Source organism: Chitinophagaceae bacterium (assembly GCA_016713085.1).
Lineage (GTDB): Bacteria > Bacteroidota > Bacteroidia > Chitinophagales > Chitinophagaceae > Lacibacter.
Map to the genome: position 1 here is coordinate 1211103 of JADJPV010000001.1, position 57671 is coordinate 1268773.

The 57671-nt window shown below is 39.3% G+C and carries 52 protein-coding genes, 2 tRNA genes and 5 pseudogenes (1 of these 59 only partly in view); 27 read left to right on the top strand and 32 right to left on the bottom strand.

The features are described 5' to 3' along the window. The first annotated feature begins 261 nt into the window (after positions 1 to 261). From IPK31_05770 to IPK31_05795, 6 genes and pseudogenes are all read left to right on the top strand, one after another. Positions 262 to 1140, top strand: coding sequence for a YicC family protein (locus IPK31_05770; GenBank protein ID MBK8087477.1), 879 nt, complete (start codon positions 262 to 264; stop codon positions 1138 to 1140). A gap of 107 nt (positions 1141 to 1247) precedes the next feature. Further along, positions 1248 to 1730 carry a gliding motility lipoprotein GldH gene (locus IPK31_05775; protein ID MBK8087478.1) on the top strand — a complete coding sequence of 161 codons (483 nt, stop codon included), beginning with the start codon at positions 1248 to 1250 and terminating at the stop codon, positions 1728 to 1730. Further along, positions 1730 to 2701, top strand: coding sequence for a two-component sensor histidine kinase (locus IPK31_05780; GenBank protein MBK8087479.1), 972 nt, complete (start codon positions 1730 to 1732; stop codon positions 2699 to 2701). Before IPK31_05775 ends, IPK31_05780 begins: the two co-directional genes overlap by 1 nt. A 10-nt stretch (positions 2702 to 2711) precedes the next feature. Then, entirely contained in the window at positions 2712 to 3425 is a 714-nt protein-coding gene (locus IPK31_05785) for a response regulator transcription factor (GenBank protein MBK8087480.1), read from the top strand. Positions 3426 to 3566: 141 nt separating this feature from the next. After that, positions 3567 to 4648 (top strand): annotated as a pseudogene (locus tag IPK31_05790) (glycosidase). Between the two features lie 90 nt (positions 4649 to 4738). Then, positions 4739 to 5836: pseudogene (locus IPK31_05795) on the top strand (VIT1/CCC1 transporter family protein). A 6-nt stretch (positions 5837 to 5842) separates the two neighbouring features. Here the strand turns inward: IPK31_05795 and IPK31_05800 are convergent. Next, positions 5843 to 7618 carry a protein BatD gene (locus IPK31_05800; protein MBK8087481.1) on the bottom strand — a complete coding sequence of 592 codons (1776 nt, stop codon included), beginning with the start codon at positions 7616 to 7618 and terminating at the stop codon, positions 5843 to 5845. A gap of 322 nt (positions 7619 to 7940) precedes the next feature. Continuing rightward, the gene (locus tag IPK31_05805) at positions 7941 to 8657 is read right to left on the bottom strand and encodes an SDR family oxidoreductase (protein MBK8087482.1); all 717 of its coding nucleotides are present in this window, start codon (positions 8655 to 8657) and stop codon (positions 7941 to 7943) included. 94 nt (positions 8658 to 8751) lie between these two features. On the opposite strand from IPK31_05805, the gene IPK31_05810 reads away from it, so the two are divergent. The 6 genes from IPK31_05810 to IPK31_05835 all read left to right on the top strand — a co-directional run bounded on the left by IPK31_05810 (position 8752) and on the right by IPK31_05835 (position 11111). Continuing rightward, entirely contained in the window at positions 8752 to 9447 is a 696-nt protein-coding gene (locus IPK31_05810) for a noncanonical pyrimidine nucleotidase, YjjG family (GenBank protein MBK8087483.1), read from the top strand. A 127-nt stretch (positions 9448 to 9574) separates the two neighbouring features. Beyond that, on the top strand, positions 9575 to 9949 hold the full coding sequence (locus tag IPK31_05815) for a hypothetical protein (protein MBK8087484.1): 375 nt from the start codon (positions 9575 to 9577) through the stop codon (positions 9947 to 9949). Between the two features lie 167 nt (positions 9950 to 10116). Next, positions 10117 to 10509: a hypothetical protein gene (locus IPK31_05820; GenBank protein ID MBK8087485.1), complete on the top strand. Its 393-nt coding sequence runs from the start codon at positions 10117 to 10119 to the stop codon at positions 10507 to 10509. Positions 10510 to 10616: 107 nt separating this feature from the next. Continuing rightward, positions 10617 to 10916, top strand: coding sequence for a YHS domain-containing protein (locus IPK31_05825; protein MBK8087486.1), 300 nt, complete (start codon positions 10617 to 10619; stop codon positions 10914 to 10916). Positions 10917 to 10954: 38 nt separating this feature from the next. Further along, positions 10955 to 11027 (top strand) — tRNA-Lys (locus IPK31_05830). A 13-nt stretch (positions 11028 to 11040) separates the two neighbouring features. After that, positions 11041 to 11111: transfer RNA gene (locus tag IPK31_05835), tRNA-Gln, on the top strand. 58 nt (positions 11112 to 11169) lie between these two features. On the opposite strand, the gene IPK31_05840 is transcribed toward IPK31_05835, so the two are convergent. Genes IPK31_05840 through IPK31_05855 form a run of 4 tightly spaced genes read right to left on the bottom strand, consistent with a single transcriptional unit; the run spans position 11170 to position 14410 of the window. Beyond that, positions 11170 to 11826 carry a phosphatidylserine decarboxylase family protein gene (locus tag IPK31_05840; protein MBK8087487.1) on the bottom strand — a complete coding sequence of 219 codons (657 nt, stop codon included), beginning with the start codon at positions 11824 to 11826 and terminating at the stop codon, positions 11170 to 11172. 37 nt (positions 11827 to 11863) lie between these two features. After that, on the bottom strand, positions 11864 to 12526 hold the full coding sequence (locus tag IPK31_05845; GenBank protein ID MBK8087488.1) for a hypothetical protein: 663 nt from the start codon (positions 12524 to 12526) through the stop codon (positions 11864 to 11866). Positions 12527 to 12529: 3 nt separating this feature from the next. After that, positions 12530 to 13435 carry a phosphatidate cytidylyltransferase gene (locus tag IPK31_05850; GenBank protein MBK8087489.1) on the bottom strand — a complete coding sequence of 302 codons (906 nt, stop codon included), beginning with the start codon at positions 13433 to 13435 and terminating at the stop codon, positions 12530 to 12532. 21 nt (positions 13436 to 13456) lie between these two features. Next, positions 13457 to 14410: a CPBP family intramembrane metalloprotease gene (locus IPK31_05855; protein ID MBK8087490.1), complete on the bottom strand. Its 954-nt coding sequence runs from the start codon at positions 14408 to 14410 to the stop codon at positions 13457 to 13459. Between the two features lie 43 nt (positions 14411 to 14453). Between IPK31_05855 and dusB the strand changes: the two genes are divergently transcribed. Then, the gene (dusB, locus tag IPK31_05860; protein MBK8087491.1) at positions 14454 to 15494 is read left to right on the top strand and encodes a tRNA dihydrouridine synthase DusB; all 1041 of its coding nucleotides are present in this window, start codon (positions 14454 to 14456) and stop codon (positions 15492 to 15494) included. 87 nt (positions 15495 to 15581) lie between these two features. Then, the gene (locus tag IPK31_05865) at positions 15582 to 16193 is read left to right on the top strand and encodes a transposase (protein ID MBK8087492.1); all 612 of its coding nucleotides are present in this window, start codon (positions 15582 to 15584) and stop codon (positions 16191 to 16193) included. Between the two features lie 35 nt (positions 16194 to 16228). Here the strand turns inward: IPK31_05865 and IPK31_05870 are convergent, their stop codons facing one another. The 6 genes from IPK31_05870 to IPK31_05895 all read right to left on the bottom strand — a co-directional run bounded on the left by IPK31_05870 (position 16229) and on the right by IPK31_05895 (position 20691). Next, positions 16229 to 16474: a hypothetical protein gene (locus IPK31_05870; GenBank protein MBK8087493.1), complete on the bottom strand. Its 246-nt coding sequence runs from the start codon at positions 16472 to 16474 to the stop codon at positions 16229 to 16231. Further along, positions 16471 to 16995: a hypothetical protein gene (locus IPK31_05875; GenBank protein MBK8087494.1), complete on the bottom strand. Its 525-nt coding sequence runs from the start codon at positions 16993 to 16995 to the stop codon at positions 16471 to 16473. Before IPK31_05875 ends, IPK31_05870 begins: the two co-directional genes overlap by 4 nt. A gap of 23 nt (positions 16996 to 17018) precedes the next feature. Next, positions 17019 to 18008, bottom strand: coding sequence for an MBL fold metallo-hydrolase (locus IPK31_05880; protein ID MBK8087495.1), 990 nt, complete (start codon positions 18006 to 18008; stop codon positions 17019 to 17021). A gap of 14 nt (positions 18009 to 18022) precedes the next feature. Next, positions 18023 to 18655, bottom strand: coding sequence for a hemolysin III family protein (locus IPK31_05885; GenBank protein ID MBK8087496.1), 633 nt, complete (start codon positions 18653 to 18655; stop codon positions 18023 to 18025). Between the two features lie 9 nt (positions 18656 to 18664). Next, on the bottom strand, positions 18665 to 19243 hold the full coding sequence (locus IPK31_05890; GenBank protein MBK8087497.1) for a glutathione peroxidase: 579 nt from the start codon (positions 19241 to 19243) through the stop codon (positions 18665 to 18667). A gap of 83 nt (positions 19244 to 19326) precedes the next feature. Beyond that, complete coding sequence (locus IPK31_05895; GenBank protein ID MBK8087498.1) at positions 19327 to 20691, bottom strand: aldehyde dehydrogenase; 1365 nt, start codon at positions 20689 to 20691, stop codon at positions 19327 to 19329. Positions 20692 to 20857: 166 nt separating this feature from the next. Between IPK31_05895 and IPK31_05900 the strand changes: the two genes are divergently transcribed. From IPK31_05900 to IPK31_05910, 3 genes are all read left to right on the top strand, one after another. After that, entirely contained in the window at positions 20858 to 21295 is a 438-nt protein-coding gene (locus IPK31_05900; GenBank protein ID MBK8087499.1) for a nucleoside deaminase, read from the top strand. Positions 21296 to 21299: 4 nt separating this feature from the next. After that, positions 21300 to 21554 carry a hypothetical protein gene (locus IPK31_05905; protein ID MBK8087500.1) on the top strand — a complete coding sequence of 85 codons (255 nt, stop codon included), beginning with the start codon at positions 21300 to 21302 and terminating at the stop codon, positions 21552 to 21554. A 146-nt stretch (positions 21555 to 21700) separates the two neighbouring features. Further along, entirely contained in the window at positions 21701 to 22300 is a 600-nt protein-coding gene (locus IPK31_05910) for a superoxide dismutase (protein MBK8087501.1), read from the top strand. A 106-nt stretch (positions 22301 to 22406) separates the two neighbouring features. On the opposite strand, the gene IPK31_05915 is transcribed toward IPK31_05910, so the two are convergent. Then, a complete protein-coding gene (locus IPK31_05915) occupies positions 22407 to 22976 on the bottom strand; it encodes a DNA-3-methyladenine glycosylase I (GenBank protein ID MBK8087502.1) in 570 nt (189 codons plus the stop codon). 57 nt (positions 22977 to 23033) lie between these two features. On the opposite strand from IPK31_05915, the gene IPK31_05920 reads away from it, so the two are divergent. After that, positions 23034 to 23513, top strand: coding sequence for a GNAT family N-acetyltransferase (locus tag IPK31_05920; GenBank protein ID MBK8087503.1), 480 nt, complete (start codon positions 23034 to 23036; stop codon positions 23511 to 23513). Here the strand turns inward: IPK31_05920 and yidD are convergent, their stop codons facing one another. From yidD to IPK31_05990, 14 genes and pseudogenes are all read right to left on the bottom strand, one after another. Further along, positions 23514 to 23744, bottom strand: a complete 231-nt coding sequence (gene yidD, locus IPK31_05925; GenBank protein MBK8087504.1) for a membrane protein insertion efficiency factor YidD — start codon at positions 23742 to 23744, stop codon at positions 23514 to 23516. After that, complete coding sequence (rnpA, locus tag IPK31_05930) at positions 23719 to 24144, bottom strand: ribonuclease P protein component (protein ID MBK8087505.1); 426 nt, start codon at positions 24142 to 24144, stop codon at positions 23719 to 23721. The genes yidD and rnpA overlap by 26 nt, the downstream gene beginning before the upstream one ends. A gap of 67 nt (positions 24145 to 24211) precedes the next feature. After that, positions 24212 to 24376: a 50S ribosomal protein L34 gene (rpmH, locus tag IPK31_05935; GenBank protein MBK8087506.1), complete on the bottom strand. Its 165-nt coding sequence runs from the start codon at positions 24374 to 24376 to the stop codon at positions 24212 to 24214. Positions 24377 to 24549: 173 nt separating this feature from the next. After that, a complete protein-coding gene (murI, locus tag IPK31_05940; GenBank protein MBK8087507.1) occupies positions 24550 to 25377 on the bottom strand; it encodes a glutamate racemase in 828 nt (275 codons plus the stop codon). Positions 25378 to 25524: 147 nt separating this feature from the next. Then, positions 25525 to 26046, bottom strand: coding sequence for an OmpH family outer membrane protein (locus IPK31_05945; protein MBK8087508.1), 522 nt, complete (start codon positions 26044 to 26046; stop codon positions 25525 to 25527). A 70-nt stretch (positions 26047 to 26116) separates the two neighbouring features. Next, a complete protein-coding gene (locus IPK31_05950) occupies positions 26117 to 26632 on the bottom strand; it encodes an OmpH family outer membrane protein (GenBank protein MBK8087509.1) in 516 nt (171 codons plus the stop codon). A 42-nt stretch (positions 26633 to 26674) separates the two neighbouring features. Continuing rightward, a pseudogene (locus IPK31_05955) lies at positions 26675 to 29409 on the bottom strand (BamA/TamA family outer membrane protein). Between the two features lie 127 nt (positions 29410 to 29536). After that, positions 29537 to 30304, bottom strand: a complete 768-nt coding sequence (locus IPK31_05960; protein ID MBK8087510.1) for an isoprenyl transferase — start codon at positions 30302 to 30304, stop codon at positions 29537 to 29539. A 203-nt stretch (positions 30305 to 30507) separates the two neighbouring features. Further along, positions 30508 to 32304, bottom strand: a complete 1797-nt coding sequence (locus tag IPK31_05965) for a SusE domain-containing protein (protein MBK8087511.1) — start codon at positions 32302 to 32304, stop codon at positions 30508 to 30510. Positions 32305 to 32316: 12 nt separating this feature from the next. Next, a complete protein-coding gene (locus tag IPK31_05970; GenBank protein MBK8087512.1) occupies positions 32317 to 32886 on the bottom strand; it encodes a hypothetical protein in 570 nt (189 codons plus the stop codon). Further along, a complete protein-coding gene (locus tag IPK31_05975; protein MBK8087513.1) occupies positions 32841 to 33176 on the bottom strand; it encodes a SusE domain-containing protein in 336 nt (111 codons plus the stop codon). The genes IPK31_05970 and IPK31_05975 overlap by 46 nt, the downstream gene beginning before the upstream one ends. Positions 33177 to 33193: 17 nt before the next feature. Continuing rightward, positions 33194 to 34764, bottom strand: a pseudogene (locus tag IPK31_05980) (RagB/SusD family nutrient uptake outer membrane protein). 18 nt (positions 34765 to 34782) lie between these two features. After that, entirely contained in the window at positions 34783 to 37749 is a 2967-nt protein-coding gene (locus tag IPK31_05985; protein ID MBK8087514.1) for a SusC/RagA family TonB-linked outer membrane protein, read from the bottom strand. A 144-nt stretch (positions 37750 to 37893) separates the two neighbouring features. After that, positions 37894 to 40830 carry a T9SS type A sorting domain-containing protein gene (locus IPK31_05990; GenBank protein ID MBK8087515.1) on the bottom strand — a complete coding sequence of 979 codons (2937 nt, stop codon included), beginning with the start codon at positions 40828 to 40830 and terminating at the stop codon, positions 37894 to 37896. Between the two features lie 236 nt (positions 40831 to 41066). Between IPK31_05990 and IPK31_05995 the strand changes: the two genes are divergently transcribed. After that, entirely contained in the window at positions 41067 to 41909 is an 843-nt protein-coding gene (locus tag IPK31_05995; protein ID MBK8087516.1) for a helix-turn-helix domain-containing protein, read from the top strand. Here IPK31_05995 and IPK31_06000 read toward each other — a convergent pair whose 3' ends face one another. Continuing rightward, positions 41910 to 43550, bottom strand: coding sequence for an amidohydrolase (locus IPK31_06000; protein ID MBK8087517.1), 1641 nt, complete (start codon positions 43548 to 43550; stop codon positions 41910 to 41912). A 75-nt stretch (positions 43551 to 43625) separates the two neighbouring features. Here IPK31_06000 and ligA point away from each other — a divergent pair, with 75 nt between their 5' ends. From ligA to IPK31_06015, 3 genes are all read left to right on the top strand, one after another. Beyond that, positions 43626 to 45728, top strand: a complete 2103-nt coding sequence (gene ligA / locus IPK31_06005; protein ID MBK8087518.1) for an NAD-dependent DNA ligase LigA — start codon at positions 43626 to 43628, stop codon at positions 45726 to 45728. Positions 45729 to 45792: 64 nt separating this feature from the next. Continuing rightward, positions 45793 to 46362, top strand: coding sequence for a hypothetical protein (locus IPK31_06010; GenBank protein MBK8087519.1), 570 nt, complete (start codon positions 45793 to 45795; stop codon positions 46360 to 46362). Positions 46363 to 46523: 161 nt separating this feature from the next. Continuing rightward, positions 46524 to 47192, top strand: coding sequence for a DUF2461 domain-containing protein (locus tag IPK31_06015; GenBank protein MBK8087520.1), 669 nt, complete (start codon positions 46524 to 46526; stop codon positions 47190 to 47192). Positions 47193 to 47256: 64 nt separating this feature from the next. On the opposite strand, the gene IPK31_06020 is transcribed toward IPK31_06015, so the two are convergent. Next, positions 47257 to 48537, bottom strand: coding sequence for a fibronectin type III domain-containing protein (locus tag IPK31_06020; protein MBK8087521.1), 1281 nt, complete (start codon positions 48535 to 48537; stop codon positions 47257 to 47259). A 734-nt stretch (positions 48538 to 49271) separates the two neighbouring features. On the opposite strand from IPK31_06020, the gene IPK31_06025 reads away from it, so the two are divergent. Beyond that, complete coding sequence (locus IPK31_06025) at positions 49272 to 50180, top strand: hypothetical protein (protein ID MBK8087522.1); 909 nt, start codon at positions 49272 to 49274, stop codon at positions 50178 to 50180. Between the two features lie 140 nt (positions 50181 to 50320). Here the strand turns inward: IPK31_06025 and IPK31_06030 are convergent. Then, a pseudogene (locus tag IPK31_06030) lies at positions 50321 to 51201 on the bottom strand (aspartate-semialdehyde dehydrogenase). Positions 51202 to 51486: 285 nt separating this feature from the next. On the opposite strand from IPK31_06030, the gene IPK31_06035 reads away from it, so the two are divergent. Beyond that, positions 51487 to 53208, top strand: coding sequence for a lamin tail domain-containing protein (locus IPK31_06035; GenBank protein ID MBK8087523.1), 1722 nt, complete (start codon positions 51487 to 51489; stop codon positions 53206 to 53208). A gap of 116 nt (positions 53209 to 53324) precedes the next feature. Next, on the top strand, positions 53325 to 54344 hold the full coding sequence (locus IPK31_06040) for a hypothetical protein (GenBank protein ID MBK8087524.1): 1020 nt from the start codon (positions 53325 to 53327) through the stop codon (positions 54342 to 54344). Between the two features lie 148 nt (positions 54345 to 54492). Here IPK31_06040 and IPK31_06045 read toward each other — a convergent pair whose 3' ends face one another. Then, complete coding sequence (locus IPK31_06045; GenBank protein MBK8087525.1) at positions 54493 to 54861, bottom strand: hypothetical protein; 369 nt, start codon at positions 54859 to 54861, stop codon at positions 54493 to 54495. A gap of 74 nt (positions 54862 to 54935) precedes the next feature. On the opposite strand from IPK31_06045, the gene IPK31_06050 reads away from it, so the two are divergent. Next, on the top strand, positions 54936 to 56051 hold the full coding sequence (locus IPK31_06050; GenBank protein MBK8087526.1) for an RHS repeat-associated core domain-containing protein: 1116 nt from the start codon (positions 54936 to 54938) through the stop codon (positions 56049 to 56051). Between the two features lie 805 nt (positions 56052 to 56856). Here the strand turns inward: IPK31_06050 and IPK31_06055 are convergent. Continuing rightward, positions 56857 to 57261 (bottom strand): hypothetical protein, encoded by a 405-nt coding sequence (locus tag IPK31_06055; protein MBK8087527.1) that lies wholly within the window; start codon positions 57259 to 57261, stop codon positions 56857 to 56859. 217 nt (positions 57262 to 57478) lie between these two features. Between IPK31_06055 and IPK31_06060 the strand changes: the two genes are divergently transcribed. Next, positions 57479 to 57671, top strand: partial view of a hypothetical protein gene (locus tag IPK31_06060; protein ID MBK8087528.1) — the 5' portion only. It continues 440 nt past the right edge of the window; only the first 193 of its 633 coding nucleotides appear in the window; the start codon lies at positions 57479 to 57481; its stop codon lies off the right edge, out of view.

Sequence of the window (57671 nt, forward strand, 5' to 3'; positions counted from 1 at the left end):
TACTTACTAACCCATCCATCATAAAAGCTCGGTTTCTTCCGGGCTTTTTCTTTTGCATCATTTCCCGTTTTTTTCATTCTTTCTGTCAAACAACTGCTTCACCTGCAACAAAAGTTTCCTCATTTAATGAAGATGCAGATGAATAATTTCAAAACAGGATAACCCTTTCAGGCTATGTTTACTTTATCCTTACAGGTAATTCAACAGGCAATAAAATATCTATAAACAGACGAAATACGTTACTTTGCTGAAAAGTATGTTATGATAAAATCAATGACAGGTTTTGGTAGAATGGAGGAGGCAACAGGAGATAAAACCTTTTTAGTAGAAATTAAATCCCTCAACGGAAAACAATTCGAACTGAATTTAAAACTTACGCCGTTATTACGTCCTTACGAATTTAACATCCGCAGCCTTTTATCAGAACAGTTAATGCGTGGTACTATTGATTGTACCATTATGCTGAAACAGAATGGAGGCAATGGCGCCATCACCATCAATAAAGAAATGGCCAAAGCCTATTTTCAGCCATTGAAAGAAGTAGCTGCCGATTTAAATATTCAACTCAGTGAATATGTTGTAGCTGCCCTGCTTCGCCTGCCTGATGTAGTAGTACCCAATACCGATGTGTTAAGTACAGAACAATGGGAACAGTTCAGAGAAATACTGAAGAAAGCACTGGAAGCAATCAATAACCACCGCAAACTGGAAGGCGCCGCATTGGAAAAAGATTTGATTGAGCGAATCAGGAATATAGAAAGTCACCAGGAAAAAATAACTGCACTGGAACCTGCCCGCCAGGTAAAAATGAAAGAAGAGCTCCGTCGTAAAATGGAAGAACAGCTCGGAAAAGAAAACTATGACGCCAACAGGCTGGAGCAGGAGATGATCTATTATATCGAAAAAATCGACATCAGTGAAGAACAGGTTCGTCTCCGCAACCACTGCGAATACTTCATTAACATACTGAAAGAAGAAGGTGAGTCAAAAGGAAAGAAACTCGGTTTTGTATTGCAGGAAATTGGCCGTGAGATCAATACAACCGGAGCGAAAGCATATGATACAGCCATTCAGAAATTAGTGGTACTAATGAAAGACGAACTGGAGAAAGCAAAAGAACAGGTGTTGAATGTGCTGTAAGTTCTTCAGGTAAGGTTTCAGGATGTTGCAGTCTTTCACCCGTCAAGTTTATTCCCGGGTTTTGGATTTTCTATTTCTTCCGCATTACATTTGTAAAAATATTCCGCTTGAAACATCAGTCAGTCCTTCTCTTTGCTGTTACATTTAGTTTATTGTCCATCGGCTTTTCTTCCTGTACCAGTATGGATACTTTTGAAAAAAATGTTCAGATCCCCGGGCACGAATGGAGTTACAGCAACCAGCCTGAAATCAATTTTACAATAACCGATACGATTTCTCCTTATAATGTTTTTGTAACCCTACGGCATACAGATGCATATTCTTATAAAAACATCTGGCTATTTATTTCAACCCGTCAACCGGGCGACAGCAGTTTTCAGAAAGAACGTTTTGAACTGACCCTTCAAAATCAAAACGGTGAATGGATCGGAACGGGCATGAATGATATCTGGGAAGTACGTTACCCTTTATTCAGCAATATCCGTTTTACAAAACAGGGAAGCTATAGCATTCGTTTACAGCAAACCATGCGTGATAATCCACTTCTTCATATTATGAATGCAGGCATTCGCATTGAAAAAGCAAACTAATGGCCTACACCAATAAAGTTTTTCGCTTTGGAAATTTTTCTTTCTGGTTCTGGATCCTGTTTATTTATATACTAGCAGCGCTTATATGGTGGTTTGTTTCACTGGAACGCCAAAGCAGTGAGATGAGCGACCTGAAATTACTCTTACTCAAAAAAGATGATCCCCAATACATTATTAAACAGAAAGAATTACAAGAGTACAGGAAAAGACAAACAGCAAAATTTGCCGGAGAGGGATTAACGTTTCTTGCGTTAATAGTAACCGGTGCCGGTTTTGTTTACCGCTCTATCCGCAAACAGATTGAAGTATCATCCCTGCAGCAAAACTTCATGATGGCCATTACACACGAATTAAAAACGCCCATCGCCACCACAAGGTTAAGCCTGGAAACATTACTCAGGCGAAAACTGGATGATGTACAGCAACAGAAATTACTGCTTAGTGCTTTGTCAGAAACCAACCGCCTGAATATTCTTACCAATAACATTTTGCTGGCTTCTCAAATGGAAGAGAAAACTTTTCAGCGGGAGAATGAACAGTTAAACCTGGCTGATATTGTTGAAACAGTTGTGAATGATTACAAGAACCGGTTCCCACAAAGAAGAATAGAAGCTACCGCAGATAAAGACCTTTATATAGATGGGGATGAACTGCTGATGCAGATTGCACTGAGCAACCTGATTGATAATGCATTGAAATATGCGCCTAAAGAAAGCCCTGTTTACGTTGATTTGATGGAAGATGAATATCATATCCAGATAAAAGTAAGTGATGAAGGGCCCGGGATTGCAGATGAAGAGAAAAGAAAAATCTTTCAGAAGTTTTACCGCAGTGGTAGTGAAAATACAAGAAAAGCAAAAGGAACAGGGTTAGGTCTGTATTTAACCAAAAAAATCATTGAGCAGCATAATGGCGATATCTTTGTGATGAATAATACCCCAAGTGGGAGTATTTTTGTGATTCAGTTTTAAACAAGCAAACATGAACGGTTCGAATAAGGCATCCATATTACTGGTAGAAGATGAAGAGCATTTACAGGATGCATTGAAATTAAATATTGAACTGGAAGGGTACGAAGTAACAACAGCCAACGATGGAGTTGCAGCCCTCAAAGCAATAGAAAATGAATACTTCGACCTCATCATTATGGATGTAATGATGCCTGAAATGGATGGCATCAGTACTACAGAAAGTATACGCATCCGCAAAAACGAGGTTCCCATTCTGATACTGAGCGCCAAGAATACATCCTACGACAGGGTTTTGGGATTAAAGAAAGGGGCAGATGATTATCTCACCAAACCTTTTAATCTCGAAGAATTACTGCTGCGGGTAGAGAAACTGATTCATAAGAATAAAAAAATTCACGATAAGGACAGCATTGGCGATACCTACAAGTTTGGTAAGAACAGTATTGATTTTAAAGCACAGGAAGCCACCAACTTCAAAGGCGAAAAAATTCAGCTGAGCAAAAAAGAAAACATGCTGCTGCAGCTGCTCATTGAAAACCAGAACGAAGTGGTAACCCGTGAAAAGATTTTACAGCAGGTTTGGGGTTATAATGTGTACCCTACCACAAGAACCATTGATAACTTCATACTCAACTTCCGCAAGTATTTTGAAGAAGACAGCCGCAACCCTGTTTATTTCCATTCGGCAAGAGGGGTTGGGTACAGGTTTGTGAATGAAGCATAAGGAACCGTAACAATTGTAAAGTTTGCAGCAGGTAAGAATTTCCCCTGTTTATCTCAATGAACTTTGCCAAGTTAACCACACATACTTTCTTCAACAAGCCAAACGATTTCATTACCTTACTTCAACAACAGTAAGAGTATTATGAAACACTGCCATCTTCTTCTCCCCTTCATTCTTTTCATCAGTTGCCGGGAACAAACTCTAAAGCAGGAATCAGCTGCCAACAGCTGGGCCATGCTCAACTTTGTAAAAGTAGATAGTCTTAATCCCATTCTTCAACCCGATTCTACTCAGCACTTCAATTGTCCCATCAGCAAACAAACTGTGAACTGGGAGGAACGTAATGTATTAAACCCATCAGCCATTGTAAAAGATGGCAAAGTGTATTTGCTTTACCGTGCACAGGATCATGACATGACTTCTCGTCTTGGTCTTGCAGTAAGTGATGATGGCTTGCATTTTACCAAACTCCCGGAACCGGTTTTCTTTCCTGCCGAAGATAACATGAAACAATATGAATGGAATGGCGGCGTGGAAGATCCAAGACTGGTGGAAAGTGAAGATGGAACTTATGTTCTCACTTATACTTCTTATGATGGAAAAACAGCAAGGCTTTGTCTTGCCACATCCAAAGATTTGAAAACATGGACCAAACATGGATTCGTTTTAAGCGATGCAAAGTATAAAGATCTCTGGTCAAAGTCAGGAGCCATTGTTGCTAAACAAACCGGTGAAAAAATCATCGCCACAAAAATCAATGGGAAGTACTGGATGTATTTTGGAGATACGGATCTGTTCATTGCTTCATCAGATGATTTGATTCACTGGACCGCTGCTGAAAATGAAGAAAGCAAAAAGAAGATCGCTGTGCTTCACCCACGCATGGGTTATTTTGACAGTCGTTTGGTTGAACCCGGTCCTTTTGCATTATTGAGAGAGGAAGGTGTTCTTTTAATTTATAACGGAAGCAATGCGGCCAACTTCAACGACAGCAGTATGCCGAAGTATACGTACAGTGCAGGGCAGGCATTGTTCGGCAAGGATCATCCTTACAAATTAATTGATCGAACAAAAACCAATTTTATTCAACCCGATAAAGAGTATGAAAAAGTAGGCGAGGTAAATGAAGTTTGCTTTGTGGAAGGGTTGGTGTTTTTCAAAAAAAATGGTTCCTGTATTATGGTACGGCTGATTCAAAAATAGCTGTAGCAGTTAAAGAATAAAAAGTGACTTTTCAAAGTCAGTCAAGCCTCCAATCTCCATCAGAATAAAATGATAAGAACTTACGTACTTTCGGTTCTTACAACAAGCTCATGAATCTCAAAAACGTTCAAACCGAAATAGACGCTTCTTTTCTTTACGGAAAACTTGCACAGCATGAGGACGACCCAACTGTTGCCAATGTATTCAGGCAAATGAGTGAAATTGAAAACGGGCATGCAGTGGCATTTGCTGCAAAAGAAAATATTCCTGCCAATCAATTACCTGGCCCATCCTGGCGTGCAAACACCTTAAACTTTATTGGTAAAATATTCGGTTATGATTATGTGCTGGGTGTATTGATGGATACAGAGAAAAGTATTGCCAATGCAGTCATTCAAACTAAAAAGAAAAACAAAGAACAGATTACCGGTGCAGAAACAACCCATGTAAAGATTCTCCGCACATTACTTGAAAAAGAAACAGATGTATCGGGCAAGCATCTTTCACGTTTTGAAAAAAAGCACCGTTCTGTTGGTGGTAATGCCATTCGTGCAGCTGTGCTTGGAGGCAATGATGGCTTGGTTTCAAACTTCAGCCTGGTAATGGGTATTGCGGGTGCAACAGCCGGACAGCAGGGTGTATTGCTTGCAGGACTTGCCGGTTTATTAGCAGGCGCACTTTCCATGTCATTGGGTGAATGGATCTCTGTAAAAAGTTCGCAGGAGTTATATGAAAACCAAATGCAGCTGGAAATGGATGAACTGGATGCTAACCCTGAAGGTGAGCAAAAGAAATTGCATTGATCTATATGGCCAAAGGAATTGAAGAAGCACAGGCAAACCAGATGGCAGCCGAATTAATGAAAGATAAAGCACAGGCACACGACTTTTTTAGTGAAAGAAGAATTAGGTATTAATGCAGAAGAATTAAAAGGCTCTGCAGCAGAAGCCGCCATTTATTCATTTATCTTATTTGCCATTGGTGCAGTAATTCCTGTTATACCATTCATGTTTATGAGCGGCACACCTGCTATCATTGTCAGTGTTGCAGGAAGTGCAGTTGGATTATTTTTAATAGGTGCTGCCATCACATTATTCACCGGAAAAAATGTATGGTACTCCGGTTTCAGACAGGTATTGTTTGGATTAGCTGCCGCTGCCATTACATTTGGAATTGGTAAACTAATTGGAGTATCCTTAGCCGGTTAAATAAAATCAAATTCTTCTGTCAGCTTCAGTCATTAATTCAACTGCCTGTTGCAGTAACTGATCTTTTGAATCATTCATGACAACACCGCTGAACACAACCATTTCACAACCGGATATAATTTGCTGAAATTGTTCGGCAAGATCAGTACAGTGCTTTTGTTTTAAAGCTTCAATGATATGTGAATTGCCATTGCTGTTCAATTGAAGGCTTAACCTGTCATTAAAAAATTGCCGAACCCCTTCCATCAGCAAGGTATAAAACTGTTTATGATGCAATCCATCCTGTACATAAACAGCGGGTTGTAAAAATTCAGCAACAGTCATCCTTGGTTTTACCTCCACTTCCTTTTCAATAACAGCAGCAAATTCTTTCACCTCTTTTTTCTTTCTTGTAACAAAAAAGAAAATGCCACCTGCTAATAAAACAAAGCCACCTGCACCTGCCAGCCATAAATCCATACCGGTTTCTTCCTTTGCTGTAACAGGATCATTTGTATTGACAATAACCTTCTGTTTTACTGCTGCAGTTACATTCAGTTGTAAAGTATCTGTAGTGATTGTTTCGTACGATTTTGTTTTTTCATCAAAATAAGAAAACCTGACAGCGGGTATTTGAATCAACCCCCTTTTTGAAACTGAAAACGGAATATCAAATGTTTTTGTTCCGCTGATGGGTGATGTTGTTTTGTCAATCTCTTCATTCAGCTTTGCTTCAAAGGAATCAACACCTGCAGGCCAGTTGACTGTCGGTACAGTTATCATTGGAATATTTCCGCTTCCTTTAATGATAATACGGAGAGTTGCATTATCATTCGCTGCAATTTCATTCTTCAGCAAACCTGCTTCCATTGTAAATTTTCCCACTGCACCGTTAAACGTTTCAGGTTTATCTTTTTCAGGAAGTTCCAGCACATTTACTTTCAGTTCATCACTTTTCAATGTCAGTTTTTCCTGGATAATATCATCACTGCTGATTTCACTGTCTTTCATTTTTTCCATCATAGCATCGAGCCAGCTGCTGGTTTCTTTGCTGTTCCTGGTTTTTACTTTGATCATCCGCACAATGTTCTCAATCTCCACCGGTTCAATGATGAGCAATCCTGATTGCAATGGAAACAGCTGTACTTTTCGGATGAGGTAACAGTTGAACAATTTCCCATTCACCATTTCTTTTGAAAAAATCCCTGCTTCCGGCTGTTCCAGATCAATTACAGAAAAACCATTTAGTGAAGGACGCTTTAAAACTTTTGACTCACTGTCGAGGCGGGTAAATAATTTGAAGGTAGCAAGGATAGGTTGACCCACATAGCAGGTATGTTTATCAATTGTTGCACGTATAAACAGGTTTTTTGCAACCTTATCTTTTACATTTTCACCGGGCATTAAATAATAATCCGGTTTTTCTTCCTCCTGTGAAGTTGATGCCTGGTCAGTAGTTGCAGCATCAATTACAACAATCACAAATGGTGCTGATGTAAGCAGTTTACCTTTTGCTCTTACAACAGCCGATGCAATGGGCAGCTTGCCTTTCAGTTTTGCACGGAGTGTTACGGTATAGCTTACATATTCTGAAAGAGAACCGTTCACCCATGTCCATCCGGTTGACTGATCTAATCCGCTCAGTTGTTCAAAATTGCGAAAAGCAGGCGGTTTAAATTCGTCTACTTCTGTTGCTCCCTCTACCACAAATTGCAATTGAAAAATTTCATGTTGCCGCACAACAGTTTTACTGGGTATTACTGAAAATTTTACCTGTGCAGATACAGCAGTAATTGAACACATCAAAAACAGGAGCAGGAAAAAAGGCTGATATGTTTTTACCGAAATCATGGAAATACAAATGTAAAGCAAGGCCCTTGGTTTGCGGCAACCGTTGCTGTAAGGGGTTGTTAAATGATGGAGAGGGGAAGCCTCGCCCTCGTTCCCTCTCCGGTAGAGAGGGAGGCCGAGCTTTGTTTTCTTATTTAACAATAGTAATTAAGCATTTCAGCAATTAGATTTCAATGATCAATGAATGTACAAAGATGATGTGTAAGATTTGCTGTCTGCTTTTTTCACAAAAGCACCGTCCATCTCCTTTGGAGAGGGATAAGAGGGTGAGGCTTTACAAATCGCCCAGTTGCGGCCTGATGAGAATTTCTTCCACGCAAGCCTGTGGCGAAAGCTGTGCAGCTGCATAGATCATTTTAGCAATATCGTTGGCTTGCATAATCCGGTTGGATGTATTATCATAATCGCCCCATGAATCAGTCATTACAGCACCGGGGAAAACCGCTGTCACTTTAATATGATGAGCTTTCATTTCTTCACGCAAATTCTGACTGAACCCGTTCAATGCAAATTTGCTGATGCTGTAAGAACCTCCATTTTCATAAGCACCTAAGGAAGCCACAGAGCACATGTTAAAAATATGTCCACGGGAACCCGCTGCAACACTTTGCTTCATCATCGTTGGCAATAATTTTCTAGTAAGATGATAAGCACTGTATAAATTCACTGCAATCATTTCTTCCAGCATACCTGCTTCTTCATTATGTACACTGCCGGGTAAAAAGTTTCCTGCATTATTCACCAGCACATCAATAGCCATACCGTTATCAAGTAACCATTGCCCGAAATTTTCCACTTCTTCTTTCCTGCTCAGGTCTCTTGCTTTGGCTTTAATTTTTGTACCGGGATATTTATTCAGCAATTCCTCCACAGTTTTATATAAAGCAGCTTCATTCTTTGAACACAGGTATAATGTATGCCCGTGAGAAGCAAATACTTCAGCAATGGCTTTGCCAATTCCACGGGAAGCACCGGTAATGATAATGTTCATGCTATGCAATTTTAGGTATTCGTGTTTGATCTTGCCTGCATCCGAAATTACTACAACATCTGACATCGAACATCAAACATCGTAAATTGCGTTCATGAAATACCGCCATCTCTTCTTTGATCTGGATCACACACTCTGGGATTTCGATGCCAATGCCATGGAAACCCTGGCAAATGTTTATAAAGATTTACAACTGGAAGCAGCAGGTGTGGTTGACTTTGAACTTTTCTGCAAACAATATCTGCACCATAATGCAATTCTTTGGGATAAGTATCATCATGGCCTTATCAGCAGCGATGATCTCAAATGGAAACGCATGAGCCGCACCTTACTTGAATTCAAGATCGGTAATGAAGAGTTATCAAAGAAAATGAGCGAATATTTTTTAGAAATCCTCCCCACAAAAAAAATACTCTTCCCCTACACACATGAAATTCTGCAGCATCTTAAACAAAAAGAATACAGGCTGCATCTTATCACGAATGGTTTTGAAAAAACACAATGGCGAAAATTAGACAACAGTCAGCTGGGCAAATATTTTGAGGAAGTAATTACCAGCGAAACCAGCAACAGCGTAAAACCCAACAAAGAAATTTTTGAATACGCCTTAAAAGTAACAGGTGCATCATTGAACGAAAGTATCATGATCGGCGACAACCTTGATGCTGATATTAAAGGTGCCATGAATGCAGGGATGGATGCAATCTTTGTAAATCATTTAAAAGTGGAAACTGATGTAAAACCAACTTACATTATTTACCACCTGCAGGAACTGGAGCAGATTTTCTAACCTGCCAGGTTGTTTTCCCTCATTTGACCCATTCCTGCCTGTAAAAAGTGATTCAAATCAGCTTAAATAATTTCTCCCCATCGCCTTCCCGGCATACATTTGCACAAATCATTACCGGTCAAAAACATTGCGTTATTTCATTTCCATATTGATCCTGTTTGCATTTCTTGCTCAGTCGTTCAGCAAGTCCTTTATTGTACTTGACTATTACAGCAATACTGTGGCTTATGAAAGAAAATGTGAGAATAAGAACAAACCAAAAATGAAATGCCATGGCAAATGCCAGATGATGATGAAAATACAGGAAGAAGAAAAAAAAGAAGAACAATGCCCTATAGGATGCAAAACTGAACTAAAGACTGCTGTGCTTTTTTCCAAATCATTTTTTTCAGCAATCAATCATCCTGTCAGGGTTGAAGTTTCAAATCTCAATCAACTGATCTATACTACAGGAAAATCTGTTGACCGATCCCTGGACATCTTTCATCCTCCACAAGTCTGATTGCCTGAACAGGCTGCTGAATTTTTCAGTTGAACAATCAATTTAAATGATAAGGTATTTGAAACAGAATACTGAAGCTGCTGCTGGTTAAACATTCCGGCAGGATTCGGTAATACTCTCATACTTTTTATCATGATCGTATTTTCTATTATTATAAAAACAAAACAATGAAATCACTCGTATTATTTCTTGCCCTGATTACTGTAACAGCATTCTCTTATTCCCAAACGGCTGATTGGAAAGAGATGAAAGATTTTCATGCAGTAATGAGCAAAACATTCCATCCAGCTGAAGACAATAATCTACAACCCACAAAAAACAATGCAGAACAATTATTAACCATTGCAAAAGCCTGGCAACAAAGTACTGCTCCTGCGGGTTATAGTGGAAAGGTTGCAAAACCACTGCTGAAGCAATTAGTAAAGGAATGTAAAGAAGTTAAAAAGGCCGTTGCTGCCAACAAAACAGATGCCGAGTTGAAATTGCTGATCACCAAAGCACATGATACATTTCATGAGCTGACTGAAAAGTGTAAGCCCGGTGAAGAAGAAAAACATTAACTATAGTAAAGCTGCCCCTGTAAAAGGGGCAGCTTTCACCCAAACAGCGAAAAATTATATTACTTAGTTTTACAGGATTAAAATCCGGAACAATTAAAATTGAATGTATGATCAGAAACAGTTTAATCGCCTTCCTTGCATCTTTTCTGCTGTTTTCCTGTGCAGAAAAAACTGAGAAAAAAGAAGCAGCTGAACCAATGCATGAGCACAGTACAACTGCCACAACTGAAAAAAATCTGTATAAAGATGTGGTATTTGATTCAAAGAAAGATTTTGTCTGCGGTATGCCCATTTCAGCAGGAGTTTCAGACACGTCACATTATAAAGACAAAGTGTATGGCTTTTGCAGCAAGGAATGCAAGGATGAATTTGTAAAAAGTCCAGGTAACTATATTACTGCAAAATAAATAGTTGAAAAGCTGTAAATTGCACCCCCGGCAATTCTGACTCCGTAGCTCAGTTGGTAGAGCAGCTGACTCTTAATCAGCGGGCCGAGAGTTCGAGTCTCTCCGGGGTCACAGTTTTTTCTATTGCCCGATAGTATAATGGTAGTACATCAGTTTCTGGATCTGATTGTCTAGGTTCGAATCCTGGTCGGGTAACAAAAAAAGAGGTAACAATTGTTGTTACCTCTTTTTTATTTAGATGAAGTCTGATCAATTAATACTCCGCCAGCACCGTAATCCCTGCCTGCACTTTTTCATTCAGCTTTACCTTGATCTTTGTTCCCGGAGGTAATACAAGGTCAACCCGTGAACCGAATTTAATAAAGCCCAATTCTCCGCCCTGCTCTACTTTTTGTCCGGGTTGCAGATAATTCACAATGCGTTTGGCAACAGCACCTGCAATTTGTTTCACCAAAATAACAATACGGTCATTACTCAGCACTACACTGTGGCGCTCATTTTCTGTAGAAGATTTGGGATCCCATGCCACTAAATATTTCCCCTTGTGGTATTGCGAATAATTTACTTCACCTGCAATAGGATTCACATTCACATGCACATTGGCCGGGCTCATGAATACACTTAACTGAATTCGCTTGTCTTTAAAATATTCTACATCGGTAATTTCTTCAATCACCACCACTTTACCATCGCAGGGGCTGTAGATTGCATGTTCATTTTTTGCTGTAACACGTTTGGGAATACGGAAGAAAGAAATAATGAACAACAGGAAGAATAAGGTAACAGCAAAAATGAGCCAGGAAAGAATGGGCATGGTGGCACTTAAAAAATTAAACACCAGTAAATTGATTAGCACAAACAAAACGGCTGCTATAGAAATGCTTTTAAATCCTTCTCTGTGAATAGTCATGTAGTATGATTGAGCTGCGAAAGTACAAAGATTCAGCTTACTCGTATTTCTGCAGGCCAAACTTCTTCCAGTGTTCCTTTGCAAAAGAAAGAAAAGCGGGTGGGGCTTTGCTGAAAGCAGTATCGGCAGTCATGGCTCCGCCAATGGTATCTTTCTGCATAATCATCAGTTCTTCACCACGAATGGCGTATTTCTTTCCGCCTTCATACATGATGAGTTTCTTCTCATTTGGGCTTACATCACCCTTGCAGCTTAAAGCATACACCATTGTTATTTCAGCCAGCCCATTTTTATCAAGATCAGTGATGGATAAATGTTCATCATAAAATGCACAGGTAAGATCGAGCTCACAATCATTGATATAATCAATCATCTTCCACTGCTGCACAAAACCACTGTCGGTTTTTTGATACAATACCGCAGATAGTTTGGCAGAAGCATTCATCTTCCCTTTTTCAATATAAGAACCCGTTTCATACAGTACCAGCCAGTTTTCTCCCGATGCATCATGCCATTTTTTTGCACGTACCAGCTGAAATGAATTGGGCAGTGGCAGCAACGCACTCACAGCTGCAGTTACCTCTTCCACTTCAGACAATACTTTTTCATTAGTGTTTTCAGTTACCTGCTCAGCTTGCTGCTTTCCTTTTCCTTTACAGGAAAACAATACGATTAAAGCAAGTAATAAATAATAGCGCATTTCTTATTCAATTATTTTTAAGAACAACCACACAAAGGGAGTTGCCAGTAAGAGCGAATCAAAACGATCTAAAAATCCACCGTGACCGGGCATAAAATTTCCACTGTCTTTTACATTGGCCAGTCGTTTTAATTTGCTTTCCAGCAAATCTCCAACGGTTCCTGTTATAGAAGCAATAGCTGCAATGCTTGCCCAGATCGCTGCAGAGTATGGCTGAATCCAATGACCCAATAAGCCCATCGCTACAACGGCTAAAATAATGCCGCCAATAGTTCCCTCCCATGTTTTTTTGGGAGAGATGGCGCTTAAAGGTGTTTTACCAATCAACGATCCAACAATATATGCCATGGTATCATTCACCCAAATGGAACCAATAATGATCAACGGAACAACATAGCCGCTGATCTTTGCCAGTAATGTTGAAATATTGGTAAATGTATCATCGCCATTATGCGGTAGCCACATTGCACCGCTGCGGATGTTGAGTAATAAAGCCCAGCTTAATGAAATATAAACGAGCCCAAAAAAAGAATGGGCCATATTCTTCAACACAATGTTTTTTGAAAACAATAATTCTGTGAGGGGAATAGTGAAAAGGGCAATCAATGCCAGCACCCAGCCAATTGAATGAAGCGAAACTGTTTCAGTTAAATACCAGTTATCTGTAAAAAATAACATCAAACCATAACCACCAATCATTACACCATACTTATGAAATGGGTTGATTGTTTTATAGCCGGGATCAATGAGGCCAACTAATTTCTGGTATTCAAACCAGCAGCCGAAATGAATAATGCTGAACAGCACAAGAAAACTCCATTGGTTCCATAACAAACCAATGAGCATAATGGCTGCAAATAAAATTGCAGTTAATGCACGGGTTCGAAATGTTTGCCAGTTAAATGCCATAAAGTTCGGTTGATCTTTTGCTTAAGAAAGATAATCAGGTGGTCTGCTTACAGGTTCTTCAGCAATACTATCCGGTTCTGTTTTTGTTGCAGATAGTTTTTTCAAAACAATAAACAACCCGATTACGATTCCTGCGCTGATAATTCCTGCCCACCATGGTGCACTTTCGCCCACTTCCATATCAATCTTTTTCTCCTTGGTATACTGCCAGTAAAGAATAGAAATCATCAACGCATTATTAAAAAAATGTGCAATAATGCTGTACCATAAATTACCTGTATAATAAAAAATATAGCCAAGTATCATTCCCAAAGCCAGACGGGGAATAAATCCATACCAGGAAAAATGAATGGCGCTGAAAATAAGTCCTGTGATAAAAATAACTAACCAGGGAATTTTAAACCAGCGCATAATGATACTCTGCATTGCCCCACGAAAAAATACTTCTTCTACAACAGCAGGCATAAAAGCTATAATGAACAGTGCAACGATATAATCAACCGGCGTTTTGAATGTTGCCATCAGTTTTACCTGCTCTGCATACTGCGATTCCATAGTATCAAACATTTTCTTCAGGCTCGCTGTAATTGGAATGGCTTTGTTGATTTCAGCTAAGAATCCAACTAATGGCAAAGCACACAGCATGATCAGTATGGCTGCAACTGCCCGGTTAAACTTTACTCCTTTACGAAATCCTAAACGTTCAAATGGTTTTACTGATACAATCCTTGCTGTAACAACAGCCGGAATAAAAAAGATAATAATGGTTGAAACAACCTGGATCACTTTCAGTGCATTGATATTGGCCGCATCAAACATCTCTTTCTGCATCGAAAAAATCGATTTGCCCGTCATAATGATCCAGATAGGGATCGATGCTACACTGCCGATCACAAAACTGGCGACCCATATTCCAATGAGGATCAGGAACTCTACTCCGGGCTCAAATTTGCGCTGATATTGATTTTCGTACATAAAGACTCGTCGAAAGTGGTTAAATTTGCAATTCTTTTTGAACGTGGTAAAGATAGGTAACATATCGCTTCCTGAGTTTCCGCTCCTCCTTGCTCCAATGGAGGATGTGAGTGATCCGCCGTTCCGTGCTGTTTGCAAAGACAATGGTGCTGATCTGATGTTCAGTGAATTCATTAGCAGTGAGGGATTGATCCGTGATGCCATGAAAAGTTTGAAGAAACTTGATTTTGATGAAGAAGAACGACCCTTCGGTATCCAGATTTTTGGTGGTGATGAAGAAGCTCTGGGTTTGAGTGCAAAGATTTGCGAAACAGTGAATCCCGATTTGGTTGATATTAACTTTGGTTGCCCCGTAAAGAAGGTTGCCATGAAAGGTGCAGGTGCAGGCGTGTTAAAAGATATAGACCTGATGGTTCGTTTAACCGCTTCCGTTGTCAACTCTACTTCCTTACCCGTTACTGTTAAAACAAGATTGGGTTGGGATGATAACACGAGGAATATTGAAGAGGTTGCTGAACGTTTGCAGGATGTGGGCATTAAAGCTTTGAGCATTCATGGTCGCACACGTACACAGATGTATAAAGGTGAAGCCGACTGGACATTGATTGGTAAAGTGAAAAACAATCCACGCATTCAGATCCCCATTTTTGGCAATGGCGATATTGACAGTGCAGAAAAAGCGGTGGAATATAAAAACCGTTATGGTGTGGATGGTGTGATGATTGGCCGTGCTGCAATCGGTTATCCCTGGATCTTTAAAGAGATCAAACATTTTATTAAAACAGGTGAGCATCTTGCACCACCAACTATTGAACAACGTGTAGAAGTCTGCAAAAAACATTTACATAAATCCTTTGACTGGAAAGGACCTAAGGTTGGCATATTTGAAATGCGTCGCCATTACGCAAACTATTTAAAAGGGCTTCCCAACATAAAAGACTTCCGCAGCAGACTTGTTATATTAAACACAGTTGAAGAGATTGATGCTGTGCTTGATGAGATTGTTGCAAAATTCAGTGGCTTTGAATTTGAACATTCAAAGATTGAGTTGATCAACTATCACGAAAAGTGTCCGATTAACTAACACGCCTGAGTCAGGCCGCTACAGGCGGCCAGACGATAACTCCTATAAGGCTGTTTGCATCCACAAAAATAATTATTAGATTTATAAATGCACTTCGAACAAGAAGAAGCCTACCACATTTATAACCGTGGAAATGAAAAGCAACCTGTTTTCTTTTCAGAGAAAAACTATCTGTTCTTCCTGCAAAAAGTGAGAATAGAATGGATGCCTTTCTCCGATATTCTTGCCTACACGTTAATGCCTAACCATTTTCACTTCATAATCGTTCCCAACAAAGATGGCTGTAGAAATATTATTTTGAAAGGCAAAGAAACGCATATGCAGGAGTTGTCAAAAGCAATTGGTAAAACACTCAGTTCATATACACAGGCAATCAATATTGAGCAGAAAAGAACGGGGAATCTATTTCAAAAGAAAACAAAAGCAAAATGTTTAACAGATTCCAGTGAAAGAAATACAAACCACTACTTGGTAACCTGTGTTCATTACATTCACAATAATGCGTATGCAGCTAATCTTGTAAACTCTCCTTTTCAGTGGGAGTTCAGCTCTTTAAAAGATTATGCTGGTTTGCGCAATGGCACATTGCGCAATAAAGAATTATTGTTTGAACTATCAGGGCTTACAAATAAAGACTTTTCAAGTGGAAATATCCCTTCATTGAATCAAAACGAGATAAAAAATATTTTTAGTTTATAGTCTGGCCGCTTGTAGCGGCCTGACTTCACACTCCACTAAGTAATCCTGATTTTCATACTCTTCATCAACCCATAAACAGAAACCAATGTCCAGGTTCCTTCTAAAATAACAAAGGGCAGATAACTGATAAGGTAGGAAGCATAACAGGCAAGTAAAGCGCCAATGATATTCAGTAAATAAAACAGTTTCGAATCAGGCTTCAATAATCTTGCTGTACTTAAAAAATATGCAAACAGAATTAGTCCAACACCAATTGTGCCGATAAGATCGTTGTATGTCATGGCGTTTGTTTTTGATGAACAAAAGCTTCCAGTCCTTTTGTATAAATTGCTGCACGACGTTCCGCAGCAACATCAAGGAATAATACAGCAACTGCCATTAGAATAAGTCCGGCCCCAATTCCACTCCACAATTGCTGAGCAGCATTTGTTCTGAAATAAAAGAAAAGAAAAACGGCGGCTGTTAAAAACACAACTTCTGCAATAATAATAACTTTGAAACTCTTCATCACCTTCTGCATTCGTGGCAATTCCTTTACTTTCAATTCAATTGGGTTCAGGTCATAAGCATATACATTTCTGATCCTGTCTTCATCACTGCGCTTATAAATCGTAAAGCCAATAGTACCTGCAATCAATCCTATTATAATCATTGGAATGGCTGTTCCTTTAAAAAAAGGCGTTTTGAGTACAAAGAATAAAATGATCGATGCAATAACAGCAACTATACCAACAGCCAGGAAAAAGAGGCTGCCCTGCTTTTCTGCGGAAAAATATTGCTCAATATCTGTTTTGCTGAACATGATGTATGATTTACAGTAAGATACTAAAACTCCATTTTGTTTCCGATGGAAAGATGTTCAACTGCAGTTATTCCTGATTTCTCCTGCAACAGCAACAGTTCCTGTTTGGGATAAAAGATAGGTTCATCGCTTAAATCAAATGTGCCGTGATGCATGGGAATAAACTGCTTTGCCTTCAATTGTGCAAATGCAACCAATGCATCAGCCGGGCTTGTATGTGCCGATGCCATAAACCATTCAGGCTTGTAAGCACCAATGCCCAGAATGGCAATATCAATACCGGGGAACAGTTGAGCAATTTCTGCAAAATGAATTCCCAATCCACTATCGGCGCCAAAGTAAATTTTTTGTTTGCTTCCTTCAATCATAAAACTTCCCCAAAGCATGTTGTTCATATCAGCAAGCCCTCTTCTGTTCCAATGCTTCGCCGGCAAATAGGTAATGGCAACATCAGTTTCAATATTGTATCGCTGGTACCAGCCTGCTTCGATGATTGGATTGGCAATCTTCCAACTCCGGAGTAATGGAGCAATATTCAATCCCGTTAATATAATTGCATTTGGGTTTAATGCACACAGCTGCTGCATACTCTTCTGATCGCAATGATCCCGATGATTATGGGATAATAAAATAAAGTCGATCTGCTTTAATGCATCCACATCACAGGGCAAAGGAGTAAATCTTTTTACCGGACCAACATTATACAAAACAGGATCGGTGATGAAATGTTTGCCGCTGAGAGTAAACAGGAAACTTGCGTGCCCTAGCCAAACAACTCCATCTTCCCTGTTACTGGTTATATGATGATTCGTAACAACATCAACTGTTGTTTGCTGTTTCTTCTTTGCAGGCTTAAGAGGATTCTTCTCTGTTTGCCATTTCAGCAATTCAGCAAAACTTTTTTCAGCAGGCCCATCCAGGTTAATGTACTGCTGTTTTTCATTCAAGATGTTTCCACTCCAGTTTTCTTTGATGAATGAAAGTGAAGGATTATGAGTTGGTAATTTCTGCATCAGCAAGAATAAAATTAAACCATTAATAATACAGCCACATAATGACAGATGGCAGCAGCCAGCACAAACAAATGCCAGATCACATGGTGGAAATACAATTTTTCCCAGAGATAAAAGATGGTACCCAGTGTATACAATACGCCGCCAATTATAATCATGGTCAGCACAGGCGTGGGGATTGCTTCAAAAAACTCCCGGCCACTGAATACTAAGATCCAGCCCATACCAATGTAAACAATGGTTGAAATAAAATTAAACCGCCCGGTATAAAACACTTTAAACAGGGTGCCAATGATCGTTAACCCCCACAACACACTCAGCATGGCAATACCCGTTGCGTTCATCATATAGTTTAACAGGAAAGGAGTGTAAGTTCCCGCTATCAGAAAATAAATACTGATATGATCAAATACATGCAGCACTTTTTTTACTGCCGGGTTTTGAAACGCATGATACAAAGTAGAGAATGTAAACACCAGTAAAAATGAAAACCCAAAGATTGCTGCACCAACAACGGCTATTGAATGATCCTTATTTGCTGCTATTGCACTAAGTACAGGTAAGGCTGCTATTCCGAAAATGATGCCGATACCATGTGTAATACTGTTGGCAATTTCAAGACGAAGGCTTGTATGATGAACTGACATGATTGATAATTACTTTTTAATCTCGGTTACTACTTCTTCACTCAAAGGTGAAACAGAAGGATCGAAATATTTGATGAGCACCCCTTCTTCATTAATTAAATATTTTGAAAAATTCCAGCTTGGCTGTTTTCTGTTCCATCCGTTTCTGGTGGAGTCTGTCAGCCATTTGAATACCTCGTTCTGATCAGCATCTCTAATCACAGAACTTTTTTTCATCAATGGAAAAGTAACACCGAAATTGATCTTGCAGAACTGTGCAATCTCTTCATCATTTCCTTTTTCCTGTTCTTTAAAATCGTTGGCAGGAAAACCAAGGATAACAAGTTTGTTATGGAACTGCTCATTCAGTTTCTGCAAATCATCGTACTGATTGGTGTAACCGCAATTACTGGCCGTATTCACCAGCAAAACTTTTTTCCCTTTGAGTTGTGTGAAATCAAATTCGCCTCCGTTACCCAGTGTTCCTTTCAATGAATAGAAAGAAACAGGCGGTTGTGTTTTTTCGTTAGTCAGCACTTTCGCTTTCTTTCCCTGCATCCACATAAATACAGGATAAACTGCTTTTAATAGTTTTTGTCTTGTTGTCATAGTTGTAGAATTTCTGTTAACAATCACTATATATCCTGCTGTAACTGTTAGCAATAAAATAAATAATATAATTGCTTTCTTCATTAACGGATCACCAGTTTAAACAGCTTCATCTTTCCTTTGAATGGCGGGTACTTCACAGCAGGATCAAACCAGGTAGGTGTTTTCATCACTGCTTTCTGATGGCTGAACGTAAGGAATGAATTCTTTCCATGATAGGCACCCATGCCGCTGAAACCTCTTCCGCCAAATGGCAAATGATGATTGGTTAAATGCCAGCTGGCATTGTTTACACAACCTCCGCCAAACGGAACCTGTTGTAACCACCATTCTTCGTTTTTACTGTTACCTGTAAAAATGTAAAACGCCAATGGGTTTTTATTCTGTTCAATGATCTTTAATGCTTCTTCCTTTGTTTTAAAAGAAATGATGGGTACAATCGGTCCGAAGATTTCTTCTTTCATTACCGGTGCATCCATTGAAACATTTTCAAGAACCGTTGGTTCAATAAACAGCTTGCTTTTATCAACCCTGCCACCATATGCAATGGTTCCCTGTGATAAATAACCAACCAAGCGGTCAAATTGTTTTTCATTAATAATTTTTCCATAGCTGTAACTGTTCTCTGCCTGCTCGCTGAAAAACTGTTTAATAGTTTGAATAAACAAACGCACAAACTTTTCCTTTACTGATTGATGCACCAGCAGGTAATCAGGAGCTACACACATTTGTCCTGCATTGGAGAAAGTAGTTACTGCAATTCTTCTTGCAGCTACATCAAGATTGGCATCTTTATCAACTACACATGGGCTCTTTCCTCCCAGCTCAAGCGTTACCGGCACCAGATCTTTTGCTGCCAGTTGATAAATGAGTTTACCAACAGCTGTACTCCCGGTATAAAACACATGATCGAAATGAAAGTTATTCATCATTTCAGGAATCACCTGTGCACCATCGCCCTGTACATACAGTATATATTCAGGCGGAAATACTTCGTTGATAATTTTTGCATTAACAGCAGCTGTATTCGGAGCAAACTCACTTGGCTTTACTACCACACAATTACCTGCAGCAATAGCACCAACAAGCGGAGTAAATAAAAGTTGCAACGGATAATTCCACGGACCAATAATTAGCACAACACCCAATGGTTCCCTGTATACATAACTTGATGAAGGCATGTTCAGCAGATTGGTGCCCACTTTTTCCGGCTGCATCCAGTTCTTCAGATTCTTTAATGTTGCGTTTATTTCAGCAATGAGGAAACCGGTTTCTGTTACCCAACTTTCTTCCGGGCTTTTTTTCAGATCGGCATACAATGCATCATGCAGTTCATTTTCATACTTCAGAATTGCATCCTTCAGTTTTATCAACTGCTCCTTCCGAAAATTATACGAACGGGTTTTGCCACTGTTATAGCAGCTCCGCATGTTTTCTAACTGTTGCATAACTTATTTTTAACTGGCATTACAATACCGTTATTCAAACAAAAGCAAATACGTCCTACTGCAATTGTAATTAGCTCCTCAAATTAAGAATTAAACAAACAGTTCAGTTGAAAAAGAACAGCCTGCTACATGATATAACAAGGATTTAAAAAAGTAACTTTATTCTATGACAGATGAATATTTCATGAAGCAGGCATTAAAAGAAGCGCAGATTGCCTATGAAGAAGGGGAAGTGCCAGTTGGTGCAATAGTGGTCATTGATGGCAAGCTCGTTGCCCGTGGACATAATATGACGGAGAAGCTGAACGACCCAACCGCCCATGCTGAAATGATTGCACTGACTTCGGCATTCAGTCATATTGGTGCCAAGTATTTACCGGAAGCAACTTTGTATGTTACAGTTGAACCCTGCCTCATGTGTGCCGGTGCTTTGTACTGGGGTAAGGTAAAGCGGATTGTTTGGGGAGCGGATGATGAAAAAAACGGACATCAGCGCATTACAAAAGATGAATCTCCTTTTCATCAAAAGGCTGAAGTAACCAAAGGAGTTCTGAAAGAAGACTGTGCAAGGCTGATGAAAGATTTTTTTGCATCAAAACGATAACCATATGGCAAAAGCAGCATCTAAAACAGTAACCGTTACACATCCTGAAACAGGAACAGAAAGGAAATTTGATGCCGCCATCTACGAACCATTTAAGGCGGCGATTCTGCAAAGCCTCAAAGGCAGCAAAGGCAAAACCTTTACAGATCTTACGGATGATGTGGTAAAGATCATCCGCAAAAAATGCCCGGCTTTACCAAATCAATTCCCTGGTATACGATCTCCATTCGCCTCGATCTGGAAACAAGAGGCATTGTAGAGACCTTTGTTGAAAAAGGAAAGAAGCTGAACAGGCTAAAAAGCTGATTTTCGAAATAAGGAAGAATTCACTTTTTATGAACAGGGGTTTAACATTCTGTCTGTACATTTGTTGTCCTTTCAATAATCAATTTAAAAATTAATTCTATGGCATTTACATTAGCACCTCTTCCATACGCACACGACGCACTGGAACCCCATATCGATACATTAACCATGCAGATCCATCATGGTAAACATCACCAGGCTTATGTTGATAATCTCAATAAAGCAGTTGCAGGTACAAACAACGAAAGCAAAACATTGGAACAGTTAGTTGCTGTTGCCGGAACCATTTCTCCTGCTGTACGTAATAACGGTGGTGGTCACTGGAACCATACTTTTTTCTGGGAATCATTAGCACCTAATGCAGGTGGAGCTCCAACAGGTGCTTTAGCTGATGCAATCAACGCAGCTTTTGGTTCTTTCGATGCATTCAAAGAAAAGTTTGCAGCAGCAGGTATGACCCGTTTCGGAAGCGGCTGGGCATGGTTGATTGTAAAAGATGGCAAACTCGAAGTAAGTTCAACTCCCAATCAGGATAATCCATTAATGGATGTAGCTGAAGTAAAAGGCACTCCAATTCTTGGTGCTGATGTGTGGGAACATGCATACTACCTGAAATACCAGAACCGTCGTGCAGATTATTTAGCAGCTTTCTGGAATGTTGTAAACTGGAGCAAAGTAGCTGAAAGATTAAACCGCTGATGATATGATTCAATGATGATAATGATAAGGCTGTCTGTAAATCAGACAGCCTTATTTATTTTATGAACCTGTGGTTTGAAAAATCATTCGCATCAATTCATCAGCTTCATCTGCGGTTTTTCTTCCAGCATCCTTCCACATGATCATCCACCATTCCTGTTGCCTGCATAAAAGCATAACAGATGGTTGAGCCAACAAACTTGAATCCACGCTTCAGCAGGTCTTTACTCATAGCATCAGAGATGGCTGTTTTCGCCGCAACATCTCCCATTGCCTTTACTTTGTTTACAAGGGGTTTACCTCCAACAAACTGCCAGATGTAGTTATCAAAACTTCCAAACTCTTTCTGCACTTCAAGAAATGCTTTGGCGTTGAGTACAAAGGCATTTACTTTTAAACGGTTGCGAACAATGCCTTCATCCAATAACAAAGCTTCTTTCTTTTTATCGGTGTACTTCGCTATTTTCTTTGCGTCAAAATTGTCGAATGCCTTGCGGTAGTTTTCCCGTTTTTTCAAAATAGTGTACCAGCTCAGCCCTGCCTGTGCACCTTCAAGACAAAGCATTTCAAATAAATTCCGGTCATCATGTTGCGGCGTTCCCCACTCTTCATCATGATACTTCATATACAATTCATCTTTTAAACACCAGCTGCAACGGATTTTTTCTTTAGTCATGATTTATAGATAATAAATAGCAAAGTAAGTAATTTAGATGTCTGATTTGAATGAAACATGATCCGAAAAGCAACACATGCAGATTTTAATTTCATGTTCTACCTGTATATGCATCCGCAGGTAAACCCTTTCCTGTTATATGAACCGATGAATGCTGAAAACTTTCTTACGGTTTTTAATGATCTTGAGAAAAAGGGAGTGCTGTATATTTTTGAAGATCAACAGGAATCAATCGGCATGTTTAAACTTGTTCCTCAACATTACCGCAATACACATATCGTTTACCTGGGAGGAATTGCAATTGATCCTGAACATACAGGGAAGGGGCATGGGTTACAAATGATGGAAGAAATAAAAGTCTATGCAAAGAAGAACGGTTTTCTGAGGATTGAATTAACAGTTGCGACAACCAATGAAAAAGCCATTCAGTTATATCTTAAAGCAGGCTTTCATCATGAAGGAGTGTTGAAAAAATATACCTACTTAAAAAGTAAAGATCATTTTGTTGATGAAGCCGTGATGGCTTACCTGTTCTGATCAGGGAACAGGATCATAACCACTTCCTCCCCAAGGATGACATTTGCTGATGCGTTTTACACTCAGCCAGAAACCTTTAATAGGGCCATACTTCTTAAATGCTTCCAGTGAATAATGACTGCAGGTGGGTGTATAGCGACACTTGGGACCAATGGCCGGGCTGATGACATACTGATAAAACTTTATCAGTACAATAAAAGGAAAACTAAGAATTTGCTTCAATACTTTCATCAGCGATGGCTATTACTTTTTGCAAAACTACAGTCATCTTTTCAAAGATGAGGTTATAAGCAGGCAACTCTCTGCCTGTATAAATAACAAACAGGTTCAGTTGTATTTTCTTCAGCGTCACTTTATCTTTCAATTCGTTTTTCTGCAAACGGTACGCTTCCCGTAACAACCGTTTTATCCGGTTACGATCAACCGCCTTTTTAAAATTTCTTGTACTTACACCCACGCCAAATTGTAATGCAGCAATAGAATTTTCTTTCTTCAGGTCTGCATCGAATGAATAATAAACCCGCAAAGGAGAAACAGAAAATGTTTTCCCTTCTTTGAACAGCTGTTCAATCTGCTTGCGGCTTTTGAGCCGTTCTGTTTTACCGAGTGTATATCGTTGTGTTTGCTCCAATTCTGTAAAAATAAAAAAGTCTCCCGTTAAAGCGGGAGACTCAGAATATCTTCAATAAGAAAAATACTTATTTCTTAACGCCACGCTCACTGCTTACGCTGAGCTTATGACGACCCTTTGCCCGGCGGCTTGCCAATACCTTGCGGCCATTAGCATCCTGCATACGTCTGCGGAAACCATGTGTGGTTTTTCTGCGACGCTTCGAAGGTTGGTATGTACGTTTTTGTGCCATTGTTTTCTGTTTTACTTCTTTAAAAATACCGGGGAGAAACCGGAAATTTCAAGTCACCCAGTGGGAACACCACTTCCCGCTGTTTGTGAAAGGACGGCAAAGGTAGGGGAAACAGGCCAAAATACAGGGCTTTAAACGAAGAAAATATGCCTGTGCCTGTCTTTTCTAGAATATCATCTCTCCAACTCCACATGCTCCGACTTTACCTCTTCACCATAAAACAACCGGGCATGGTTATTAAAATCAAGGGCTGAATCTGTTGTAAAAAATTGACGATTTCTCTTCTTTGTTAACTGCTCTTCCATTTCCGGATGTCGGTTCAGATAATCGGCTAAACTTTCAGCCACAATCTTCCCCTGCGAAAGCAGCTGAACACCGGCAGGTAAATACTGCTGAATCTTTTTACTCAGCAAAGGGTAGTGCGTGCAACCAAGTAATGCCGTATCAATTTTGCCCGATTGATTGAGCAAGGCTTCCACATATTCTTTTACGAAATAATCTGCACCTCCACTTTCATGTTCATTATTCTCAATCAGCGGAACCCACATGGGACAGGCCTGTTGAAACACCTTTATGTCGGGGTAAAACTTATTGATCTCTATTTCATAAGACTCAGATTGAACAGTGCCGGCAGTTGCCAATACACCCACCTGCCTGGTTTTGCTGTACTGCCCAATCACTTCTGCAGTTGGACGGATAACACCCAATACCCTGTTTTCAGGATTCAATCGTTGCAGATCATTCTGCTGAATGGTTCGTAATGCTTTTGCTGAAGCTGTATTGCAGGCAAGTATCACCAACGGGCAACCCTGCTTGAAAAACCATTCCACACATTCTAATGTATAACGGTACACAGTTTCAAAGCTTCTGGTGCCATAAGGAGCACGTGCATTATCTCCTAAGTAGATGTAATCATACTGCGGTAACTGCTGTACAATTTCCTGCATTACGGTTAAGCCGCCATAGCCTGAATCAAATATGCCGATGGGTCCTGTTTGCATAGATGCAAAATACTGATTCGCCATTTATTTTTAGACGTAGTGTTTGTTCAAATATAAAGTGCTCAGTTAAATTAGCTTCGCAGTACACGTAAGCACAAAAAAATCCCCCGCTTACGGCGGGGGATCAATATCATTTTACTTCTGAAATTATTTAGCAGGTGCTGGTGCTGTTTCAGGTATTTTTAAATACTTCTTTACCAAAGGAAGTAAATCATCTGTTGTTGGTGTTACCAACAACGCTTCCCTTGAAAAAACATAAGCATAACCATTCGTTTTTGCTACAGCCTGAATTGCATCCAGAGCTAATTTTTGTACAGGAGCATATACTTCCTGCTCTTTTGCCTGCAGCCACTGTTGTGCTTTTGTTGAGTATTGTTGTACATCTTCAGCTAATTTCTGATACTCGCTGAATTTGATATCTTTTTTTGCCTGTGTCCATTTTGCAGAATCAGTACGGATGATGCTGTCTTTTTCATTGTACTCACGAATCATTTCTGCATACACCATGTTCAGAGAATCCTGCAGTTTCTGCATTTTTTCCTGGGCCTTTTTTGTTTCCGGCATCACACTCAGTAATTCTCCTGTATTAATGTGACCCAATTTTTGCGCATTTACTGTTACAGCACTTCCCATTAATACTATAACTGCAAGAACAATAACTCTTTTCATTTTAAATCGGTTTGTTTTAATTTAAGTGTACTGACTCCCTCTTTTGGTTGCAAACACTGGTGGCTTTTGATTAAAGTTTAACACCTAAGATCTTCAGCACATCATCGCTTTTGTCCAGTTTTGGGTCGGCAAATATAACGGTAATTCCTTCACTTTTGTCCAAAATAAAATCGTATAACCTTTCAGTAGCCAGCTTCTGTACGGCGTTGTACACCTTATCCTGTATAGGTTTTACCAGTTCCTGCTTTTTTCGGAAATAATCACCTTCAAAGCCAAAACGCCTTTTTTGAAGGTCACGAACCTGTTTTTCTTTATTAAAAATTTCGTCTTCTCTTTTTTTCAGTAATTCCGGGGTTAACATGGCCCTTTCAGCATCTAACTGGCGGTACATTTTATCCAGGTCGGCCTGCATCAGGTCAATTTCTTTCTGCCAGGCATCTGCCATCTCTTCCAGCTTTTTATTGGCGTCTTTATATTCAGGAATTTTTCCAAGAATATACTTGGTGTCAATAATGCCATAACGTTGCGCCGTAGCGGTAAATGAAGTAAGAAATAAACTAAAAGCGACAATTAATGCTGTTTTCATACTATTTCAATTTATTGTATTTCTCCCTTTAGGGTTGGGGCTTTATTCCGGTTCAAAGCCAAGCATAAAGGTAAACTTACTCATATCTCTGAGTCTTGCACCCGGGAATGCCCTGTCTAAACCAATACCATAATCAAAACCAAGTAAACCAAACATTGGCAGGAAGAAACGCATACCTAAACCGGCACTTCTGCGGAGTTTAAATGGATTGTAATCCTTGATATCATACCATCCGTTGGCCGCTTCAAAAAACGCAAGCCCAAAGATTGTACTGCTTGGATTGGTACTTAACGGGTAACGCATTTCTAAACTGTACTTATTGAAGATAGTAAAGAATGTATTGGCTGAAGTTTGGTTGGCGTTATTGATCTTGGGGTTTGAATTATCATACACCGGATACCCCCTGTGTGCAATAATATCATAACCGATTATACCAAAGTTATTCTGCATACCTGCATCACCCACCTGGAAACGTTCAAATGGAGAGATCGGAAGATCCTTGTTGTAACGGCCAAGGAAACCATATTTAGCAGCTGCTTTTAACACAAACTGGCGGTTCTTTTCAGCACCCATTGGTTTACCGATTGGCACATACCATTCATAATTCAGGCGCCATTTATGATACTCAACCAAACGGTATTTTTCAGCAGGATCAACATATTTTGATGCATCTCTGAATAAAGACCATGGTGGTGTAAACGATGCCGTCAAAGAGAATGAAGAACCTGATCTCGGGAAGGTAGGCTGATCAATACTCGAACGGATGATCTGGAACTTGATATTAAAGTTATTTGAAACACCACTATCCAGTTCAGGGAAGATGGGGTAGTTCTTTAATTTATACTGTGTATAGTTTACTGAAGTAATCAGGTTGAAATAATCATCGGGCCATTTTAACTGCTTGCCTAAAGATACACTTGCACCAATCGTTTTCAGATACTGCGTAGTTGATTTTGCTCTTGTAGGTAACCCGGTAAGCGGATCAAATGCATTGGCGAGTTTGGTACGGAATACACTTAATGTAAGGTTATTCCTTTTTTTGCCTCCCAGCCACGGTTCGGTAAATGAAAAGTTTTGTGAACTGAAGGAAGGGCCATTTGATTGTACACGTACACTCAAACGCTGTCCATCACCTGATGGCAATGGTTGCCATGCAGATTTCTTGAAAATGTTTTTGGTAGAGAAGTTATTAAAGGTAATACCCAGTGTGCCGGTTAAACCTATATATCCGCCCCAGCCTGCACTTAACTCCAGCTGATCGCTTGATTTTTCTTCGAGTGTGTAATTAATATCAACTGTTCCGTCATCAGGATTTGGAACCGGATTCGGATTGATTTTTCCTGGTTGAAATAGTTCAGAGCAGATAATTCACGGATGGAACGGATAATATCACTGCGGCTGAATTTTTCACCCGGCACCGTACGTAACTCACGACGGATAACGTATTCCTTTGTTTTATCATTTCCGTAAATATTCACCGCACGGATGGTTGCCTGCGGGCCTTCAGAGAAACGGATTTCATAATCAATTGTATCATTATATACTCTCGATTCAATCGGCTCAACTTTAAAGAAAAGATAACCGTCATCCATGTACAATCCGCTGATGTCGCCGCCTTCAGCCGACATTTGTTTCCCTAACTTTTTATTCAGCGCCTCAAGATTATAAATATCTCCTTTCTTGATTCCGAGAATCTGAGTTAATACAGAATCACTGTATTTTGTATTTCCTCTCCAGGTAAAATCACCAAAATAATACTGGCGGCCTTCCTGCACTTTTATCTCAACAACAAGATTCCCTTTTGAATTGTAATAGTTGGTATCTTTTTCAATCACTGCATCACGGTAACCCAAAGAGTTATAATATTCCAGCAACTTCTCTTTGTCTTCAATATATTTTTTCTGGTTGAATTTGGCAGCAGAGAATTTTACACGGAACCATGGGTCTAAATAATCTCTTATTTTACTGGGTATTAAATAATCCCTGTTATGTAAAAACTGTTTAAATGTAGTAGTATCCTTTGTTCCGTAAACAAGCGAATCATTTAAAGGATGTAATGTAAACCGCAGGCGTTCTTTTGTTCCCTTTAATTGTTTTTTCAAACGCAGATCTGAAACATTGTCATTACCGCTGATGAACACTTCATCAATTTTCACTTTCGCTCCTTTGTAAACATTGAACGTAAGATCAATAAAGTTTGGGTTAACGCTGTTCTTTGTTTCTGTTACCCTCACATCAATCTTCATGTATCCTTTATCGATATAGTACTTCTCAATCCGTTCAATACTTGTACGGCGTAGGTTTTCTGTAATTACTTTATTGGGCGACAGGCCGATTTTTTCTTTCAGATCATCTTATTCCGTTTTCTTCACCCCTTTAAAAAAGAAACTGCCCAACCTTGCCCTTTCTGTTACATTGATTTCGATATAAATGTCTTTGCCGTCAATTTTGGTAATGTAAATCGTGGCGTCATCAAAATATTGCTGGCGCCAGATGGAAGCAATGGCTTTGCTGAACAGATCACCGCCGGGCAGGTAAACTTTATCACCAATGGCAATACCGGTAATAGAAACGAGCAATGCAGAATCAAACGTTTTTGAACCGCTTACAGTTATTCCTGCAATGATGTATTCTTTTGGAGTCTTGTTGTTAAAAATTGCTTCCAGTTCCGGGTCTACAGAAATGGGTTTCAGGGTGTCGGGTTGTTGTGCCCAAAGATTTAGTTGAAAGCCGAAGCAAACAATAAAAAGCAGTAATAAATTTCTATTCAAACGCATCAAAAATCAGTTACGGTTAAGTTGTAAGTTGGGTTATAAAAATGCCGCTCGTGCCAGTTAAAGCCGGGCGGCAAAATAAACGCTTTTAGTGAAACTCTTTGTTAAAATACCCTGTTTTACAAGTATCTTATGATTGTGTTTCATGTTCTTCTGTTTTTACCTGCTCCCCTGTTTTACCAAAGCGGCGTTCTCTTTTCTGAAAATCAAGAATTGCTTCATACAGATTTTCTTTTCTGAACTCGGGCCAGCGTACATTGGTAAAGTACAATTCTGCATAAGCCAGCTGGTACAGCAGGAAATTGCTGATCCTGTATTCGCCGCTGGTTCTTATCATCAATTCAGGGTCAGGAAACTCTCTTGTTGTTAAATAATCCTTGATAGTATCCTGATCAATTGCTGCAGGATCCAGCCTGCCATCTTTTACATCTGTTGCAATATTCCTGATTGCATTCACAATTTCCCACCTGCTGCTGTAACTCAATGCCATGATGAGATTGAGCCCTGTATTGTTTTTCAGATCATCCACACTTTCCTGCAATTCTTTCTGCGCATAATCGGGCAGCATTTTAATGTCGCCAATTACATGCAGTTTGATATTGTTCGTATGAAGAATTGCCGTTTCTTTCCGGATGGTATCTACCAGCAATTCCATCAACCCGGTAACCTCTTCAGCAGGTCTGTCCCAGTTTTCTGTACTGAATGCATACAGGGTAAGATATTTTACTCCCAGTTCAGCGCAGCCCTCCACAATATCACGCACACTTTCCACTCCATGATAATGACCGTATAATCTGTCCTGACCATGTTCTTTTGCCCAACGGCCATTCCCATCCATGATGATGGCAATATGCTGCGGCAAACGCTCCGGATTCAATTGTTCACGCAAGGAACTCATAGCCATGAAAATTAAGGGCACGAAGGTAATGAAAAATAGGGCTGAGGCTGTTGTGAAAGGATATTTAAGGGAAAATGGATTGTTCTTAAGAATCTAATCAGGTTTATTCAGGCGGTATCATCTTCATTTATTGTAAAGTAATAACAAAAGAAAAAGGCTGCTTCTTTTCGGAAGCAGCCTTTTAAGATTATTCAATTTAATAATTATTGAAGTTTTACAGAGTAAGTATTTGCAGCAAAATCTACAACAATCTTGTAAGTACCCGATACAGCAGGCGCAGGCGTATTAGAACCCGGAACCGCACCATCAGCTAATAAAGCCCCACCAGAGGCGCTTGCACCACCAAACTTATGTGTCCAGTCGCCATTAAGTGGCAGGAATAAATAACTCTTTCCACCAATAAGAGGAAGTGTTAGTTCAAACTGTGTAAGATTAATACGGTTGAATTGTTGTGCTGGAACCGGAACAGGATTATTCCAGCCTCCGGCAGTAGCATCACCTACAATGTATAAGTTAGAAGGAACGGGAACAAATCCGGTATGTGGAGTAACGGTATAGGTTCCTGTTTGAAAATTCACCAATATCTGATAAAGGCCCGTAGTTGCCGGCGAAGGTGTATTAGAACCGGGAACTGCACCATCAGCTAATAATGTTCCTCCGGTTGCACTTGTACCGCCAAATTTATGAGCCCAATCACCATTAACCGGTAAAAACAAATAACTATCCCCTGCTTTAAGATTAGTTATAATGCCATATGTAACTGCATCTATCCTTGTAAATTGTTGAGATGGTACCGGAACAGGGTTTGCCCAGCCACCGTCTGTAGCTCCCCCAACGATAAATAAATTATCCGGAATGACAGTTGCAAAAGGTGTCACAGTATATGTTCCTGTCTGGAAGTTGACTACAATCTGATACATCCCGCTAGTAGCAGGGGCTGGCGTATTAGAGCCGGGAACTGCACCATCTGCTAATAATGCTCCTCCGGTTGCGCTTGTTCCCCCATATTTATGATCCCAATTTCCGTTTAATGGTAAAAACAAATAACTTTTCCCTGCTGTGAGGTTAACAACAATGCCATAAGAAACAGCATTTATCCTGCTGAACTGCTGAGATGGTAAAGGAACAGGGTTGCTCCATCCACCGGGTGTTGCATCTCCAACAATATATAAAGCAGATGGAACGGGCGTAAATGTAGTAACACTGATTGTAACAGCATTTGAATAAACCATAGGTTTACTATAGCTTCCTAAATAACTTACCACTCTGAATTGAACGTTTTTGGTTGAACCGCCAATAACCCCGGCGGCAATTGCCATTGTATTCAAATCATTAACTGTAAATCCTGTAGTATATGCCGTACCTAATTGTTTTACCTGCGGGGTAACAAAATTACCTCCCGCCGTATCTAACTGCAATGCGTACAGGATAGTATTTGAACCGAAATTACTTGCATTCCAGTTAAAAGAAACTGCAGAGTTGGAAGCATTGCTTACCAATAAAACCAGTGGACTTGAAGAAGAAGGCACCAGTGTAATAGGAATCAGGTAAGATTTAATATCAACTTTAATAACATTTGATACTAACCGTTCATTGTTATTGCCGTAAGAAGAAATCATCCTTATATCAAAACTGAAAGACTGACCAGGTGTAAAGCCAAAGTCGGCTAACATGTCGTTGAGTTGTTTGCCGGTAAATGACATGTTAAGTGTGCCATTAACAATCTTTGATGTTTTTTTAGCAAAATTTCTTCCTGCAGAATCAATTTCCAGTATAAACTTATATAAGGAAGAATCCTGCTCGTATTTAGGACTGGTCCATGAAAAAGAAACAACAACGTTTGCTGAATCTGAAGGAGCAGGTGCCACCGTAGTTTTAGAAGCAGTAAGCACAACCGCCGTTCCGTTTTTATAATACGTAAGGTCGGGTGCTTTTTCACACGCTGCAAAAGCAAAAACAACAAGCAGCATGATTAAGCCGAGTTTATTTAATAGTTTCATGTGTTTTAATTTTTATTGTTTTACAGCAGTATAAACACCTAACTGAAAGTCAACTGTTATTTTATATGTACCTGCAGATGGTGGCCCGGGGAATTGTGGATCAGAATCTTTCTTTTCAAATTCACCACTTGCCCATGTACCTGTTGTCATGTGATATTGTGTACCCCATACTCCCATAGTTTGTACCAGTTTATATCCACCACCGCCCGGTAAAGCAACCGTCAGCTGGTACAGTGTTTTGGAAACCTTTGTAAACTTCTGAGAAACATTATAAGGGGCTGACAATGGATTGTTCCAGCCACCAAAACTTGCATCGCCAACAACCCACAGTTCACCATCATTATAATTATTTGCTGATGTGCCGGGAGCTTCAACCTTTGGAGGAGGAGTAAATGGTTTTACTGTAAAGGCAACAGTATTGGAAGTTAAAGGAACAGCATTGGTATTGATCCCGAGACTTGAAATAATTCTTGCCTGTATTGTATATGTTCTGCGGGGATCGAGCTGAAGCAGCATTGTATTTCCAAGTATGCCGTTTAATTCTGCAACCGTAAAGGCTTTAGACAAATCCTTTGCAAACACAGTAGTGTATTTTTGCCGCTGCTGAAATTACCTCCTAGTGTATCAAACTCCAGTGTATATTTCACGTCCTGTGAGCTGATGCCTGTTGTAAACTTATATTCAGGGTTTGTCCAGTTTAACGTAATGGCCGTATTGGTTTCCTCTCCCGGTTCTAAACGAACAGTTGCAGTACTGCCTGTTAAAATGGGGCTGGTTCCGCTTTCGAAATGAATTTTATTTTCTACTTTCTTGCAGGCAAAGAAAGAGACCATTGCCAGCAGAAGTGAAAACGATGTTATGTATGATTTCATGTCTTTTTTTTTTTTGATTAATAGCCTGTATTCTGTGTCAGGTTTGGATTGGCGGCAATCTCTGAATCAGGAATAGGATAAATCTTTCTTGTTGCTGCCACACCTGCTCCGGTTTTAACACCACCTTTCCATGGCCACAAATAAGTGCCTTCCACAAAACGGTCGAAACGGATCAGATCAGTACGGCGGAATCCTTCCCAGTACAATTCTCTTGCTCTTTCATCAAGAATATAATCCAGCGTATAGCTGCCGATATTACCTGCTAAAACCTGTGCTCTTGTACGCAATGCATTTAAATAAATAACTGCCTGTGCATCGGTTCCACCTGTTCCGCCACGTTTTACAGCTTCCGCATAAATGAGATACATTTCTGCTAAACGGAAAAGAGGATAATCAATGTCAGAAAATGTTTTTTCGGGATCATTACCAAAACCACCGGTACGTGTACGGTTACGGTATTTAATAACAGCAAGCCCATCTTTAAAATCTGAGATGTTGTTGATCTCTAAATTCTGTGATCCGGCAGTAAACTGTGCTCTTTTATCACCAGTACCATTTACATCTGGAAAGAGGTTGGGCAGATTTTTTGTTGCACGGATACCACCCCAGCCTGTAAGACCAGATACGTTTCTATCCATATCACCACCAACAGAAGCGTTTACCAGGAACGTAGTACCACCCCAGTTTTTAGAGCGGATACCATCATAGTTTAAGGTGAGGATAAATTCAGTATTGTTTACATTATTATCTGCAAGTGCCAGCCAACGGTAATCGCTCAATAAACTATAGCCTGCATCAATTACTTTTTTAGAATAAGTAACTGCATCTGTGTATTTATCTGTGCCGGTATAAACTTTTGCATTCAGATACATACGTGCCAGTAATGACCAGGCAGCTGCTTTATCAGCACGGCCATAGTCGCCGGAACGGGGAGCTGATAAATCACCGTCAATTGCTTTAACTCAGATTCGATATAAGCAAACAACTGTGCACGGTTTGTTTGAGGCGGATTGAATTTACCAATAGGATCATTTTCAGTTGTAAATCCGGGATTAGCATACAAATCAAGTAATACCCAGTTGGCAAATGCACGGATAAATCTTGCTTCTGCACGCATCTTCTTGATATTGTCAGCAGATAAACCACGGCCGCTTACTTTATCAGGTGCACTTTCCCTGATAAACTCATTACATAATGTAACGATGTAAGTACAACGGTAATAAAGGCCTTTTAACATGGGGTTACTTGAACTCCAGTTCATGTTATGGAAGTCCTGGATGCCCGGATCATTCCATGCAACAACTGCTTCATCTGTACTTAATTCCTGGGCTTCCCAGAATAAACGGACAAAATCAGATGTTCCTTCATCAATACCGGCAACATCGCCATTGCCCGCCGGACCCTGGTTACCTGTAAGAGCCACGCTTCCGTAAACTTTGGCAAGTACCTGTAAATATCCGGCTTCAGTTGTATATACATTGTCTGAAGGGGAGTGTGTTTGGGGTTCTCTGTCGAGCGATTTTGTACAACCGCTCAAAAGAGCCATACCCAACACCAAAGAAGCTATATAAAATGAAATACGTTTCATATTGCAGATGTTTATTTATTAAAAATCAAGATTTACTCCCAGTACATAGGTACGTGGGCGTGGATAGATTGTGTTGTCAATGCCACCGGAAATTTCAGGATCAAGTCCTTTATACTTGGTGATCACAAATACATTCTGAATATTGGCTGTAATGCGCAATCTTACATTCTTTGCAATTTCACCTGCATCATACCCAACATTGATATTATCCATTTTCAGGAAAGAGGCATTCTTCAGATAATAATCAGAAAAATACTGGTTATTAAAAAATCCTGTGTTCAGATAATCTTTTGTTCCGTTGGCTAAGAATCCAAGCGGGTTAACAATCTGGCGGTAAACACCCATGTTTGAATTCATATTATCATACATGTAGTTGCCAATGCTTCCACGCATTACAAACCCTGCAGAAAAACGTTTCACACTCACACTTGATGTAATACCAACAAAGTATTTTGCTTCTGGTGACTGCAGGATATACAGATCTTTTTCATTGATAATACCGTCACGGTTCAGATCTTCATATAAACCTTCAATTGGTTTATTATTTACATCATAGATCTGCTTGTACATATAAAAAGAATTCGGACGCTGGCCCACAATATGACGCTGAATAGTATTACCTGTACCTCCGCTGATACCACCTACTTCCACACCTGTGAAGTTTGGATCTTCATTTACAAGCAGCTTGGTAATTTTTGGTACTACATAGGTAAAGTTTACGCCGAAATCCCATTGAACATCTTTGGTTCTTACCGGAACAACATTCAGCGTTACTTCCAAACCTTTACTTTCAATATTACCTACGTTGGTAAACAATCGGTTGGTGAAGTTTGATCCTGCCGGAATAGGAACAGTACTTAACAGGTCTTCTGTTTTGCGTAAAAATCCTTCCACTGTACCATTAATACGGTTATCCATAAAACCAAAGTCAATAGCTGCATTAATGTTGGTTGTTGTTTCCCAACGCAGATCAGCATCATAAGCACCCGGCCTGAGCATATTTACATAATTGCTGCCGAACTGATATTGTGCCTGATTATTACTTAAACTGTAAACAGGAATATAGCCATAGAAAGGAATACCATCCTGCTGACCGGTAACACCATAACCTGCACGCAGTTTCAGGTTAGATACAACTTTTGAATTTTTCATAAACTCTTCTTCGTTAATCTGCCATGCAAATGCTGCAGAAGGGAAGAAACCCCAGCGGTTATCCTTGTTAAACTTGGACGTACCATCAGTACGTGCATTTAATGTAACGGTATATTTATTCGCTAAGGTGTACACTAAACGTCCATAATATGAAATCATAGTAAAACCGGGAGCCTGTGAAATAAATTCCTGGTTTGAACCCGGAACAGTATCCCCTTTATATCTTCTGTCGGGGCTGTTATAACTGTAGAATTCAAAATCCTGGTAACCGGTACCTGCAGTAAAATCAACACGGCTGTTGATTGCTTTGTAGGTTTGAGCATAGTTGAAATAAAAATCAACCAGCTTATTGGTGCGGCTTTGATAATAAGGGTTGTTGATCCCTTTACGACGATAGTTATCTGCAGCACTGTCGCTCACAATATTTGTACCACCACCTCTTGATACATCATATCCAAGGTTCAGATTTGCACGCAGGCCTTTTACAAAAGGAATCTGGTAATCAAACTGAATGTTACCAATACTGCGGAACACCTCACTGGTGTTTTCCCTCAGGTTTAATAAACCAACAGGGTTACGGTTTGACAACTGGGTTGGCAATCCATCAGGATCTGTCCACTCCCAATAACCACCATATCTTGCACTGCCGCTTTTTATCGGCTTCGTTGGATCGAAAGTAATTGCATTTCCAATTGCACCTTCGTTTGCAAAAGCATTGGTGGTTCTGGCACCTTTTAAGTTCAGATCAACCTTTAATTTATTATTGAAGAAACTTGGATTGAGATTTAAAGAAGCAGTCATACGTTGAAAGTTTCCTGTCTTTAAAATTCCATCCTGGTTTAAATATCCGCCAGATAACCGGAAAGGAAGCATGCCCTTTGCAATAGCACCTGTTGCACTTAAGTTATAGTCCTGGCCTAAGGCGTTTCTGTAAATTTCATCCTGCCAGTCTGTACTTTCTTTACCAAGCAACAGAACCTGTGCAGCCGTTCCTTTTGCATTAACAATGGTACGAACTTCATCAGCAGATAATACATCAACCCTGTTTGAAGCAGTTTGTACAAAAGCCTGTGCGCTGAAATTGAGTTTTATTTTCCCTTTTTTTCCTTTCTTGGTAGTAATGAGGATTACACCGTTAGATGCACGTGAACCATAAATGGCTGCGGCAGAAGGATCTTTTAAAATGGTGAACGTTTCAATATCGTTCGGGTTAATGAGGTTGAGCGGATTGGTTGCACCTGAGATGCCGCCGTTATCAACCGGAACCCCATCAATAACAATTAACGGATCGTTACTTGCATTGAGCGAAGCACCGCCACGAATACGAATGCGGCTGCCACTGCCGGGCGCACCGCCGTTGGGTGTAATCTGAACACCGGCAACTTTGCCGGCAATTAACTGTTCGGGAGTTTGCAGAGCACCCTTCACAAAGTCTTTGGCAGATACGGTTGCAACAGCACCTGTTAAATCTCTTTTACGTTGTGTACCATAACCAACAACGATTACTTCGTTCAGTGTTCCCTGGGTGGAAGTGAGTTGAATGGTTAACTGGGTTTGGGTACCTACTGCAACTTCAGTACTTCCAAAACCAACAGAGGTGATAACCAGCACTGCGTTGTTTTCAACTGCAATCCTGAAGTTACCTCCTGCATCAGTAGTTGTACCGAGATTGGTTCCTTTAATAGTAACAGAAGCGTTGGGTACCGGGCTTCCGTCTTTACTATCTGTTACCTTCCCTGTTACAGTTTTACCTTGGGCGAAAATAGTTTGTGCAAATACCATCAACAGAAGCACTAATGCCCCTGCTCTGGCAAGCAGTCGTTTGGGGATCATAATCAATAGTTTAATTTTAAGAATTCACAAATTATAGTGCTCAAAAGACAAAGCCTAAATTTTACTGCTGATTGTAAGCAGTTCTAACACTGACTTTGTACTTTATCCATTATAAAATCCTGTTTCAAGACAATATTTAATATTCTATTGCTGCACCATCAGCTTTTCATACCGCACAACATTATCAACCCGCACCTGTAATACATATTGTCCTGCTGTTAAACGTACACCTGCAAAATTGGTTCTGCTCAATTCATATATCTGCAGGCCCTTTAACTGAAATCCCATATTCTTTGATGCCACAACCTGACCTTGGATATTCATCAGCTGAATACTCACCTTTCCACTCTTTGGCAACTCATACCTGATTGTTGAAGTTTGCTGAACAGGGTTGGGGTAAACGCTCAACTTAAATTCATTACTGTTGGCAATAATGTCCCTGATACCTGTTGTTACATTACCTCCGGTTATATTCTGATTGAGATATACCCTGTATTCACCGGGAGGAAGTGTTACATTATATGTTGATCCTGTTACATTGATAGTACCCCCCTGAGTATAATTATACCATGTAGCAAATCCCGGAGGAATTACAACATCCTGTGACTGCTGAACTACATCGAAATTGGCAACAACAACATATTTCAGATCAGCATGATCCACAATTACAGTCTTTACTAAACTGTTTCCTAAATTAGTTCCGCTGGCAAGTGCTGATGTGCGGAACGCAGTTGGTTTTTGCTGACGCAATCTTGCCATAGCTGAATAAGTATCGTATAAACGGCGGCGGCTCAATTGTTGATAATAATCCCAGCGGATAGGTTTTGGATCGAGGCGGCAATTATTATTGATTGTCCCGTTTACACAATAATTTATCGGGTAATCATAACCCAGTTCTCCAAACTGCCAGATCATTTTAGGGCCGGGAACTGCCATCAAAATGGCAGCCATTGCTTCTGTCCTGCGAATAGCCGTGGTAAGATCTTTAGGATTATGTACTCCTGAATTGGAAGTATTTGTATTGGCACTGTTGAGTGTATTATAAATCACTCTTTCTTCATCATGACTTTCAGCAAACGTAATTAAACCGGGTTTATCAGTAAGGTTAGTGGAGCCCCAGCGGTTAATCCAAAATGCATTATTAATATCTGATTCAGATGAAACTCCTTTTACATTTCCTGTAAAATTATACGTCATATTACCCCAGAGCATCATCCCGTTTCTTGCCAGTTCAGCATCTTCAGTTGCAGCTGCAAAGTGTTCTAAAATACAATACGAACCCGGTGATACAACCTGCATTGAATCATAATAGCGTTTCCAGAGATTAATTCTGTCCTGGCTGTATTGTGCCATATTGCTTTCGCAGGGACTGGTGCAGGTACCGTAATTCTGAGTAGTAAACCCTTTACTCAAATCCCAGCGAAAACCATCTATGCGGTATTCAGTCAGCCAGTGACGGATGAACCGGGAAACATGTAATTTGGTAGCTTCTGTATTATGATTAAAATCATTGAATACATTATAAGGATGCTGCGCTGTTTGATAGAAGTAAGGGCTGTTAGATGCAGGCTGACTTGATGAAGAGTTCCACCACATGGCAGCCAATGGTGATTGTCCTGTTGCATGATTAAAAGCAATATCCTGTATTACTGAAATGCCAAGACTATGCGCCTGATCAATAAATGCTTTCAATGCATTTTTTGTACCGTAGGCTTTATCAGGTGCAAAATAAAAACAAGGATTATATCCCCAGCTATTATTACCGTCAAACTCATTGATCGGCATAAGTTCAATGGCATTGAAGCCAAGGCTCTTGATGTAGTTTAATGTGTCTTTTAATGTTTGCCAGTTTTGAGCAGCTGTAAAATCTCTCACCAGCATCTCATAAATCAACAAATCTTTTTTATCAGGACGCACATAGCTGTTGCTGGTCCAGTTATACGTTGCTTCACCAGGTGTAAGTACACCTACAATGCCGCCTGTAGTTTTTCCAGTTGGATAGGCAGGTATGTTTGGAAAAGTTACAGCAGAAATATATTGATCGTTGTTCGGGTCAAGCACCAGTTCACTGTAAGGATCTGCTACACGGATAGTATCATCAACAATGTATTGATAGCGGTAGTTTGTTCCGGAGGTTAAGCCGGTAATTCTTGTCCAGAAATAATCACCATCTTTCTTTAATAAGCCATCGCAGGTTTGTAACCAGTTATTAAAATCGCCAATGATTGAAACTTTATTTTTTAATGGCGCATATAAAATAAGAACAGCTTCTGTATTATTATTTTCATAGGTAATTCCATCTTTTAATCCTGCCGGTCTTGCTCCGGTTGGGTAAGACGCTGGTGTAATGCTGAAGTTAACAGTATCTCTTTTGAAGGTTCCGTTATCATCAGCTTCAACCGTTATCAGGTGCTGACATTCTGTTGTAACATTTGCAGTGCCGCTTACTGTTTGAGCTGCAGCGGCTGTGCCTATCTGTGTTCCATCATAACGGATAGTGAGTGTAGCATTTTTAGATGATACAGCTGTAACAGGAATTGAAGCCGGAACAGAAACATTAATTGGCTCAGGCACCATGTTATACATAGGCTGCATAAAAGGAGACGTAAACCGAACTGCAAATTCACCGGCCGCATATACCGGAATAAACATATCACTGCCATCCGAATTTGCCTGTTTGATAGTACCCGGACCATCCCTGAAAAGAATGGCTACTTTTAAAATCGTTTCTCCTGCAGGAACCCCTCCGGCGGCTGAATTAAAAAAAGCACGGATATTAGGAATAGTATATGTCCATTTATTGGTACCGGCTGCTGTTGCCTGTGAAGCTGCACCAGTGCTGCCCCATGCAAAGGGAGCATATTGCCATTGAGTAGAATTTGCACTGAGATTGGTAATAACGCCGATGTGTACATAAACCGGTCCGGCAAAACCCTGCAACCCTTTATTTCCTTTTGTAGCATCCATTGTTATAACAAGGTTACTGTTATCCAATGGAAAGTCTGGAGCAAAACTCAATAACTGAGCCTGCGAGATGAATGTCATCAGCACAGTAAACAGTAAGAGTATTAATTTTTTCATAATGCAATCCGTTAACATCAGCTCTCCCGGTAATACGTTAAATGAAGCAGGATTTTTTAAACCCAGCCATCCTCCAACGAAATATTACAAACCTCTGCAACTTTTGTTTAGTGCAAACGTTTTCACCCTGCAAAGCTAAACCACAGTTGAGGTTACTATTTGAACAATAATTCCAATTTATAGCACTATATTGCCATGATTTTTACCTTAGTTGCATCAATTTACAGTGAAATATGATGAAAGCCGAACTCGAAAAAATTGTTCCCGGAGAGGATAAACCCATCCTGGTTGCTTACCGGATGAATCTTCCTTACCTGGAGTTTTACTGGCACCATCACCCGGAATATGAGCTGACGTATAAAATAAATGTGGCCGGAAAGCGAATCGTTGGCGACAGTTATGAGCAATTTGAAGCCGGTGATCTTGTACTGATAGGGCCTGATATGCCACACACCTGGGTAACCGACAGGAAAATAAAAAATATGGACTGCGATTTTGTTGTCATCCAGTTTTCAGGGTCATTATTCAACAGTCTTTCTGGCTTAACTGATTTTGAAAGCATCAAACGCCTGCTGCAAAACTGTAAACATGGTTTGGCATTTAAAAACAGCGCCCCATTTAAAGAAATGATTCTTTCACTCCCCAATAAAACAGGAGTTCAAAAAATTACTGATTTCCTTTTACTGCTGGAACAGCTGGCCAAACAAAAAGGGAGAAGACTCGCTTCTTCTGAATATGATATTTCGCAGGCAAAAAACAAAGAATACAGAATCAATAAGGTTTGTACCTACCTGGAACAGCACTATTCCAAACCCATCAGCATCAGTGAAGCTGCAGCAATTGTAAATATATCACCCAGTGCTTTTTGTAAATTTTTTAAACGTGCAACCGGTAAAACATTTTCTGATTATCTCAATGAAATCAGAATCGGGTATGCCTGTTACCAGCTGATTGAAACAGATAAACAGATATCAACCATTGCCCGCAGTGCAGGGTTTGAATCGATCACTTATTTCAACCGTGTGTTTACAAGAAAAAAGAACAGTACCCCAAGGGCATTCAGAAGTGAAGCAAACTGATTACTTCGTATAAACTGTTTCTCCGTTACAGATTGTTTTCAGTACTCTGGTTTTCAGGATCTGTTCAAATGTTGCCGTCATAATATCAGTATCAAGGATAACAAAGTCAGCAAACTTTCCTGTTTCAATACTTCCTTTTTCCTTTTCTTCAAAGTTCGATTTAGCTGCCCAGATCGTCATTCCTTTTAAGGTTGCTTCTCTTGTTAATGCATTTTCAGTTTGAAATCCTTCAGCGGGCCAGCCCTTTGCATCTTTACGGAACACAGCTGCATAAAATGTTTTCAGCGGATCAATATCTTCAACAGGGAAATCAGTTCCCAGCGGAATCCATCCATTTTGTTTTAATAAATCATTATAAGCATAGGCTCCTTTTACACGTTGAGTTCCCAAGCGTTTATCAGCCCAGTACATATCACTTGTTGCATGCGTTGGCTGTACACTTGGCACAATGCTGTACATGCCGAATAAATTAAAATCATGTTCATTCACTACCTGTGCATGCTCAATGCGCCAGCGCAGATCATTCTTTTCTTTTAAATATTTACCATACACATTTAAAATGGTTCTGTTACCACTGTCGCCAATGGCATGTGTACACATCTGGAAACCTTTATTATAAATAACTGCAGCAACTGAATCAAAATGCACCGGGTTACTTAATAAAAAACCAAGATGACCGGGTTTGTCTGTATAAGCTTGCAGTAAGCAGGCACCTCTTGAACCCAATGCACCATCAGCATATACTTTAAAGCTGCGGACGTTTAAACGATCGGTCTTAATCATTCCTCTTTTGAAAATGGCTTCATAATTATTTTTTGCATCACTGAGCATTACGTACAAACGCATTTTCAACTCGCCGCTTTGATTCGCTTTTTCAATCTGTAATACATTTTCATAACTCAATCCGCAATCATCAATTGTTGTTAAGCCAACTGCAAAACAATTTTGTTGTGCTGCTGTTAATCCTTCTTTGATCTGCTGATCAGTTGCCGGAGGAATGTTTGCAGAAACTAAATCAACTGCATTATCAATTAATACACCTGTTGGCTTTCCATCTTTCAAAATCACATCTCCTCCAATCAGTCTTGTTGAAGCAGTTACTCCACTATTATCCAGCGCCAGTTGATTTACAATGGCAGCATGACCATCCACTCTTGTTAAAATGACCGGATTGGTTGGGAAGAGCTGATCTAATTTTTCTTTGGTTGGATATTCTTTTACTTCCCAATCATTCTGATCCCAGCCTCTTCCAATAATCCATTCGCCGGGTTTTGCGTTTAACTCTTTTGCAAAATCGCTGAGGAGATGCAATACATCTTCCCAGCTTACAGTACCCGTGAGATTTGCTTTGCGTAAATCCAAACCATAACCAAAGAAATGTGCATGTGCATCAATAAAACCAGGATATAAATATTTTTCCTGCAAATCAATGGTTTCTTTCGCTGCATATATTTTCTGTAATTCAGCTGTTGAACCGATTGCAACAATTTTCCCGTCTTTCACAGCACCTGCTTCTGTTTTTGAAAAAGAAGAGTCAACGGTATACACAGTACCGTTGATCAACAACGTATCAACCGTCGTCTTTGTATTACACTGGCTAAAGACAACAACAACGAGCAGCAAAAAAAATAATCGGTTCATGTTTTAAGAATTGATGACGAATTTAATTTGTTTTGTTGTTAGTCCTTGTATTTTTACTGCCAGATTTATTTTACTATGTATTCTCCCGAAATAACCAAACAACTTCAGCAAACTACAACTGTATTACTTCAACATCTCACTAAAAATGGGATAGATAGAAAAAGTATTGCAGATTTAAGAGAAGTACTTCGTTTTCATGAATACCGGTATTACATCCTCAACGATCCATTGATCAGTGATTATGAATATGATCAGCTGTATAAATCACTGGAGAAGATAGAAGCAGAAGAACCCTCACTCATTACGCCTGATTCACCAACCCAGCGTGTGGCAAAAGGACTGGGCAATGATTTTAAAAAAGTACAGCACCTTGTTCCTATGCTGAGTTTGGAGAACTCATACAATGCTGACGATTTAATTGTCTGGGACCGGAAAGCAAGAGAAGCAAGCGGACTGGATGAAATAGAATACTGTGTTGAACCAAAATTTGACGGTGCAAGCATTTCATTGATTTATGAAGATGATATGCTTGTTCGTGGTGCAACAAGAGGCGATGGAACAGAAGGTGAAGAAATTACTACCAATATCCGCCAGATCAAATCCATTCCTTTATCTGCTGCCTTTTCAACATACGGCATCAAACAGATTGAAATACGTGGTGAGATTTTAATGAGTAAGAAAAATTTCAAAGCGTACAATGATCAGCTGGCCGAAGAAAATCTTCCTCCTCTTGCCAATCCACGTAATGCGGCCAGCGGCAGTTTACGGATTAAAGACTCAATGGAAGTTGCAAGAAGAAACCTTGAAGCGTTTCTATATCATGTAGGTTATTTAATGAAGTACGAAGTAAAAAGTACGAAGTATGAAGAGATCTTAACTCATAGCGATGCATTGAAAATGATGTGGAACTTAGGCTTTCGCAGTCCGGAGAAAGAAAAGAAAATTCTGAAAGGTGTAAAAGCAGTTGTTGATCATATCAATGAATTTGAAATTAAAAGAGATGAACTGCCGTATGAAATTGATGGAATGGTCATTAAAGTAAATGATCTTCAGTTACAGGATAAGATGGGCATGACCAGTCATCATCCACGCTGGGCCATTGCCTATAAATTCAAAGCCAGACAAGGCACAAGTAAACTGCGTGCTGTTGAATACCAGGTGGGAAGAACAGGAGCTGTTACTCCTGTTGCCAAGATTGATCCTGTTGCAATTGGTGGGGTAACGGTTACAAGTATTTCTTTACACAATGAAGAGTTTATTGCTGAAAAAGATCTGATGCTGAGCGATACTGTTTTGGTTGAACGTGCAGGTGATGTAATTCCCTACATTGTTAAATCAATGCCTGAATTACGAACGGGCAAAGAAGAAAAAATAAAATTTCCAACCGAGTGCCCTGTGTGTAACAGCAAACTGGTCAAGCCCGAAGCTGAAGCAGTATGGCGTTGTGTAAATTATCATTGCGAAGCACAGATTGTTGAACGCATTATTCATTTTACCAGTAAAGATGCCATGGATATCCGTGGTATGGGTGATGCTAATGTGCGCAAGTTTTATGAACTGGGCTATTTAAAAGATATACCAACACTCTATCAATTACCATTCGACAAAATAAAAGGACTGGAAGGTTATGGTGCAAAGAGCGTTGACAACCTGCAGACAGCAATAGAGAATTCAAAGAAGCAGCCATTATTCAGGTTGATCAATGCATTAGGCATTCGTTTTGTTGGTGAAGCAACGGCAAAAACATTGGCCAACTCAACCAAACATTTGTTAGACATCGCAACTAAAACACAGGAAGAATTACAGCAAATGGAAGATGTTGGTCCAAGAGTTGCAGGCAGTATTCATGAGTTTTTCAGCAACCAGGAAAATATTGATATACTGAAACAACTGGAAGCACTCGGTCTGCAACTGAAGAATGAACAGAAAGACACAAAGCATGATGGAAACCTTACAGGTGTTACTTTTCTTTTTACCGGAACAATGCCCACGCTTAAACGCAGTCAGGCCGAAGAGATGGCAGAAGAACAGGGTGGAACAATATTGAGTGGAGTAAGCGCCAAACTCAACTATCTTGTTGTGGGAGAAGATGCGGGCAGTAAATTAGAGAAAGCAAAAAAGATCAGCACCATCAAGATTATTAACGAAGAAGAGTTTGTGTCTTTGTTGAAAAAATAATATCTTGTTATACTTGCAGGTACGGGGTTTGCTGTTGTATATTTAAACTCTCCAATCTTTTAGTATGATCAAAAAACTTCCTGGCGAACAATGGAAACAATTGCAATTTGCCGGTTGGAAACTGTTGCGGAAAAAATATGCCGTTTCAAATTTCGGACGCTGCGCCAGTTTCACAAAGGATGTTACGGAAGATGGGAAATTGCTCAGTGGTTCCATTACAACCGGTTACCGTACATTAAATCTTCACCGTGCTGAAAACAAGGGGACCATTTACTTACACCGGGAAATTGCCAAGCTATACTGTAAAAAAACTTCTCCACGCTGCAAGTATGTGATTCATATCAATCATCACAAAACAGATAATAAAGCATCAAACCTGAAATGGGCAACATTGGAAGAGATGTCGGCACATCAGCAGAAGAGTCCGCAAAAGATTGCTTATAAAAAATTACAGAAAGAACGCAGCTCCACACAAAAAGGATTAAAGCTTACACCTGTGCAGGTGAAGACTATCAAGAAAATCATTACCGATCCCAACCGAAGCATTACTTACAAACAGCTTGCAAAAAAATACAGTGTAAGCGAAATGACCCTGTACCGGATTAGAAGCGGAGAGAACTGGGGAGGAGTGTAATATTATTTGATATCTGATGTTTAAGGTTTGATATTATCAGCTTCAATTCACCATTCAACTTCTGTTGCGTCGCACTCTTGTACATTGTATCTTTATTCGGCAATTAAAAGTGCAATACTTATTTCTTTTTCAATTATCAGTTTAAACTTTCATCTGATTATATGTTTCAGCCGTCAACAATCAAATTTCTAAAGGATTTAAAGAAGAATAACAACAAACCCTGGTTCGATGCAAACCGCAAAGCATATGAAGCGGCCAAAGCAGATTTTGCTGAGTTTGTTGATGCGATTATTCAGAAACACGGAAAGAAAGATCCGGCTATTGCACATCTCAAAGCAAAGGATTGTATGTTCCGCATTAACCGTGATGTTCGTTTCAGTAAAGACAAAAGTCCGTATAAAAGCAATATGGGAGCCAGTATCAATAAAGGCGGAAAGAAATCAATGACAGCAGGCTACTATTTTCACCTGCAACCCGGCGATTCTTTTACAGGAGGTGGTTTATACATGGCCATGCCTGATCAACTGAAAAACATTCGCCAGGAAATTGATTATAACTGGAAAGAATTTCACAAGATCATCAGCAGTAAATCATTCAAAACAATCTATGGCGATTTGTATACGGGAGAGGATATGAAACTTACCCGTCCGCCAAAAGGTTATGAAGCTGATAATGTGGCAATTGAATATATCAAACTCAAAAGCTGGATTGGCTTTCACAAACTCAGTGATGCTGATGTAACTTCAAAAGATTTGCTGAAAAAAACAGTTACTTCCTTCGAAGCATTAAAACCTTTGCTTGATTTTTTAAATGAAGGAGTGGAAATATAAAAAATAAACAGGTTTAAACAAGGGCTGCTTGGCCAGCCCTTTTAACATATAAAGTTTGTAATTATTAATGACTTGCCAGGTATAGTACTTCTTCTTGAGTTAGAATTCGATTCCAGATATAGACGTCATCAATTTTGCCTATAAGACTATTATTTGCATCATTTGGGCTTAAACCACCAATTCGCCAATATCCATTATATCCTTGGGCAGAAACAATTTGAGAATTTTGAACCAACAAAGAGCCATCAACATATATTTTTGTTCCTACATTACCCATGGTTACAACACAATGGTGCCAGTTTCCATCAATAAAATTACCAGCTCCAGTCAGAGTCCCTCCACCGTTTCCAAACGTATAAAAATTAATTGAGCTTTGTGTTAAATAAATTGTTCTATCCCAATTTATATTATGTGAACATTGTCCTTGGTCAAAAGAAAAAATGAATTGGGATGTTTGTATTTGATTGCTCGAATTAAACCATAATGAAATCGAAAATATCTGAGGATTGGTTTGTTGAATTGAAGTACAAACTAAATCAGAACCCATATTAAATCGCAATGATTTATTTGCATTACCAAACCTATCTGGATTAAGAATTGCTTGCCCAACCAAGTTCCCATTGTTACTATTTCCACTCTCATCGTTAGCATTACCATTAAATGGATAATGGGCAATTAAACCACTACTCAAGTTAATGTTATTTGTTGCAAAACTAACTTCATTTCCATATCCTGTCCCATTACTATTAGAAGCATAAGCCCGTATATAATAATTGGTATTTGTGCTTAAGCCTGTTATACTACTTGTAAAACTTCCTGTCCCTGTACCATCGGTGGTTTTTGAAGCTAATGCAATTGTAGGGCTTGGGCTAGCACTCCATACAATTCCTTTAGCAAGTATTTGAGTTCCGCCATCACTGGAAATTGTGCCCCCACTTACTGCAGAAGATGCTGTGATTGAACTTACGGCCGTGGTAGTGAGTAATGGAACACCATTCGTGGTTGCACTGGCTTCGTTACTGTAAGTTAGTGATTGACCTGCTGAATTATAAGCATAAACCCTGTAGGTATAAGTTGTATTTTGAGTAAGCCCATTGTCATTAAACGTATTAACATTAGAACTTACAGTTGCAACAACAGAATATACCCCTGTTCCAACTTTTCGCTCTACCTTAAATCCGCTTTCATTGGTTGAATTGTCTGTCCACAAAAGAGTGATCTGACTTGTTGATACTGTTGTAGCGGTCAATGATGCTGGCGGCAAGGGTATAATTACCTTTTTCTTACAACCAAGAACTGACAATACATAAAGTGCTGCATAAAAAAAATACTTAACTGTTTTCATTGCTATTTAGTCCTACTCATTTGGCTTTTCGGTTACGCCCCGTTTTAATAGTTTCAGGTCTCTATGTTTTTCATGCGGCCGGCAACGGCCCTTTAATTAAAAGTCTTTCAATGCAAATTAGAAGTCACGATTGTCACTGTTCTCTGCTTCGTAATTAATCAGGTAATAGATTACGTAATTAAAAAATGAATTTTCAAGTATTGGTATAGCAGGTGGTTACAAATAAGTAAATTACATTATGTAAGATTTTCACAGGGTAACCTATATTCGTTTTATGAAAAACATCGTTGCTTTACTTTTTTCTACGCTTTATTTTATTAGCTATTCCCATGGGCAGAGCAACAGTTTTTTTTGGGAGAAACTAAAAGGCCAGCCTTATAAATATATTCAGGTGCATCCTGCCAGTGAATTTTCACCCGGAGAGTTAGATACGATGGTCAAAAGGAATAGAATTTACCCCATAAAAAGTGGAAAAAGATCTTTATTATTGGATTAATGGAACGGGCCGGCTATATAAATTAATCAATGATTCATTAGGCAAGATTTCTTTTATTAGATTAGACTCAACTGAGGTTTTTGGTTACAACTTTGGCGCATACCCTTTCACATACAAAAACAACATATACACATTAGGCGGATATGGTATTTGGAGGGTAAATGGTCAATTACGGGTTTTTTAATCAAAAGGCTAAGGAATGGGATATAATTAAACTCAATAAAGAGATCCCGGTCGTTTGGAATTGGGAGGGGGAGATTGTATGTTATGGTACAACCCAGAATCCGGGAAAATATATCAAGCTTTTTATTACAAATTTAATCAGGCTGTACGTAATGAAAACACTGTTATACCTGAAGTATATGTTTTAGACCTACAAAAAGGAGAATGGTCAAAACTAGGAAACCTCCATGTCAGCATTTCATCACAATCTGGTAAAATTAAAAATCTTGCCATGTCTCCATGGGGATTATTGTGCTTCACAGATTTCAAAATTTTTCTTCTTTCATTTGAAAAAAATAAAATTTATACTTTAAAGGAAACGGCTCAGTATAAACAGAATCTTTACAGGGCATTCGGTAATACTTTTTTCTTTCTTGACTCAACTTTATACTTCACAAATACAAAAATTAATAAATTAGATTCTATTCGAATCAGCTTAAATGATTTTGAGAATGAAGGTGCAGACCTATATTCAAGTTCGTATAATTATTGGTATATCACTTATTTTGTTCTGGCTGCACTTATTATAGCTGTATTATTCTTTTACCTTAAAAGAAAAACCCAAAAACAGTTATTCCCTTCTAACCTGCTTTTAAGCGGATCTACTTATCTGCAATTAGAAGAAAGTGAATCTGAAATACTCAGGCTATTATATGAAAATTCACTTGCCAATAGAACCACTTCTATTGACGAACTAAACAAAACAATGGGCTTAAGTAAAAAAAATACAGATATTCAGAAAAAACAAAGAAGTGATATGATTCTTTCCATTAACCGGAAAGTTTCGTTACTCACCAATCAAAAAGAACCTGCCATTGATAAACAACGTTCAGATTTTGACAAAAGAAGTTTTGAGTATTTTATCCCGGTTCAAAGAATAGCGGAAGTAAAGGGTTTAATAAAGGAACCCCACCCTGATAAATAAGTTTATGAAAGAGAATCATCCTCCCTGCCGTCTTTTCGACCGCAGGGAGAAATCTTACCCATAATATTCCCTTCTAATTCATGAGATTTCTCAAGCAAGAAACTGATGCTCCGCATCCTCTTGCTTTCGAAATGACGATCCTATAATAAGTTCTTCGACATTAAGTATTCTGCAATCTGTACAGCATTTGTAGCCGCACCTTTACGCAGATTATCACTTACCACCCACATATTTAAGGTGTTGGCCTGAGTTTCATCTCTTCGTAAACGTCCAACAAATACTTCATCTTTTTCCTGTGCATCCATTGGCATAGGATATTGCTGTGCAGCAGGATCATCAACCAAAATAACACCCGGAGCTTTGCTGAGCAGATCCTTCACTTCGTTCAAAACAAAATCATTGGCGAACTCTACATTCACACTTTCACTGTGTCCCCCCATCACAGGGATACGTACCGTAGTTGCTGTAACGCCATGGGATATTCAGCATCACTTCCTGCAACAGCTTTCTTTCTTTCACCCATTAACTGGTCAACAGCTTTTACACCAGTACCAGTTACACTCTGATAGGTTGAAACAACCACACGTTCAATTTTATACCTCTGATGCAATGGCTGCAGTGCAACCACCATCTGAATCGTTGAACAGTTGGGGTTGGCAATAATCTTATCTTCTTTCGTTAATACTTCTGCATTTACTTCAGGCACCACTAATTTTTTTGTGGGGTCCATGCGCCATGCACTTGAATTATCAATCACAGTAATTCCTGCTTCCGCAAACTTAGGTGCCCACTCCTGTGATGTACCGCCACCAGCACTGAATAAAGCCACAGCAGGTTTTGCAGCAATGGCATCGGTCATACTAACCACCTTATACTTCTTTCCCTTAAACTCTACTTCTTTACCCACTGAGCGTTCACTTGCAACGGGGATTAATTCTGTAACGGGGAAATTCCGTTCTGCCAATACCTGTAACATTTTGGTTCCTACAAGACCTGTAGCGCCAACTACTGCAACTTTCATTTTGTTTTTTTTGTTTTTAATGTTAAAAAATAAACTTTCGATTTTTGCTTCACTCCCTTTAAGGTTGGGGCAAAAAAACAGGCCTTCCATTTCGGGAAGGCCTGCAAGTATGTTATTCAAAACGTACAGATTCACCTTCCCCTGCGGAACTGTTTCTTTGTGCGTTTTGTATGTTTCATTGTCATCATTGCGGCCCAAAAGTAAAGTACCATTTGCTTTCAACCAAATTGTTTTATAAATTTCACAGATATATTGGGCAAACGTTTGAATAACACTATTTCTTTCATGAATCGTTCACTCCTTATTATAACAACTGTTTGTTTGTGTTTCATTAATGCAACTGCTGTTTCTTCGCAAAACAGGTATGATGTTGTGATCACTGAAATTATGAGCGATCCAACACCGCAGATTGGCTTACCCAACTTTGAATGGATTGAAATTCGCAATACAACATCATTACCCATTAACCTGCAAAACTGGAGAGTGGGCGATGGCAGCGGTGTTAGCGGACCACTGCCGAATTTTTTATTACAGCCCGACAGTATTGCCATCATCTGTGGTACAACTGCTGCTGCAACCATGCAGCACTACGGAAGAACATTTGGCGTGACATCTTTTCCATCATTAGATAATGATGGTGAAATGATTTTCATCCGCAGCAACACAGGTGTTACTATTCATGCTGTTGAGTACAACAAAACCTGGTTTAACAATGCAGTGAAAAGTGATGGAGGCTGGGCATTGGAAATGATCGACATCAAAAATCCATGCAGCGGCAGCAGCAACTGGAAAGCAAGTACAGATGCAAGAGGAGGAACACCGGGTATAAAAAATTCAGTTGATGGAAATAATAAAGATCAAACACTGCCAATGCTCATCCGTGCATTTGCAACAGACAGTGTAACGGTTGTTTTAAACTTTGATGAACCATTAGATAGTTTAAGCGGGGCAACTACTGCAAACTATCAAATAAGTGATGGCATTGGTTCACCTGTATCAGCCGTCAGCATTTCACCGCTGTTCAATTCAGTACAACTGAAACTGTTAACTCCTTTACAACGAAATAAAGTTTATTCCATTACAGCCAATAATGTTACAGATTGTGCAGGCAATGCAATCAGCGCATTTAAAACAGTAAAGCTTGGATTGAGTTCAACTGCCGACAGTCTGGATATAATCATCAACGAACTATTATTCAATCCAAAAACAGATGGAACAGATTATGTGGAGATTTATAACAGAAGTAACAAGATCATTAACCTCAGCAGTTTATTGTTAGCCAACAGAAGCAGCACGGGTGTAATCAGTAATCTGAAACAACTGACTGTACAAAACATCGCTATGTTTCCCGGTGAATATTTGGTATTGAGTGAAGATGAAACAATCGTTAAGCGGCAATACACAGCAAAAAACTTATCTGCTTTTATCAATGTTCCTTCCATGCCTTCTTACTCCGATGATAAAGGGATTGTTGTATTGGTGAACAATGCAGGAGTTGTTGTTGATGAACTGGGCTACGATGAGAAATGGCATTTCGCTTTGATCACAAATGCTGAAGGAATTGCGCTGGAACGGATTGATCCAAATACAAAAACGCAAAACAAAGACAATTGGCACAGTGCATCCAAAGACGCCGGATATGGCACACCTTCGTATCAGAATTCACAGTTCAGAATTGATCTGCAGGTGAAAGGAGATATAACTTTAACCCCTGAAATATTCTCTCCCGACAATGATGGCACAGATGATTTTTTAACCATTACTTACCGTTTTCCTGAAACCGGTTATGTAATGAACATCACTGTCTTTGATGCAGGAGGAAGACCTGTAAAAGCTTTGCAGCGAAATGCCATTTGCAGTCAAACCGGTTCTTTCCGCTGGGATGGGTTAAATGACAAACTGCAGCAATTGCCCGTTGGACCATATGTGATCTTTACAGAAGTCTTTAATCTGGCAGGAAAAGTGAAACGGTTTAAAAACCAGGTTGTACTTGCAAGAAGATTTTAAATCAGGTATGCCATACTTATAGCCTTATCTTAAAAAAATCATTCTAAGAGTTGAAGTATGGCATACCTCTATAAATTCCATTGCTGACATATTCATTGTTATAGTAACTTTCAGCAATGATCAGCCGTAAAAAAATATTCTACCCCATCACTCCGCTGCTGCGTAACTATCTAAGGGTTTATCAGCATGAAGGAAAAATGCCCGTCTCCTACAGCGATCTGAAATATTATTCTGAATCTGTTCCACTACTGGATGCATTTGGAAAAGATACCTTTTGGGAAACCATCATTTATTCGCAAAGTGAAATACAGCATATTCATGATGGACTGAAAGTGATTTACGCCAAGCTGAAAGCAGCCGGTGATTTAAAAGCATTAACACATCTGTATATTGAACGGATTGATTACTGCACGTTTGGGAACTCTCATCCATTTCGTATCAGAATCGTTAATAAGTTCAATGATGTGTATGATTATTTCTATGTAAAAATTGGTGACGCCTCCCGTGTATACGGATTGGAACTTGAACATTTATTATCTCCCAACCCTGTCCATTATCTCACTGATGAAAACACTTTGGTGGAAGAACATATTGCCGGCATTCCCGGTGATCAGTTTTTAAAAATGATCCCCAGGCGGCCTGAATACAATATGAAACGTATTGCCAAAGAGTTTGTGAAATTCAATGAACGCTGCTTTCTGAGGTTGCTGGGTGATATGCGGGCTTACAATTTTGTGTTTGTTATTACTCCTGATTTTGATGACTACCAGTTCCGCATCAGGGCCATTGATTTTGATCAGCAGTTTTATGAAGGAAGCAAGAATATTTACATGCCGCAGTTTTTTAAAGAAAACTATCCTTTTGTTGAACTGGTGCAAAAACATTTAAACAAAGAAGTGATTCAGCAATACCAGCAGGAAGAAAGGGCTGTATTGGCCAGGCGCTTAAAAGCAGAACGGCACAGGCTGAAAGACTTAAGGGATGTACTGTTGAAAGAACAGGTATCAACACCTGAAAAAACAAAACAGCTTGCATTAGAATTAGCAGAGCATTACCAGGATCCAATCTTTGCCAAATGTACAAGCATGGGTCAAATCATTGACCGCAGCTTAAAAAAAGCATTGGTCAGTCGCTGATATTATTAAAGAGAGAAAAGAAAAGGTGTAAGCCCGTTTTCAAATTCTTGGTTGTAAATGAGAAAGTTTAACTCCTCCGGTAACAGCGTAATAACAGGCACTTCTTCTTTGGTTACATAAAATTTTTTGTAAAAACTGCCGGTATCAGTCAGCAGTTCTTTTTGCAGGTAATTAAAAACACACGGAGTATTTTAATATTGGCACCCACATAATTATCATAATGGCGGCAATCAAGGTACAGGTAGTCGGTAAACTTTTTATAAAACCGGTTCCAGTAATTTTTTTCAGTTATCAATTCTCGTTTGTTGAGTTGATGAACGGGCCTGATGCGCAGGGCGAATTGTTTTTCGGTTGCAAATTTCAGCAGCAGCTTAAGGCAGTAAGTATAGTTTTGAATACATCCCCCGGTGAGTGCCCTGCCATTAGCCTGCAAACGGCGGCCGGTTTTGCAATCTTTGATAAAGCGCTCAAACAGGGGCAGTAATTCCAGTTCTTTTTTGTTGTTTTTAACGGGCATACATTGAAATTTTAGATGCATAAAATAGTCCATTTTATACAGAATTTGGTATAAATTGAGCAGGAAACAGTTCTTTGAAAAGCAAGTGCTGCATAGCTTGCGAAAGAAATGATTACTATCCCTTTGGGATGATGATGCCCGGGCGTAAGTTTAATGCTGCATCGCTTTACAGGTATGGGTTTAACGGAAAGGAACAAGATCAGGAAACTTATGGAGACGGTAATATTTATGACTATGGGTTTAGGATTTATAATCCGAGGTTGGGTAAGTTTTTGAGTATTGATCCTTTGACAAGCGGATACCCTTTTTATACACCTTATCAATTTGCCGGAAACAAACCTATAGTTGCAATTGATTTAGATGGATTAGAAGAATACTTTAAAAATGTTATAGATCAGATGACATTTGGCTTCAAAGTTTTGGCAAAACAAACGAATTCAACGTATACAGCATCTGTCGGCTTTGATATAAAGGCTGGATATGGAGTTTTCTTTGGTGGGGCAGGAAGTGGTTCAATTGGACTTGGAATTGATGGAAATGGTAATTTTGCCTTTACGGCAACGAATCAGTCCTGGATTGATTTATTCAAAATATTTGGCGGATTTGCGTGGGGATCTAAGGGTAATGAAAATAAAGAGGGTACTTATGACAAAGATGCGATAACACTTGGAGGAAATGTAGGAATTGAATTTTCAGGCGCATGGAATAGGTCTTCCCATATTGAAGGATTAGCAGGAGAAACAAAAGAATATGAGTTTGATTTTGATATTTTTGAATTCACAATTGGTAAAGGCAATGATAAACTTAGTAGTATTGAAGTGTCGATAGGTCCTGGTTTTGGTATACCTTCTATTCAAGTATCAACGACAAATACAAAAGTCATAGGTATGAATAGCCAGAATGTAAATGACTTAGTAAATGTTTTACTTGAAGCGGAAAAGATTTATAATGATAATAACGGGAATAATTTGAGGCCTTTAAATCAAAAAATCAGTAAAGGATTCCTTTGGAAAAATACTGGTGATAATAAATATGAGTTAATTATTAAAGTATTATACGAATATCAGAATGGAGAAATTAAAGAACTTTTTTCAAAAACAGCATTGACACTCTATCCAAAAGATGGGAATTATATGAGAACAGGAGAAGTAGCTGAAACTGAAAGTGATAATAACAAAGAGAAAAAATAATGCATCGAATAAAAATATTTTTTTTCTCGCAGGTCTGATCGTACTCGTCATAATTGGCTATTTTATGAAGAATCGTTCAAATGAGTCGATAATTGAAACTGCGAGGAAAATTGCATCAAAAAAGCAAGAAATTGAGCTCCTTACTAGAGAATTAGATTCGGTCTGGCGGGAAAACCGGATGACTACTTCGATCATCTTGCAAATCCATGACAAGAGGGACTATCTTAAAGCAAATTGCTATAATAATGATACGCTGCTTTTGGAAAAAAAAATGCCAAGAGCTTATTACATCAATAGTATAACGTCTAATGATATCATAACAATCTATAAGTACACAAAAGAATATCTGTTATTACGAAGATTTATCAAAGGGTTTAGTCGTGATGAGTTTAGTATGATTTTTTTTATTTCAAAAGTGCTATCTCAAAATGAAGCTATCAAATTTATTCAATCCAACTTTCAAAATGTGAAATCTGTCCAGATGATGTCGAATGATGTCTTCCTTTTTTCGCAGTCAGAGAATTAAGAAAAAAAGGTTTCTCTTTCCCAGCAACGCCCCCGCTATCCGTAGTGTTCAATACAAATCATACTGGTAAACTGTTGCTCAGTATTGATAAACAATTGAGTGCTATCCTGAGTTTGCAACTCAGGATATTTAATTAATACATTTTCAGCTTTTGTACTGCTCTGTATCTTGTCTGTAGCTGCAAACTACAGACAGCTTTCATCTTTCTATTTATTACTCATCTTTTACCACTACCAGCTTTACTTGTTTGGAACACTACGGATAGCTGAGCTACTCTTCTTATTTCGATTGTTTCGGAAGAAATTCCAAAACCCATTTCAAACTATCTGGGAAAGGAATGTCATACTCTTTAAATATTCGTGGCTCCATAAGTAGTTCTTTGTGACCATGTACAGGGTCATAAAGAACTGGAAAATACTTATTTTCAAAACTTAGGTTTCCTTTTAAATCTTTTGAAGAAGCAAAACCAATAAGTTTATGTTTGTTGTAGTAAAATTCATACTTCAAAACATATCCTGCTTTTGTACTAATTTTCCAATCTAGCGTAAATGCAGAAAGAAGTAATCCATTTTCTTTTAACTCTTTGGGCTTATTATAAATGTCGTTGTAAAAAAGGTAGCCCATCAGTAAAATTACCCCTGCAACAAGTATCAAATTTATCTTCTTGTTTATTTGATTATTCATTCTCTTTCTTTTTAGTAGCTGCTTCGCTAATAACATTTAAAGGAGCCGCTGCAGAATTGCCGCTTAATTCACCGAAACTTCTAGCAGTTACTTCTTTAAACCCGACAGATGAAAACTTTTTTTCTACCTTTTCGCCTAATCGGCCGCCTTTTTTCTCAGCAACGTCTCCGCCTCGGGACGTTGCGTATTACGAAGCTAAGAATTAACTTCATACTCAATGCCGGTAAAGCAAAACATACCGTTTAGTGATGGAATCTTCTCCATTACCTTCACCTGCACTAGTTGGTTACCTCTGATAGAAAGGGTAAACGGATTTGATATTGTATATAACTGGTTTAATCATTTAAAATCAAAAGGACATTATATCATCGGCTATGTAATCATGCCCAATCATGTGCATGCTGTTATTG

Coding starts and splice junctions, on each gene's coding strand:
- IPK31_05810 (MBK8087483.1), top strand. CDS start 8,752: ATGAAATACCGCCATCTCTTCTTTGATCTGGATCACACACTCTGGGAT.
- IPK31_06010 (MBK8087519.1), top strand. CDS start 45,793: ATGATCAAAAAACTTCCTGGCGAACAATGGAAACAATTGCAATTTGCC.
- IPK31_05800 (MBK8087481.1), bottom strand. CDS start 7,618: ATGTGTTCAATTACTGCTGTATCTGCACAGGTAAAATTTTCAGTAATA.
- IPK31_06035 (MBK8087523.1), top strand. CDS start 51,487: ATGAATCGTTCACTCCTTATTATAACAACTGTTTGTTTGTGTTTCATT.
- IPK31_05870 (MBK8087493.1), bottom strand. CDS start 16,474: ATGACATACAACGATCTTATCGGCACAATTGGTGTTGGACTAATTCTG.
- IPK31_05880 (MBK8087495.1), bottom strand. CDS start 18,008: ATGCAGAAATTACCAACTCATAATCCTTCACTTTCATTCATCAAAGAA.
- IPK31_05975 (MBK8087513.1), bottom strand. CDS start 33,176: ATGAAATCATACATAACATCGTTTTCACTTCTGCTGGCAATGGTCTCT.
- IPK31_05805 (MBK8087482.1), bottom strand. CDS start 8,657: ATGAACATTATCATTACCGGTGCTTCCCGTGGAATTGGCAAAGCCATT.
- IPK31_05820 (MBK8087485.1), top strand. CDS start 10,117: ATGAAATCACTCGTATTATTTCTTGCCCTGATTACTGTAACAGCATTC.
- IPK31_05865 (MBK8087492.1), top strand. CDS start 15,582: ATGCACTTCGAACAAGAAGAAGCCTACCACATTTATAACCGTGGAAAT.
- IPK31_05915 (MBK8087502.1), bottom strand. CDS start 22,976: ATGACTAAAGAAAAAATCCGTTGCAGCTGGTGTTTAAAAGATGAATTG.
- IPK31_05900 (MBK8087499.1), top strand. CDS start 20,858: ATGACAGATGAATATTTCATGAAGCAGGCATTAAAAGAAGCGCAGATT.
- yidD (MBK8087504.1), bottom strand. CDS start 23,744: ATGAAAGTATTGAAGCAAATTCTTAGTTTTCCTTTTATTGTACTGATA.
- IPK31_05840 (MBK8087487.1), bottom strand. CDS start 11,826: ATGACTATTCACAGAGAAGGATTTAAAAGCATTTCTATAGCAGCCGTT.
- IPK31_05895 (MBK8087498.1), bottom strand. CDS start 20,691: ATGCAACAGTTAGAAAACATGCGGAGCTGCTATAACAGTGGCAAAACC.
- ligA (MBK8087518.1), top strand. CDS start 43,626: ATGTATTCTCCCGAAATAACCAAACAACTTCAGCAAACTACAACTGTA.
- IPK31_05960 (MBK8087510.1), bottom strand. CDS start 30,304: ATGAGTTCCTTGCGTGAACAATTGAATCCGGAGCGTTTGCCGCAGCAT.
- rpmH (MBK8087506.1), bottom strand. CDS start 24,376: ATGGCACAAAAACGTACATACCAACCTTCGAAGCGTCGCAGAAAAACC.
- IPK31_05985 (MBK8087514.1), bottom strand. CDS start 37,749: ATGATCCCCAAACGACTGCTTGCCAGAGCAGGGGCATTAGTGCTTCTG.
- IPK31_05950 (MBK8087509.1), bottom strand. CDS start 26,632: ATGAAAACAGCATTAATTGTCGCTTTTAGTTTATTTCTTACTTCATTT.
- IPK31_06045 (MBK8087525.1), bottom strand. CDS start 54,861: ATGCCCGTTAAAAACAACAAAAAAGAACTGGAATTACTGCCCCTGTTT.
- IPK31_05855 (MBK8087490.1), bottom strand. CDS start 14,410: ATGTACGAAAATCAATATCAGCGCAAATTTGAGCCCGGAGTAGAGTTC.
- IPK31_06020 (MBK8087521.1), bottom strand. CDS start 48,537: ATGAAAACAGTTAAGTATTTTTTTTATGCAGCACTTTATGTATTGTCA.
- IPK31_05920 (MBK8087503.1), top strand. CDS start 23,034: ATGATCCGAAAAGCAACACATGCAGATTTTAATTTCATGTTCTACCTG.
- IPK31_05885 (MBK8087496.1), bottom strand. CDS start 18,655: ATGTCAGTTCATCATACAAGCCTTCGTCTTGAAATTGCCAACAGTATT.
- IPK31_06040 (MBK8087524.1), top strand. CDS start 53,325: ATGATCAGCCGTAAAAAAATATTCTACCCCATCACTCCGCTGCTGCGT.
- IPK31_05995 (MBK8087516.1), top strand. CDS start 41,067: ATGAAAGCCGAACTCGAAAAAATTGTTCCCGGAGAGGATAAACCCATC.
- IPK31_05910 (MBK8087501.1), top strand. CDS start 21,701: ATGGCATTTACATTAGCACCTCTTCCATACGCACACGACGCACTGGAA.
- IPK31_05965 (MBK8087511.1), bottom strand. CDS start 32,304: ATGAAACTATTAAATAAACTCGGCTTAATCATGCTGCTTGTTGTTTTT.
- murI (MBK8087507.1), bottom strand. CDS start 25,377: ATGCAAACAGGACCCATCGGCATATTTGATTCAGGCTATGGCGGCTTA.
- IPK31_05850 (MBK8087489.1), bottom strand. CDS start 13,435: ATGGCATTTAACTGGCAAACATTTCGAACCCGTGCATTAACTGCAATT.
- IPK31_05825 (MBK8087486.1), top strand. CDS start 10,617: ATGATCAGAAACAGTTTAATCGCCTTCCTTGCATCTTTTCTGCTGTTT.
- IPK31_05785 (MBK8087480.1), top strand. CDS start 2,712: ATGAACGGTTCGAATAAGGCATCCATATTACTGGTAGAAGATGAAGAG.
- IPK31_05845 (MBK8087488.1), bottom strand. CDS start 12,526: ATGCGCTATTATTTATTACTTGCTTTAATCGTATTGTTTTCCTGTAAA.
- IPK31_05890 (MBK8087497.1), bottom strand. CDS start 19,243: ATGACAACAAGACAAAAACTATTAAAAGCAGTTTATCCTGTATTTATG.
- IPK31_05905 (MBK8087500.1), top strand. CDS start 21,300: ATGGCAAAAGCAGCATCTAAAACAGTAACCGTTACACATCCTGAAACA.
- IPK31_06000 (MBK8087517.1), bottom strand. CDS start 43,550: ATGAACCGATTATTTTTTTTGCTGCTCGTTGTTGTTGTCTTTAGCCAG.
- IPK31_05875 (MBK8087494.1), bottom strand. CDS start 16,995: ATGTTCAGCAAAACAGATATTGAGCAATATTTTTCCGCAGAAAAGCAG.
- IPK31_05780 (MBK8087479.1), top strand. CDS start 1,730: ATGGCCTACACCAATAAAGTTTTTCGCTTTGGAAATTTTTCTTTCTGG.
- IPK31_06015 (MBK8087520.1), top strand. CDS start 46,524: ATGTTTCAGCCGTCAACAATCAAATTTCTAAAGGATTTAAAGAAGAAT.
- IPK31_05945 (MBK8087508.1), bottom strand. CDS start 26,046: ATGAAAAGAGTTATTGTTCTTGCAGTTATAGTATTAATGGGAAGTGCT.
- IPK31_06055 (MBK8087527.1), bottom strand. CDS start 57,261: ATGAATAATCAAATAAACAAGAAGATAAATTTGATACTTGTTGCAGGG.
- IPK31_05990 (MBK8087515.1), bottom strand. CDS start 40,830: ATGAAAAAATTAATACTCTTACTGTTTACTGTGCTGATGACATTCATC.
- IPK31_05770 (MBK8087477.1), top strand. CDS start 262: ATGATAAAATCAATGACAGGTTTTGGTAGAATGGAGGAGGCAACAGGA.